This is a genomic window from Exiguobacterium sp. NPDC077395, assembly GCF_050269125.1.
Taxonomy (GTDB): domain Bacteria; phylum Bacillota; class Bacilli; order Exiguobacteriales; family Exiguobacteriaceae; genus Exiguobacterium; species Exiguobacterium aestuarii_A.
This window is the reverse complement of the sequence record NZ_JBNNHU010000001.1, coordinates 1429283-1486784: the sequence shown is the minus strand read 5'-3', so window position 1 is coordinate 1486784 and position 57502 is coordinate 1429283. Positions and strand designations below refer to the sequence as shown.

Here is a 57502-nt window from a genome sequence, read left to right as displayed (position 1 = left end):
ACGCGGTCAGCCTCGAACGGAGTCGGTTCGATGATGCATTTCTTGGTGATGCGCCAGAAGAGTGGACGAAATGGTTATCAACTATTTGACACGGGATTAAAACGGGAGTAGCTTATTAGTAGGATTGAATATTCACTGGAGGTTTTCGATTGAGATTTGAAAAACAAACAAAAGAACATCTTCGTGTATATGTGACTGCGAATGAGCTTTCGTTACGTGGGATCGCTATCGATACGATCGTGGGGGAAAACGGTCAACAGCTGTGGAAAGAGTTACTTGAAACAGCAGAGAGTGAATACGGATTCTCTCCACAAGGAGCGGTCGATTTGAATGTGACGATGTTTCCTCGTGATGGTCTCGTCATCGATGTTCAAAAAGGTGAGGCCATAGCAGAACTTGATGTCGAGCAAGTTGAGATTCGACTCACAATTGATGTCATTCATCATTTGATTTATCAGTTTGATGATATCGAAGATGTGATCAACGCGTCGATTCAACTGTTTCCACATATACATGAAACTGAGCAGGGTGGAGCACTTTATCACTATGAGGGACGGTACTATCTCCACTTCGTGGAAGTGCTACCTGAGAAAGTGGAAGAACGTCTCGCTGCCATTTTGTCCGAATATGGTAAAACGACTACGGTCAGTCCGTACGTCATGATGGAATATGGAAAAACGATTCAAACTGAACAGGCCGTGAAAGAGCTGTACGATGCATTCGCATAAGTACGGCTTTTTTACTTTTCTGTTTCTATTGTTTTTGACATGTCCGTGTTATGATTAGACATGAATTTTCAGTAGTTAGTTGAAGGAGAGATTGGAATGAAGGTCGCTGTATTGTATGGTGGAGTGTCAGGAGAACGTGAGGTATCCCTCACAAGTGGACAAGGGATGATTGAGGCATTGACGGAGCGTGGCCATGAGGTCACGGCAATCGATTTTCATCCAGAACGCGCGAACGAGTTATTGACGTTAGATGTCGATGTCGTCGTCAGCGCATTACACGGGAAATATGGCGAAGATGGTCGCGTCCAATCGTTGCTAGAAATGGCGGGAATCCCGTACACAGGGTCAGGTGTCTTGGCATCTGCACTTGCGATGGATAAGGCAAGAGCGAAAATCATCTTCGCAGCATCAGGCATCCGTGTGGCACGCGACGTGTTAATTGAATCTGTGGATTCGATTGATGCGAAAGTAGCTGAGTGGGGAAATGAGTTTCCATGTGTCGTCAAGCCTGCACAAGAAGGTTCTTCGAACGGTTTGACAATCGCGATGGACGAGTCGATGTTACGTGCAGGAATTGACCGAGCATTTGCATGTGATTCAGCGGTACTTGTTGAGCAGTACATTAAAGGAAAAGAATTGACGGTACCGGTCATCGGAAACTTCGGGAAAGAGGAAGCACTTCCTGTCATTGAAATCATTCCAAAAAATGAGTTTTACGACTATGAGTCGAAGTATACAGAAGGTGGTTCGATTCACGTATGTCCAGCCGAAATCTCGGATGAGTTGACGACGGAAGTGCAACAAGCGGCAGTCATGGCTCACCGTGCGCTCGGTTGCTCAGGGTATTCACGTTCTGATTTCCTCGTATCGGAAACGGGAGAAGCGTATATTTTAGAAACGAACACGCTGCCTGGAATGACGCCGTTGAGCCTCTTCCCGGACAGTGCAAAAACAGTCGGGATCTCGTACGGTGAGCTTTTAGAACGCTTTATGGAGCTAGCACTCGAACGTGAGTCGAAGTAAGACATCTGGATCATTCCACACTTCAAGAAAACGCTTTCATTATTTTTGTAAAACCCTTTCAAATTGAGCGCGTATCAGCTATACTTTTAAACGAATACGAGGTTGATTCTTGGGGGAGAATTGACAATTTAGGGGAGGAAACCTTCATGATTACGGATCAAGAAAAAGGTCATCAAAAACGAAAAAACATCTTGGAATCGACACAAGAGGTGATTCACGAAGCTTTAGATAAACTCGGCTATCCAGATGAGATGTACGAGTTGTTAAAAGAACCGCTTCGCATGCTGACCGTTCGGATCCCAGTTCGCATGGATGATGGCTCGACGAAAATCTTTACGGGTTATCGCGCTCAACATAACGATGCGGTCGGACCGACAAAAGGGGGAATTCGGTTCCACCCGAGCGTAACTGAGGTAGAAGTCAAAGCATTATCTGTATGGATGAGTTTAAAGGCGGGGATTGTCGACTTGCCATACGGTGGGGGGAAAGGCGGAATCGTCTGTGACCCACGTGAAATGAGTTTCCGTGAAATCGAACGATTGAGCCGTGGTTATGTGCGTGCCATTAGCCAAATCGTAGGACCGACAAAAGATATCCCTGCTCCGGACGTGTTCACGAACTCACAAATCATGGCCTGGATGATGGATGAGTATAGCCGAATCGATGAATTCAACTCACCAGGTTTTATTACAGGTAAACCGCTTGTACTTGGAGGTTCGCACGGTCGTGAAACTGCGACTGCGAAAGGTGTAGCTATCATGATTCGAGAGGCGGCACTCCGCCGTGGCATCGAATTGAAAGGTGCCCGTGTCGTTGTTCAAGGATTCGGGAACGCGGGTAGCTTCCTTTCGAAATTCATGTACGATGCAGGAGCAAAAGTGATTGCGGTCAGTGACGCGTATGGCGCGATCCATGACGAGAATGGCTTAGATATCCCTTACTTGTTAGACCGTCGTGATTCATTCGGTACGATTTCGACGCTCTTCAAAAACACGATTTCGAATAAAGAGATGTTAGAACTCGACTGTGACATTCTCGTGCCAGCTGCTATCGAGAATCAAATCACGGAAGATAATGCCGATGCCATTAAAGCCTCCATCGTAGTGGAAGCGGCGAACGGACCGACGACGAACGAAGCGACGAAAATCTTGACAGAGCGCGGGATTCTCCTCGTTCCGGACGTATTGGCATCAAGTGGCGGGGTCACGGTCTCTTACTTCGAATGGGTACAAAACAACCAAGGTTATTACTGGACGGAAGAAGAAGTCGAGGAAAAACTTGAAAAAGTACTCGTTCATTCGTTCAACACGGTTTACAACACATCTTCAGCCCGCAAAGTCGATATGCGTCTCGCAGCCTATATGGTCGGTGTACGTAAGATGGCGGAAGCGTCACGTTTCCGCGGTTGGGTTTAAATAAAAAAGTTCGGTCAACGCATGTTGACCGAACTTTTTTATACTTGAATACGATTCGCGATCGTGTCTGCGATGGCTTTCCCGTGGAATCGACCGTTCTCGATAAAAATCTTATTCGCATCGTTGCCGGCAGCGACAACACCAGCGATGAACAAATGCTCGACATTCGTTTCGAACGATTCCTCATCAAACGTCGGAACACCGCTCTCCTCATCGATTGTGATTCCGGCATTTTCAAAAAGATGATGATCTGGTTGATACCCCGTCATCGCGAGGACGTGGTCGGCATACACGTGCTTCTCTTCCCCATATTGGTGATAATAGACCCCGTCTTCGGTAATGCGATCGATTGTCGCCTCAAATTCCATCTGAACTTTCTCATGTCGGACGAGTGAATCGAAGTTAGGCAGAACCCACGGCTTCACCGAAGGACTATAGGACTCACCGCGATAAAGCACCGTCACGTACGCTCCGGCTTTTTCGAGTTCGATTGCCGCATCGACTGCAGAGTTCTTTCCCCCGATAATGGTGACGTGTTGTCGATAGTACGGATGGGCCTCGTGGAAATAATGGTGGACGTGTGGTAACTCCTCACCAGGTACATCGAGCATACGAGGACGTCCATAATATCCTGTGGCTAAAATCACATAATCTGCCTCGCGAACGATTTCCCCACGACGCTCATGTCTTGACGTCACGACAAACCGATTGTCGATTTTTTCTACTGATTCGACGTTCTCGAACGGATGGACGTTCAATCCGGTACGGGTGACGACTTCCCGATAGTAAACGAGTGCATCTTGTCGACGTGGCTTTAAATCTTTACATATAAACGGGATGTCCCCGATTTCTAACAGGTTTGCAGATGAAAAGAACGTTTGATGAGTCGGATATCGATAGATTGCATCAACGATATTTCCTCGCTCAATTATCGTACAAGAAACCCCGATCTTCTCTAACTCGATGGCCGCTGATAGACCACATGGTCCAGCACCCACAATAATCGCTTGTTTATTCACTGAAAATCACCTCTTTGCTCATTGTAGGGAAGGGAATGCGGAAGCGCAAGGTTATTGCTGGAAGCTAAAGCTATGCTCCATGACGGATTGAGAAGAACCGGATTCGAGTTCCACGAGTAAACGCAGGCGAGCTTTTTGTGAATTCAACCCGTTCGAGAAAATGATCCCCATCTCTTTCAATTGTTTTCCGCCACCGGCATAACCGTATACGTCTTGGACGATTCCGTTAAAGCAACGGCTGACAATCACGACGGGGATTTCCTTGACCAAGCGCTCGAGCGCCGGCAAAAGTGTCGGTGGGACATTGCCTTGTCCTAATACTTCGAGGACGAGTCCGTCGTATCCAAGCTCCATCACCGATTCGAGCAAATCAGGCTCCATCCCCGCGACGACTTTTAACACAGCTACCCGTTTTGAGATGGACGGAATCATTTTAGGCTGTCTCGTCGCCGGTTGACTATAGATGAGTACGTGATCCTTTGTGACCATGCCCACGTTTCCGAAATGGACCGATTTGAACGTATCAACGGATGACGTATGTGTTTTTGTGACGTTGAATGCCGAATGGATCTCTCCATTGAACACGACGAGTACCCCTTTTCCGCGAGCCGATTCACTCTTTGCGACCCGAAGAGCGGTAATTAAATTGAATTCCCCGTCTGAACCGACTTCATTCGAGGAACGCATCGCTCCTGTCAAGACGATTGGTACAGGCGCACCGAGCGTAATCTGTAAGAAGTAAGCTGTTTCTTCTAATGTATCTGTTCCATGCGTGATCACGACTCCGTCATACGTGTCCTGCGTCAATTCATGTTGAATGAATTGGGCCAGTTCAAGCATTTTGTCGGGTGTCATATGTGGAGACGGGATATTTGAGAAATGCTTCGTCGTAATGTGGGCGATGTCCGTCGCCTTCGGAAGTGTAGCGTCGATTGGGTTCACATCGCTCGGTTCGACGTGTCCGGTACCGGATTGGGACATGGCGATTGTACCGCCTGTGTGAATAAGTAATAAATGATTCATAAATGACCTCCTAATTATTTTTATGAATATTTCCATTTTCTAGGCGTTACACACTTTTTCTTTCAGACAATTCAGTGTATGCTAATGAGAGAAAGGAGAGATGCGTCATGATCGCAATCGCCTTGTCTGCGGTGGCACCAGGGCTTGCCCTTCTTTCCTACTTCTATCTTCGCCATGAATTGGAAGCAGAACCGCTCGGATATGTGATTCGTTCTTTCGTGGCCGGGGCCGTTCTCGTTTTCCCGATCATGTTTATCCAATATGCGTTCGTTGAAGAAGGGGTGCTGACTGGTCCGTTTTGGCAGGCATATGTCACCACTGCCTTACTCGAAGAGTTTTTTAAGTGGTTTATGATTTATTATACAATATATATACATAAAGTCTTTGATGATTACTACGACGGGATTCTCTATGCGGTCGCCTGCTCATTAGGCTTTGCGACGTTAGAGAATTTTTTATACTTATGGGTGTACGATTCATTAGAAATCGCGATTTGGCGCGCCATTTTACCCGTGAGCGGCCATGCATTGTTTGCGGTTGTCATGGGCTATTGCTTGGGACGTGCAAAACATTCGGCACGTGAGCGGGTGTGGCTGTTTATGGCAATTTTTTCTGCAACGGTCATCCACGGGACGTTTGATTTGATCTTGATTTTAGAACCGAATCATAAGTTGCCGGCCGTGCTCTATATCGTCATTTTATGGATGGTTGCACTTCTGCTTGTACGAGCAGCAAATCTGTCCAATCGTCGTCAATTTAAATAAAGGGGAACATGCGTATGCTGAAAGAAGGACAAGAGTTACGAATCGAAGTAGAAGGACGGAATGAGGGGAAAACAAAGATTGCGGCCATCGTGGATCAAATCGTTTGGATTGAATCACCAAGTGACATGACGACGCTTAAAACCTTCTTCTTACATGAAGAAGAAGAGATGCGTGTTTACTTTTTCAAAGGGGATAACCAGTTGTTCGCATTTGATACGAAAATTGAGAAGCGAATCAGTGATGCGCAGATGACGATTCGCTATGCTTTCAAGATGCCGGATGAGAAAAAAATCAAACGAATTCAACGACGTGAATATTTGCGCGTCCCTGAAATGATTGATGTGACAGTTGTTGCGGCAGATGGGGCAGACTTCGAATCGTTCGAAACGACGTCGCTTGACGTATCGGCAGGCGGTATGAAAATTATTGCGAACCGTGTGCCCGTTGAAGTAAACGAATCGCTCATCGTTGTGTTCCGAATTGAAGATGAACAAGGAGCGCCACGACTTTTTCGTGTGAAGAGTCGTTTAGTACGTATACATAAACAAGAAGTGAAGCAAGAGCTTTCTTTGGCATTCGAAGATTTGACCCCTCGTGATCAGGAGACGATTTTACGATACTGTTTCCGCGTTCAACTTGAAGCGCGTAAGCGGACAGGGTCTGTATTTTCTTCAAGATAAAAAACTGTTATGATGTTCTCGGGATTATAGACCGAGAGGAGGAGGGTATCGGGCACACTCGATACCCGTTTTGTATGAAAAAATCGTTACAAATTGCTTTAGATGGACCGGCTGGTGCCGGGAAAAGTACAATCGCCAAGTCGTTGGCGAAACAATTGGGCTATGTCTATATCGACACAGGTGCGATTTATCGAGCAGTCACATATCGTGCTTTAAACGAGAAGATTAATCTTGAAGATGGTCCCGCACTTGCAAAGATGATCGAGAACATGTCGATTCGTCTCGTGCCATCTGAAGAAGGGCAACGTGTATTCGATGGCGAACAAGAAGTGACAGATGTCATTCGCTCTAGTGAAGTGACGAATAATGTGAGTTTTGTCGCCCGTCAATCGGAAGTACGGGATGCCTTGATGGATTTACAGCGTGATTTGGCGAAGCATGGCGGTGTCGTCATGGATGGGCGCGATATCGGCACGCATGTGTTACCGAACGCAGATTTGAAAGTGTTTATGACTGCCTCGGTCGAAGAACGGGCACGCCGTCGTCATGAGGAAAATGTATCAAAAGGAATCCCGAGTGATTACGAGCGATTGAAGGAAGAAATTGCTCTTCGTGACAAACGTGATTCAGAGCGCGAGGTCGCGCCTCTCCGTCAAGCTGAAGATGCTCATTATCTCGATACGACGACGTTGTCGATTGATGGGGTCGTCTCGGCGATTGAACGATTAATTGAAGAGGTGAAAGCATGAGTAAACCGTTGAACAATGGTCCGTTTGGAATGTATCGGATGGCTAGGGCCGTCGTGAACATCATTCAACTCGCATCGTTTCGCGTCGAATTCATCGGACGCGAACATGTCCCAAAAGATGGATCGATTCTCGTCTGTTCGAACCACCAGTCAAACTGGGACCCGGTCCTCCTCGCATGTGCGATTCCGAAAGAACGTCCATTACGATTCTTTGCGAAAAAAGAGCTTTTCAGCGTTCCTGTATTGAAGCATATTTTGAACCGTGCGGGACAAATTCCTGTATCGCGTGGGGAAGGTGACCGTCAGGCGCTACGAGTTGTTCTTCAAAAGCTAAAAGAAGATGAGGTCATCTCGATTTTCCCTGAGGGTACACGTTCAAAAGATGGGACGTTAGGAAAGGCGCAAGCCGGGGTTGGTTTCTTTGCGATGCGTTCAGACGCGCACATTTTACCGATTGCCATCATCGGTAGATATAAGTTTCGTGCGAAATTGCGTGTCGTCATCGGAAAGCCGATTGATTTGACTCCTTTGAAGGAACGTAAGGCAAACGCACAAGAGGCGGCTGACTTAATCATGGATACAATTGCCGACCTCTATTTGAAACATTCATTCACGAAGTAATTATAGGTTTGAGGAATTGAGGTTTAAACTTCTTTCAATAGAGGTACAATCTTCATAACGCCTTGACAAATTCTCGGAATTATAAGAGATTTATACTAGGTGTAAGCGCCTCAGGGCGCTCCTTTTTGTACTCATCGTGAGGGGGTAGTGTTGGAATGGTCGAAGAAATGAAAGATATGCCTGATTTTGAAATTAATCGTGGTCAAATTGTGACCGGAACAGTTGTCAAAATCGAGGACAAGCAAGCGCTGATCGATATCGGTTATAAAACCGAAGCGATTTTGCCAATTAGCGAAGTATCAAGCATGCATCTAGACGATTTAAACGAATCACTCCAAGTGAACGACGAGATTCGTGTCAAAGTTAAAAAAGTCACGGACGAAGAAGTGGTCGTTTCGAAAAAAGACGTCGATGCTGAAGCAGCATGGGATCGAATTGTCGAGAAATTCGAATCGGGCGAAGTGTTTGAAGTGATGGTGAAAGATAAGGTCAAAGGTGGCCTTGTCGTCGATATCGGAATCCGTGGATTTATCCCGGCATCTCTTGTCGAAAGTCACTTTGTCGAAGACTTCTCGTCTTATTTAAACAAACCAATTACCGTAAAAGTCGTCGAGATTGATCGCGAAAAAAATCGCGTCATCTTGTCACATAAAGCAGTTGTCGAAGCAGAAATGAGTGCCAAGAAATCAGAGACGCTTGAATCGCTCGAAGTCGGTCAAGTGATCGAAGGAACGGTTCAACGTTTGACGGACTTCGGTGCGTTCGTTGATATCGGCGGTGTGGACGGTCTCGTCCATATCTCAGAAATGGCGCACAGCCGTGTTGAGAAGCCGAGCGATGTCGTAACAGAAGGCGACCGCGTCAAAGTGAAAGTCCTTGGTCTCGACTTGGATAATGAAAAAGTGAAGCTCTCGATTAAAGAGACACAACCAGGTCCGTGGGAAACGATTGAAGGAAAAATTCAACCGGGTGATGTAATCGAAGGAACTGTCAAACGTCTTGTGACGTTCGGTGCTTTCGTTGAGGTCGCACCACAAGTGGAAGGACTCCTTCATATCTCGCAAATCGCGAACCGTCACATCGCAACGCCATCTGAAGTGTTATCAGAAGGCCAAGAAGTGAAAGTCAAAGTATTAGATGTTCATCTCGATGATAAGAAAATCTCATTGTCGATGCGTGCACTCGAATCATCTGAACCGACTCGTCAAGATGATGATCAAGCGTTACTCGACGAATACAGCGACCAAGGAGGATTCTCTGTCTCTGAACTGACAGGTGATGAATCTTCGGACGACTCTAAATAAGATGATCGTTCAAGCGGGAGTCATGCTCCCGCTTCTTTTTGTATGGTCACTTAATTTTGCCTGTGATATGATAGGTAAGTTGCGTTTCGAAATGTTGAAATGATGAAATTTTGATAGAAAGATTAGTGAGGTGTTGTTATGGGAATTCCAGCAGTGGCCATCGTTGGCCGCCCGAATATCGGGAAATCCACAATTTTTAACCGCATCATCGGAGATCGTGTCTCAATCGTCGATGATAAACCAGGTGTCACACGTGACCGTATTTATGGTACAGGAGAGTGGCTCAACCGTAAGTTCCATTTGATTGATACAGGTGGGATCGAAGTAGGAGACGAGCCGTTGCTCGTACAAATGCGTCATCAGGCTGAACTTGCCATCGATGAGGCGGATGTCATTATCTTCATGGTGAACGGTCGCGAAGGCATCACAGCAGCCGATGAAGAAGTGGCGAACTTGTTGTTCCGTTCGAACAAACCGATTGTCCTTGCCGTCAACAAAGTGGATAACTTTGAAATGAGAGATCTCATGTATGAGTTCTACTCACTTGGATTCGGCGATCCGTTCCCGATTTCGGGTACACACGGGTTAGGACTTGGTGACTTGTTAGACCAAGTGTTCGAACTTGCTCCTGAAAAGGATGAATTTGAATATAACGAAGACGTCATTCAGTTCTCGTTGATTGGTCGTCCAAACGTCGGGAAGTCTAGTTTGACGAACTCGATCCTTGGCGAAGATCGTGTCATCGTATCAAACATCGCTGGAACGACTCGCGATGCGATCGATACACCGTTCACACGTGACGGACAAGAGTACGTCATCATCGATACGGCTGGTATGCGCAAACGCGGAAAAGTATACGAATCGACAGAACGTTACAGCGTCATGCGCGCGCAAAAGGCGATTGAACGCTCAAACGTCGTCCTCGTCGTCCTCGATGGTGAAGAAGGAATCATCGAACAAGACAAACGTGTTGCCGGTCTCGCCCATGAAGCCGGGAAGGCGATTGTCATCGTCGTCAACAAGTGGGATGCAGTCGAAAAAGATGATAAGACGATGAAGAAGATGGAAGAGGAAATTCGCAAAGAATTCTTGTTCCTTGATTATGCACCGATTGTCTTCTTGTCGGCACTTACGTCGAAACGGTTGCAAACATTGTTGCCTGTCATCAAGCAAGTGGCAGAAACACATCGTCGTCGGATCTCGACGAGCGTATTGAACGATGTCATCGTCGATGCGGTCGCGATGAACCCGACACCGACAGATAAAGGACAACGTTTGAAGATCAACTACGCGACTCAAGTTGCCATCGAGCCGCCGACGTTCGTCTTGTTCGTCAACGATCCTGAATTGTTGCATTTCTCGTATAAACGTTATCTAGATAATCAAATCCGTAAAGCATTTGACTTCACCGGGACGCCGATTCATATCGTGGCTCGTCAGAAAAACTAATAACGGGGGTGCCACTTATGGCAAATGTAGCTGTCATTGGAGCGGGAAGTTGGGGAACGGCCATCTCGCTCGTATTAGCGGATAATGGTCATGACGTCCTGCTCTACGGACGTGAACAAGAGCATGTGGACGAGATCAATTCGTCTCATACAAACTCGTTTTATTTGAAAGACGCACCGTTACCGGAATCGATTCGGGCCACGACAGATTTGAAGGAAGCGCTCGACGGACGCAACATCGTCTTCCTTGTCGTCCCAAGCTCTGCGATTCGTCCTGTCTCGAAACAGTTGAACACCATGTTGAAGGAACCGGTCACCATCGTTCATGCCGCAAAAGGGATTGAACCGAAAACGCACAAACGCCTTTCGGAGATCATTGCGGAAGAAATCGACCCGTCGAAACGTCGGGCTATCGGTGTCTTGACTGGGCCGACTCACGCTGAAGAAGTTGCAGTGCGGAAACCGACGACAATCACGATTGCTTGTGAGGACCTCGATGTCGCTGACGAAGTGCAGGAGCTGCTCACAAACGATCAATTCCGCGTTTACTTGAACTCGGATGTCGTCGGTGCCGAGTATGGCGGGGCGCTCAAAAATATTATCGCCCTTGCTGCAGGTATGACCGACGGACTTGGTTATGGGGACAATGCAAAAGCTGCCCTCATGACACGTGGGATTGTGGAAATTGCTCGACTTGGAGTGAAGCTCGGAGCAAATCCGGCCTCTTTCTCTGGATTGACAGGAATCGGGGATTTGATTGTGACGGCGACGTCGCAACATAGCCGAAACTGGCGGGCCGGCAATGCAATCGGACGCGGCGAAAAGCTTGAAGACGTTCTCGGAAACATGGGAATGGTCGTCGAAGGTGTCCGCGCCTGTGAGGCGGCACATTCGCTCGCAAAAGAAGCGGGTGTCGAAATGCCAATCACGGAAGCGCTCTATAACGTGCTATTTGAAGAAAAGAGTCCTCATGATGAAGTGAAAAAACTTATGAGACGCCCACAAAAGCATGAGATGGAACAAGTATTTCATTTTGAAGAATAATACTTTGGAGAGGAGCTGACGTTTTCGTTCAGTTCCTCGCTTTTTTTTGCTACACTTGAAGTCTGGAGAACATAGAGAAAGTAGGGGGATAGACGTGACACCGTCACTCATCAAAATGTGGATTTCATTTGCGGGGATTGGTGCTTTTGCCATCGCTGCACTGATGGTCGCCATCAGTCACACGAAACTGACCGGATGGTTTGCGACACTTGTGCGCCTGATTGCGTTCATCATTTTCTTATTTGGGACAGTTATTATGATTTTTGTCGTCGTCTCAGGACCGACGGGAGGATAGACCATGAAAAAGAGCATTATCGCTGTTAGCGTACTGTTAACGACTTTGTTGGCAGGATGCATGTTTCCGGACTCGGAACGAGCTAACAATATTCCGTATGAAGACCAATTGAATACCGTACAAAGTGCGGTCGATGCATATCGTGAACAATCTGGCGTCTTGCCCATTAAAACAAAACCAGCGGAAACGCCGCTCATGGAGCGTTATCCAATCGAGTTTGCCCGTCTCGTACCAGGATATTTAGCAGACCCTCCAGGGAATAGCTTTGAGGGCGGTGGGTTGTTCCAGTATATTCTCGTCGATGTCGAAACGGAACCGACCGTCAAATTGATTGATTTGCGTGTGTCGGAACGTTTGCAACAGCTTCAGACAAACATTAATGCGTTTCGGGCGAAAGAAGGGAAGTTCCCGTTCGATGGATCGATTGGGAAAAATCAGTTCACGCTCGATTACGACAAGATTTTTGTCACAGAGGAGCCGGTCATCCCGAGCCCGTATTCGGATCGCGAACTCCCGATCTACGTGGACGGTACCGGACAACTATTTGTAGACTATCGAGAAGATGTGAAGGAAGCGCTTCAAAATACGGATGAGTCGCCAGAAATCGGTGAAGACATTCGTTATTTGCTGTATGAAGACGCTCCATTCGCCCCTGCTTATTCACAAGGCTATACAATAGATGAACAAGGAGAAGTTGTTTTTTTAAACAACTGAGCTTGTTTTGATGGCGAATGTCGTGAATTCACGCAAAAAATGTTGTCATATCAACGTTTGTACGATATGATTAATCCCGTAAACTCCTAGTGAGAGGAGGTGAATCGTGATGAACAAAACTGAATTGATCCAAGCAGTAGCGGAGAAAGCAAATGTTTCGAAAAAAGAAGCTACAGTAGTTGTAGAAGCTACTTTCGAATCTATCACTGAAGCACTCCAAAACGGTGAAAAAATTCAATTGATCGGTTTTGGTACTTTTGAAGTTCGTGAACGTGCTGCCCGTAAAGGCCGTAACCCACGTACAAAAGAAGATATCGAAATCCCAGCGAGCAAAGTCCCTGCATTTAAAGCAGGTAAAGCGCTCAAAGATGCGGTCAAGTAATCAGCAATACATAAGTCGCCGAAAGGCGGCTTTTTTGTTTGGTTTGCGAGTTCTAATGACGTGAATGTGACAAAAATGTGCTATACTATGTCAGAATGACAATGAAGTGGACGAGGGGGGATAGCATGGAACAGTTGACAAATGAATTCGTTGTCACAGACCTTGCTCGTCAAATCCAACAACGTATGAATCATCCCTATTTGACGAAACACGAGGTTGTACCAGCGGTCGACATGCTGTTGCTTCGTTGGATGGTCGAGATGATTGATTTGGAATCGATTGAGCATCGACAACTCGTGATGGCAACTTATTTCGCTCATCAGGCGCTCGAATTACATGATCAAGTGAACAGTAGTCCGAAAGGGTCGCTAGAGCGCCAATTAAAAGTGCTCGCGGGCGATTTTGCATCGGCTCAGTTTTATAAAATCTTGACGGCTTTCCCAGCGTCGTATAGCGATCGATTCGGACAGTCTGTACAACGTGTCAATGCTGCAAAGTGTACACTACTGCTCGATAAAAACGTCTCGATGAACATTTGGATCGAAGCAAACGTCGGATTGATTCAAACACTTTCCGAGCTGATTGAACAACCTTATTTGACAACAAGTGGGAAACGAATGATTGATAAGAAAGCGACAGCGCTCAGACAAGATCAAAAGGAGCAGCTCAACACGTTGCTCGCGCACGCGGTCGCTTAGAACGGAAAGGATGTTACGCGTTGCAACCGATAGAAAAAGAGCAAAAAGTATACGAAGTATTTCAGTCCATTTCTCCGAGCTACGATACGATGAACTCGATTATCAGCTTCCGACTTCACAAATGGTGGCGTCGGACAACGATGAAGAAAATGAACGTCTTTCCGGGGGCTAAATGTTTAGATGTTTGTTGTGGCACAGCTGACTGGACGATTCAATTGGCTGAAGCTGCAGGAAATACGGGGGTCGTCAAAGGTCTCGACTTTTCAGAGAATATGCTGAAAGTGGGAGAGGAAAAAGTAAAATCATTGCCGACAATCGAGTTATTACACGGGAATGCGATGGCGCTCCCGTTTGGGGATCATTCGTTCGATTACGTCACAATCGGATTCGGACTTCGGAACGTTCCGGATTACATGACGGTGTTGCGTGAAATGCATCGCGTCTTAAAACCGGGTGGGACGGTCGTTTGTCTTGAAACGAGTCAACCGACAGCACCCGTCTTTAAAGAATTGTATCGCTTCTACTTTGGGACGGTCATGCCTTTGTTCGGCAAAGTGTTCGCCGGATCATACGACCAATACAAATGGTTACAAGAATCGACCGATCAGTTTCCTGACCGGCTGACGCTAAAACGCATGTTTGAAGATGCCGGGTTCGAACAAGTCGAAGTAAAGACATTCTCCGGAGGTGCATGTGCCATGCATCTAGGAAAGAAGTGGTGAAACATGTCTTTGAAGCGACTTTACCGTCATATGAACCGAGAGATTGATCAAATCGATCAATTTTTATCAACTCGAGTCAGGACGGACCACCCTGTTATTGAATCGGCATCTCGCCAACTACTCGATGCTGGTGGTAAACGCATCCGACCAGCTTTCGTTTTATTGAGCGCAGGATTCGGTGAGACGAAAGATATCCGTTTGACGAAAGTTGCCTCAAGTCTTGAATTGATTCATATGGCATCACTCGTTCATGATGATGTCATCGATGATGCGATGCTTCGCCGGGGGAAACCGACCGTGATGGAGCGGTATGATGAGACCGTTGCAATGTATACTGGAAATACGTTATTCGGGGAGGCGATTCGTCTCGTATCCGAAATCGATTCTCCGGAAGTGATGCGAATCATGGCGGACACGATGGAGCGGATTTGCGTCGGCGAAATCAATCAAATCCAAGATCAATATGATTGGGGTCAATCTCCTAAACGATATTTAGATCGGATTGCACGAAAGACGGCCCTTTTAATTGAGACGAGTTGTGCGGCAGGCGCTGTTATTTCAGGAGCGTCACCTCATGTCGTCAAACAATTAAGCTTATTCGGGTATGACATCGGGATGGCATTCCAAATGACTGATGATTTACTCGATTTTACGGCAAAAAGTTTCCAACTCGGGAAACCAGTCGGAGAAGATTTAAAGCATGGTCATAAAACGTTACCGCTCCTCTATTCATCGGAGGATCCAACTTTTTACGAGCGTCTCTGTCAGGTGAACGCATCGACGGACACGGAGATGACAAAATCACTCGTGCGTGAAGTGCAGCGGAATGGAACGTTAGAACGAAGCCAACGCACGATTGACCGATATGTTGAACGCGCTATTCGAAGACTCGATGGGTTGCCAAATGTGCCTGACAAACAATCTTTGATTGAAATCGCTCAATATATCGGGAAACGTAAATGGTAAATGCCCATGTAACCCCTTTCAAAAATGTGCAGGAGCGTGTACACTAAATACGTACAACGTACACATTTATTGACTTAGGGGGATTTGGGGAATGGAAAAGACATTTTTAATGGTTAAACCGGATGGGGTAAAACGTGGATTGATTGGGGAAATCATCTCACGTTTTGAAAACAAAGGATATACATTGAACCGTCTCGAAATGGTGACACCGTCAGTTGAGGTCGCAGAGGCACACTACGCAGAGCATAAAGAAAAGCCGTTCTTTGGTGAATTGGTAGAGTTTTTGACTTCTGGTCCGGTCGTCGCGATGGAATGGGAAGGGGAAGACATCGTAGCCGTCTCTCGTCTCATGATCGGGAAGACAAAGCCGATCGATGCACAACCTGGAACGATTCGTGGTGATTTTGCATCGACGATGTCACAAAACGTAATTCATGGTTCTGATAGTGTGGACAGCGCAGAACGCGAATTGGCACTTTGGTTCGCAGGAGTTGCCTCACACGTTTCATGACTTTTCGAAGGGACGGGGAAACCTGTCCTTTTTTGATTCCCTTCTAAAAGCCTGTGGTCAGAAGAAAGAGGAAATGAGAAAGAATTGAGGTTGAAATTGGTGATGAATGATTATGCCATCTTCGTAAAAAAGTTTTATATCAAGTCTGGAATTGACTTGAATTTATATAAAGAGGCGCAAATGAAGCGTCGGATGGTCGCCTTACGCGAAAAGAAAGGATATGCGTCGTTTCTTGAATACTTAAAGGCGATGGAGACAGATCGACAGCTCTATGAGGAGTTCCTAGACCGAATGACGATTAACGTGAGTGAGTTTTATCGCAATCCGATCCGTTGGCAGCAGCTTGAAGAAGATATCCTGCCTCACTTGATTCGTTCGAGTCAAGGGAAGCTCCGCGTGTGGAGTGCAGCGTGCTCGACAGGAGAAGAACCTTATTCACTCGCCATGCTGTTGTCTAAACATCTGGCACCTTCTCAATTTTCCATTATGGCCACTGATTTAGATGATCTCGTCATTGAAAAGGCGAAACAAGGGAAGTATCACGAACGTGCACTCATCGACTTGCCAGACGAGTTTAAAAGCCGCTACTTTACGCGTCGTGGAGACGACTATTTCATTTCGGATGAGATTAAACAACTCGTGACGTTTAAAAAACACAATTTATTAGCGGATGTGTATGAACGGAACTTTGATTTGATTGTCTGTCGAAACGTATTGATTTACTTTACGGAAGAAGCGAAAGAAAAAGTATATACATCGTTTCAACGTGCCCTTCGACCAGGAGGAATATTGTTTGTCGGAGGAACTGAACAAATCTTCCAGCCTAAGCGTTATGGATATGCGATGAAACAAAGCTTCTTTTACGAAAAAATAGATGGATGAGGTGAACAGATGCGCTATTTGACAGCTGGTGAATCACACGGTCCGGGACTGACGGTCATCATTGAAGGTGCCCCTGCCGGTCTCGCTATAGATTTAAATCAAATTAACCTAGAGTTGAAAAAACGTCAGTCGGGATATGGACGAGGGCGTCGCATGCAAATCGAGTCAGATCAAGTAGATGTTCGTTCTGGTATACGTCACGGTAAAACGACAGGCGCACCAATCACATTCTGGATTGAGAATAAAGACCATACCCATTGGAAACACGTCATGCAAGCCGAGCCGATCGAAGATGATGTCGAAATCAAGCGCCGAGTCTCGCGACCGAGACCAGGGCATGCCGACTTGGTCGGTGGGATGAAGTATGACCATCGCGATTTGCGGGATGTTTTGGAACGTTCAAGCGCAAGGGAGACGGCGGCACGCGTCGCGGTCGGTGCCTTTTGTAAACAATTGCTTCAACAAGTTGGGGTGTCGCTCTTTAGTTACGTCAAAGTGATTGGTGGAGAACGGGCAGAAATACGTACATTTGAATCGCTCCAAGAAGCAAGAGAAGTGATTGACGCCTCACCCGTTCGGACGCTTGACGAAGCAGCTGCTGAGCGGATGATGCGTCGCATCGATGAAGCCAAGGCAAATGGAGACTCGATTGGCGGCATCGTCTGTACGGAAGTGCACGGTGTCGTACCAGGTCTAGGTTCATATGTGCAGTATGACCGAAAATTGGATGCGAAAATTGCGCAGGCGGTGTTGAGTGTCAACGCATTTAAAGGCGTGGAGTTTGGAGATGGTTTTGAAATGGCATACCGTCCCGGCTCTGAAGTGATGGACCCGATTGCATATGGAGACGAAGGATATACCCGACTCAGTAATCATCTCGGTGGTTTTGAGGGCGGGATGACAACGGGTATGCCGATTATCTGTTCAGCCGTCATGAAACCAATCCCGACACTCTATAAGCCTCTTCAATCAGTCGATATTGATACGAAAGAGGCATTCCTCGCTCAAATAGAACGGAGCGATTCGTGTGCTGTCCCTGCAGCATCACTCGTCGTTGAGGCGGTCATTGCGTTTGAAATGGCGAAGGAAGTATGTGAGACGTTCGGTCATGATACGATGGACCGAATAAAACACCGAATCGATGAGTATCGAGAGGAGTTACGAGTATGGTGACCATTCCAATCGCGGCATCGACCCCGTATCAGGTTGTCGTCGACGATCAAGACCGCTGGATGGAAACAAATGATTGGTCACGTTACCCGATGCTCTGGGTCGTCACGGATGAACGGGTCGACGCGCTTTACGGGGAATCGTTCCTTGCAAAGTTGGAGCAAGTTCACCCATGCGTCGTCTCATCTGTCGTCAAGGCGGGTGATGCGTCGAAGTCGTTATCGCAACTCGAACAGCTCGTCACAGAAGGATTGAGACACGGATGCGACCGTCATACTCTGATTGTCGCTTTCGGTGGCGGGATGATCGGTGATTTGGCTGGTTTTTTAGCGAGTGTCTACATGCGTGGTGTTCCTTACATACAAGTCCCGACAACGATTTTGGCACATGATTCGGCTGTCGGTGGTAAAGTGGCCGTCAATCATCCGTTTGCGAAAAACGCGATCGGTTCATTCTATCAACCAATCGGTGTCTATTATAATGTTTCTCGTCTTCATACCTTGCCGGTTCAGGAAGTTCGGAGCGGTCTCGGTGAACTATTGAAACATGCGTATTTATCACGTTACGTCCTCGAATCCTCTTTCGAGGACGACTTGTTTTCCGCTCTTTCTGAACATGATGAATTGAATTGGATCACATGGCTAGCTCGTGGCATTGAAGTCAAACGAGCAGTTGTCGAGAAAGATGAGCAAGAGCAAGGCATTCGCGCTTGGCTCAACTTCGGGCATACGTTCGGTCATGCGCTTGAGTCCGTCGAGGCGTACCGTATCCCTCATGGAGAAGCGGTGTTACATGGGATGGTGTTTGCCTTTTTGTTATTGGGTGACAAGACACGGGCGAAACGGTTGTTTGAATGGATTCGTCTGAACGATGTCACACCGATTGACTGGAAACCGTTCGAGCAATATGTCGAAAAAATGATTCGGGATAAAAAGAATCGTCACGGCGAAATTCGGTTCGTCTTGCTCCGTGACACGATTGTCGTTGAATCTGTGCCGCTCGAGCACCTTGAACATACATTTGACCAGATGAAAGGATGGTGGGAATGATGAGTTTAAACGGTTCGATCCGTGTGCCAAGTGATAAGTCGATCACTCATCGTGCGCTTTTATTCGGCATGATGGCGACTGGGACGACGCGCGTCGTGCATCCACTTCTCGGTGCCGATTGTCGCTCTACGCTCGAAATCATTCGTTCACTCGGAGCAGAAGTGATCGAAAAAGAAGACGAACTCCTCATCACGGGGATCGAGTCACCGCGTTCGGCACGATTAGACTGCGGGAACTCAGGGACGACGATGCGCTTATTGATTGGACTCTTATCGGGGTATGATGGGTTATTTGAACTCGTGGGAGATGAGTCGTTGTCAAAACGTCCGATGCGACGTGTCAACGCACCACTCCGTGAAATGGGAGCGGACGTGAAAGGTGATTTGGCGCCGATCGTGATTGAAGGGAAAACGCTACAATCCATCGACTATACGTTACCGGTAGCGAGCGCCCAAGTGAAATCGGCTGTCCTCCTTGCCGGGTTACGTGCGGAAGGGACGACGATTGTTCGTGAGCCGATATTGTCTAGAGACCATACCGAGCGAATGTTGCCACTCTTTGGGGCTCGTCTCTCTGTGGATGAGGAAAAAGGAGAGCGCACTATTCGTGTCAAACCTTCTCGACTAAGCGGCGCGACGGTCGATGTGCCGGCAGACCCCTCGTCGGCCGCCTTTTTCTGGGCAGGGGCAGCCATTGTGCCGAATAGCTCTGTCACGACGACAGACGTCTGTTTGAATGAGACGCGAATCGGATTTTTGCGGACGCTCGAACGTATGGGAGCAAACGTCATCATCTCCAATGAACGAACCGTCGGGGAAGAATTGATCGGGGACGTCACGGTGACGACAAGTGAACTGTCTGGCACGGTCATAGAAGGGGATCTGATTCCGTCACAAATCGATGAGTTGCCGTTATTCGCACTCGTCGCTTCACAGGCGAATTCTCCGTCAATCGTGAACGATGCAGCAGAACTAAGAGTGAAGGAGACGGACCGGATCGATGTGGTCGTCTCGGAGTTGCGGAAATTGGGGGTGGACATCGTCGGAAAAGAGGATGGGTTTATCGTGAAACCGAGTCGTCTTCATGGCGGAAACGTCTCGGCTCATGGTGACCATCGTCTGTCGATGATGTTACAAGTCGCTACACTCGTCACGGATGAAACGATCCAGATTGAAGGCATTGATGCGTCCGATGTCAGCTATCCTGGCTTCCGTCAAGATTTACAACAGATTCAACGTGAGATAGAATAACGACAAACCGAAGGCCAGGAGGACGAAACATGCTAGATGAAGCAGCATTAACACATATTATCGAGATGCTTGAATCAGGAGAGACTGAACATGCTCTTGCGCATATAGAAGAACTTGAGAAAGACGGGTCGGATGATGATCGCTTAGCGATTGCTGATTTGTATTTAGAGCTTGGTCTTGCCGACCGAGCGACAGAAGTCCTTTCAAAATTGTACGTAGATTACGAAGGTGACCCAAACGTCGCCCTTTCACTCGCGGAGGCATATTTAGACAGTGACCGTGAAGAAGAGGCAATTGCTGTATTAGAGAAGGTCAAGTCAGATGACGCGGAGACGCAAGTGAGAAGTCTCGTCTTATTGGCTGATTTGTATCAATCTCAAGGGCTCGACGAGGTAGCTGTGAAAAAATTGATGGAAGCTCTTGAAAAGAATCCGGACGAACCGTTACTCATTTACGGGTTGGCGGAATTGTACGCTTCGACGGGATCGTTCGAGCAGGCCATCCCGCTCTATGCACGATTACCTAAAATGAATTTGCCGTCCGAAATCGATTACCAAGCTGACTATGCGGAAGCACTCACAATGGTTGGGTCGTTCGAAGAAGCGCTCGATGAATATGAAAAAGCAACACATCGCAATTTAAATACCGTCTTCGGACATGCGATGACAGCACATCGAATCGGTCGAGAGGAAGTTGCCATCAAGCAGTTTAAAGAGCTTCAGGCGATGGACCCGGACTTTACCTCGCTCTATCTTCCTTACACCGAAGCACTGGACGCGAATGGTCAGACGGAAGAAGCGCTTGAAATCGTCGATCAAGGAATCACGCGCGACGACTATAATGACGAACTTCGTCACGTGAAAGCAAAATTGCTCCTCAAGCTCGGTAATCGCGATGGCGCCGTTAAAGAGCTTCGAGAAGCACTCGTCTTGAATCCGGAATCGCTACAAGCGACAGAATTAATCTTATCGATTTTATTCGAAGCAGGAGAAATCGATGACGTCCTCGAAACAATAGATGCACTCGAAGATCATACGACATCCCCGCTCATGACTTGGTACAAGGCGAAGGCGAAATATGAACTCGAGGAATATGACGAAGCTGTCAGTTTGTATGCCTCGATTGAGCCGATGATGAAAGAGGACGTGTCATTTGTGACAGAATGGGCTACACTGTTGATAGAGGAAGGTCGTAGACAAGACGCACGCCGTGTGGTCGAGCAATCGCTTGCACTAGTGGTCGATCTTGAAGATCGCCAAGTGCTCGAAGACCAGCTCGAACAATTGTCTGATGACGTAGAATGATAAAGGGAAGGGAATGAGGTCAGATGGTCGAGCGGAAACGGAATTTTTTGAAGCGATTTGTCGCTCATCATACACTTCGGAAACGTGAAGCGAAATGGATTCTTGACTACTGGTTGAGACATCCGGATAAGCTTGGCAACGTTCATTTCGTAACAAACGCCTCGGTCTCGCCACGAAGTCTTGTGATGACGGCGTATGGATTTGACGGTGAACCGTTTCGATATCGACGGGGAGACCTTGTGACCATGAATCCTGAAAAGGCTTATCATGACATCCGTCTGCACGATGGGCCGATTTATGTAGAATTGAATTTTCAAGGCATGATGATTGATGAGAATTGGATTGACATCGTGGAGCAAAATCCGTTCGAACCGGTGGCGGAAGTGAAAGATGAAGTATCTTCTTCTGCTCAGACGGTCATCCAGGCTTCCGTTGCTCAATTCGAAGAAGAGCGTTTATTGATTGAAATCGATAAAGCACTCGACCGTCGGGACGAGAACTTATTCCGCAATTTGACGAGTCAACTCCACCAAGTACGTGAATCTAAATTATTTTGAAAAAAACAAGCGCTTCCGTTCCGGTTGGCGCTTGTTTTTTGGTATATTAATAACGTAGGAATACACAATTATTTCACAGTTCGTTCATAAGTTTGAAACGTGAACGAAGTCATGTACGATACAATAGACATGATGAGATAAGTTGGAGAGGAGGGAAAAGATGAGGTTCGATAGTCAAGGGGCACTGCGCTCGATTGCCGAACGACAATACGTCGATACGCTCATCGTTCCGCTCGCAGAATTGGCGTTTGGTGAGGATATGGTTCGTAAAGCCGAAAGCTATGAAGTCATTCATGCCGTCACGGTTGAGACAGAACGACAATTATCTGGTCGGACGATGCTCAGCCCAACAATCAGTTACACCGATGTGGAAGCTGGTGTTGAACTGGTGAAAGATGTGGTGGTAAAAGCGGAATCATCCGGTTTTTCTCACGTTTTATTTATTGCGTCAGACGTCCGTTTCAAGCCATATGATTTGCCGATTTTGTTCGTACCACCGCTCGCGCTAGGAGCGATGTCGAGCGATCAGGCGCACACGATGGTTCAAAATTTTGCGACACAAGTTATCACGGAACTTTCGAGCCGTTGGATGGCGACATGAAGCGGTTGACGTAGAGGTTTTATTGATATACTATTTTGTTGAGTGAGAAATTTTTGTGAAGAATGCATAAAGAATTATGGGGTTATGCACACGAATGAGGGGGGAACGAAATGGCTCAAAATGGGTCAAAAGTCACGCGCCGTCAGTTCTTAACGTACACACTGACTGGAGTAGGTGGCTTTATGGCGGCAACATTGATCAGTCCGATGGTCAACTTTGCGATCGATCCGGTTTTGAAAAAATCTGGAGCAGGCGACAAAGTAAAAGTAATGAGTCTTGATGACATCACGACTGAGCCGCAACGTGTCGACTTTAAGAAACAAACACAAGATGCTTGGTACGAATTTGAAGAAACACTCTCAGCATGGGTATACAAAACAGAAAGTGGCGAAATCATCGCACTCTCTCCGATTTGTACACACCTCGGCTGTCAGGTAGCTTTTGCGGGTGATCCGACTCGTCCACAAGAATTTTTCTGTCCGTGTCACTTAGGACGTTACGAAAAAGATGGAACGAACATCCCGGGTACACCACCAACAGCACCACTTGCACGTTATGAAAAAGAAGAAAAAGATGGCTTCCTATACCTAGGTAGCCCAATTTCACAGAAGTGAGAGGGGGACTAGTCGATGTTACAAAAAATTTATGATTGGGTCGATGAGCGCGTAGACATCACACCACTTTGGCGCGATATCGCAGACCACGAAGTACCAGAACACGTCAACCCTGCCCATCACTTCTCTGCATTTGTCTATTGTTTTGGTGGTTTGACGTTCTTTACAATCGTCATCCAAATCCTTTCAGGGATGTTCTTGACGATGTACTATGTACCAGATATCATCAACGCGCACGCGTCAGTATACTATTTGCAAAATGAAATCGCACACGGACAAATCGTTCGTGGGATGCACCACTGGGGCGCATCCGTTGCAATCGTCATGTTATTCTTACATACGCTCCGCGTGTTCTTCACGGGATCGTATAAGAAGCCACGTGAGCTTAACTGGGTCGTCGGTGTTCTCTTGTTCTTCGTCGTCTTGGCGCTTGGACTCACAGGATACTTGCTTCCATGGGACATGAAAGCATTGTTCGCAACGAAAGTTACGCTTCAAATCGCTGAAAGTGTACCGGTCATCGGTGGTATTGCGAAGACACTTCTCGCCGGTGGTGAGATTGTCGGGGCGAGCACGCTCGCACGATTCTTCGCCATCCACGTCTTCTTCTTACCGGCGGCATTGTTCGGACTATTGGGAGCCCACTTCTTGATGATTCGTAAACAAGGGGTTTCTGGACCGCTATAAGCCGATTCGAGGAGAAAAAGGAGGAGAAACGATATGCATCGCGGTAAAGGGATGAAATTTGTAACCGACTCTCGAGTAGGAATCTCGAATCGGAAACAAAACATTGCAAAAGACTATTCAGAATACCCAGGACGCACAGAGGCGTTTTGGCCGAACTTCTTGCTTAAAGAGTGGATGGTAGGGTCGGTCTTCTTGATCGGCTTCATCGCTTTGACAATCGTCGAAGCACCACCGCTTCAAAATATCGCCGATCCAACGAACACGTCATACATTCCGTTACCGGACTGGTATTTCTTGTTCTTGTATCAATTACTCAAATATCAATTTGCTGCAGGGGACTGGATCTTGCTTGGAACGGTCATCATTCCAGGTTTGGCGTTCACGGCACTTCTCATCGCACCTTGGCTTGACCAAGGTCTCGAGCGTCGTCCGGCGAAACGTCCAGTCGCCATCAGTTTCATGTTGCTTGGAATTCTCTCAGTCTTCTACTTGACTTGGGAATCTGTTCAAACGACACACTGGGATCAAGTTCACGCTCAAGGTGAACTTCAAATTCCAGGTGAAGGTCCTGAAATTGATACAGCTGCACCAGGATATGAGATTTATTCAGCTCAATCTTGTGTGAACTGTCACGGTCAAAACCTAGAGGGGGGAGCAGCAGCTCCAGCACTCGTGGGAACACAGTATACAGCTGAAGAGATTGCGGATATCGCTGTAAACGGGATTGGGACGATGCCTGCTGGTCAGTGGGACGGCTCGCCTGAAGATTTACAAGTACTATCTGAATTCATCGCTTCATATGGTGAAGGCGGCGAAAATAACGAGTAAGCCATAAAGTGTAGCCTGAGAAACCAGGCTACACTTTTTTACTTATATATTCGTATTGCGATAAACTGAAGAAAAAAGGATTGAGAACATGAACCCGACGTTTTTAAACACTTTCTTAATGAATCGAATCGTACTGACGTTATTATTTATCATCAACTTAGGCGGTACGATTTACGGCTATATTTGGTATGAGCCTCAACTTCGTGACACACCATACGTATATTGGCCGTTCGTCCCGGACAGCCCGACAGCATCCCTCTTCTTTACGATCGTCCTCGGATTATGGATCGTGAAGAAGCGTTCACCATTATTCGAGACGCTTGCATTCATTACCTTAATCAAATACGGCGTCTGGGCCGTCATCATGAATATCATGTTTTTAGGGACGTTACCCGTGGATGCACCGACCATCACCATCTTAATGGCGGTCATGTTGATGGTTTCTCATGGAGCGATGGCGCTTCAAGCACTCATTTACGCACCTTTTATGAAATGGACGATTACATCGTTTGTCTGTACATTGATTTGGGTAATTCATAATGACGTAGTTGATTATGTGCTTGGTCAATGGCCGCGCTATCCGTCACTCGCGGAACATATCATGTGGATCGGTTACGGCTCGTTTTGGTTAACGGGATTATGTTTTTTTATGGGATATGCGTTCGTCCTGCGCCCTTCGCTTGAAAATAAGTTCATAAGAATGTAAAATCGAATTATCAAATACACGCAGAGGTGAAATAGAAAATGTCATTAGGTGGCTATATTTTCTATCTTGCACTGATTATGCTCATCCCCTTATGGGCTCAGATGCGAGTGAAAAGTACGTACAAACAGTTTTTAAAACAACCGCTTCAAAGCGGTGTCACTGGCGCACAAGTCGCTGATTTCATTATGAAACAAAACGGTGTCCACAATGTACGAATCGAGATGGTCGATGGACTCATGAGCGACCACTATGACCCGGTCAATAAGGTCGTCCGTCTCTCTCGTGAAGTGTATCAAGGATCGACGATTTCGTCGGCAGCCATTGCGGCCCACGAGATTGGTCACGTCATTCAAGATGCGACCGACTACAAGATGATGCGCGTTCGACATAGTCTCGTTCCAGTCGTCAATATCACGTCGAACTTGTCATTCCCATTATTAATCGGTGGTTTCTTGTTCGGTGCACTCGGATTGGCACAACTCGGTGTCATCATGATGCTCGGTGCGGTCGTGTTCCAATTGATCACGCTCCCAGTCGAGTTCGATGCTTCGAAACGGGCGATGGCTCAGTTGACGTCACACGGAATTGTGACGGCGACAGAAGAGTCTGGCGCACGGAAAGTATTGAATGCTGCAGCATGGACGTATGTGGCTGCAACGCTCGTTGCGGTTGCCGAACTTATCCGTTTGGCACTCATCGTGTTTATGCCACGTGAGGAGTAGAACGAAATCCCGTCAAATTCGGCGGGGTTTTTTTATTTTGTGATGAAAGGAAATGTTGTTGATGAAACCGCAACTGACAGAGAACGGTCATGAGCAATTGAAAAATAAACTAGCCATGTTAAAGCAAGACAGGACGGATGCACGTGAACGTATACGTAAAGCGCGGAAATTTTGTGATTTTCGAGAAGATGTGACCTATACTGAGGCGGTACGGGAATATGAGCGGGTGGAGGCGGATATTCTAGACCTTGAACGCCTGCTTGCCGACGTGACAATCGTCGAATCCGAACAGTCAGAAGTCGTGACGTTCGGGAATCGGGTCGTGATTCGTGAAGGCGACGAGGAGACCGAGAGCTATCGAATCGTGAGTGAGGCAGAAGCAGATCTAGAACGAGGAAGCATTTCGATGACATCGCCACTCGGTCGGTGTTTGATGGGGGCGAGTGTTGGCCAAACGATTCAAGTCGAAACGCCCGGAGGTACGATTCAAGTCGAGGTGCTCAACATCGAGCCATAAAAAATCGCCCATTCATTCCTGTGAACGAGGCGATTTTTTGCTTATTTCAGTGGCATTCGATTCTCATCGAACGTAAAGCCTTCTCCGCCCACTTCATAGACGTGATGGAATGTGACGAACGCATGAGGATCGATCTGTTTGACGATCGTCTTCAAGCGATTCACTTCATTTCGCCCGACGACGACGTACAACACTTCAAGTTCACGGTTCGAATAGCCACCTTTGGCAAGTAGTCTTGTCGTGCCGCGGTTCATCGTCGCATGAATACCGTCGGCGATAGCAGTCCGATGGTCACTGATGATCATCGCCGCCTTACCGGCATACGTTCCTTCTTGCATCGAGTCGATGACACGTGCCCCGATATAGACAGCGAGAAGCGTATACATCGCCTCGCGGATATCGAGATACGTCAAACTGAGAACGATGACAAAGAAGTCAAAGATGAGGAATGTCTTTCCGATCGACCAGCCGATATAGCGTTGTACGAGTCGCGCGATGATATCGACGCCCCCCGTCGTTCCGCCATTGTTAAAGATGATTCCGAGTCCGACTCCGATAAAGAGACCGGCAAACAAACTTGCGAGCACCATGTCATCCGTCAGGTCGATGACGAGTGTAGAATATTTAGCGATGAGTGCATACCAAAGTGAAAATGAGAACGTCCCGATGAGTGTATAAACGAAAGTCGTTCGCCCTAACAACTTATAACTCATGAAAAAGAGCGGGATGTTTAACGCCAAGTTCGTGATGGAAGGCGAGATATCAAAGAGACCACGTAGAATCAAGGTGATCCCGGTGAATCCACCCTCTGCCAAGTTGTTTTGGACGTTGAAGTGATAAACGCCGAATGCAAAAATAAAAGAACCTATCAAGATGAATATAATATTTCGAACACGAATCGGTAATTGTACCGTCATCAGGTTCACCTCCCCTTAGATAGAGTACTCGAAAAACAGTTCGATTGACTACCCTGAACATATGACATTCAGAAACGAGTCGGCTATACTTTTCAAAGAAGAGGTGATGTAAATGAAAGTAGTAGCCATCGGGGCACATCCAGATGATATCGAGATCGGGATTGCAGGGATGACCGCCCAATGGACGAAAGAGAAGATTGAGGTCGTTTACGTCGATTTGACGAGAGCGGAACTTTCTTCAAATGGTGATGTAGAAATGAGACAACAGGAAGCCAGTGTGGCAGATGACGTGCTTGGTGTCCGCCGAATCAATCTCGGATTTAAAGACCGGGGAATTGACGGGGGAGAAGAACAGCTCAAGGCAATCGTCTCCTTGATTCGACGTGAGCGTCCAACACACTTGTTGTATCCATATGAAGTCGATCGCCATCCCGACCATGCGGCATGCGCTTATCTCGTGACAGAGGCGTTATTCAACGCGGGTATTCGAAAATATTTACCGGAGCTTCCGGCATATCGACCAGAAAGTGTGTATCAATATATGATCAATGCACATGTCGAGCCGGATGTATGCGTTGATATTAGTGACACGATTGAAGTGAAGACACGGGCACTCCAATGTTACGCTAGCCAGTTCACTCCAGTCGATGGGGTGAAAACACCGCTCACCGATGCATACGTGGAACGGGTCATTGCCCGTGAACGCCATTTTGGGAGCTTGATCGGCGTCGCTTATGCGGAAGGGTTGAAACGGGTGCGACCGTATGTCGTCAAACGGGCAGGTGAGCTCACATGACGTATCGAATCGGAATTCTTTGTTATCCATCTGTCGGTGGTTCGGGTATTTTAGCGACGGAACTCGGCATGAAGCTTGCGGACCGAGGACATGACGTTCATTTCATTACGAGCAGTATGCCGTTTCGTTTGAACGCCTATCATCCGAATATCACGTTCCACCAAGTCGAAATCAACCAATACTCGGTCTTTCGCTATCCGCCGTACGATATGACGCTCTCCGCGAAAATTGCGAGTGTCATCCAGTCATTCGGCCTTGATGTCATTCATGCACATTATGCCGTACCACATGCCGTGTGTGCCGCGCTCGGGCGTGAGATGGCCGGTGTGAAGACGCCGATCGTCTCGACGCTACACGGAACCGATATCACCGTTCTCGGTGAGGATGAGGAATTGAAACCGGCGATTTTATATGGGTTGCGCCAATCTAATGCGATTACGGCCGTCTCACACAGTTTGAAACGGGAGACAGAGGAGCGGATTGCTAGCAATTTGCCGATTCAAGTCATTCACAACTTTATTGATGAATCGGTATACACCCCACAATTCGACCCGACTTTACGGGAACGATACGGCTTAACGACAGACGACCGGGTCGTGATCCATATTTCAAACTTCCGTCCCGTCAAACGCGTCGATCTTGTCCTCGAGGCGTTCGATCAGATGGATGTCCCGCATAAAAAATTGTTACTCGTCGGAGACGGTCCGCTCATGGGTGCCATGCGCCGCCTCGTGACGGAGATGGGACTTGAAGATCAAGTCATCTTTGCCGGGAAACAAGAGCAAGTCGCTGCACTGCTCTCCATTAGTGACGTCCATGTCCTCTTATCAGTCAAAGAGGCGTTCGGTCTCGTCGCACTCGAGGCGATGGCAACGGGAGTCCCGTCGGTCGTCAGTGACGCAGGCGGACTACCCGAAGTGATCACGGACGGTGAGGACGGGTTCGTCGTTCCACGAGGCGATGCAACGAAAGCAGCTGTGGCCATGCAACAGCTGTTGACAGACGCAACGTTACAGGAGCGTTTCAGACAAAACGGGTTGGTGAAATCAAAACGATTCGCCTCACAAGACATCGTGACACAATATGAACGCTTGTATGAACAGGTGGTGACATCATGACAGAATGGGAGTATGCAAAACAGATCATCGAGACGATTGAACGACATGGCGGCGAGGCGTATATCGTTGGCGGAGCCGTTCGGGACTATGTCCTTGGAAATTTGCCCGATGATATCGATTTGGCCACGTCCCTCTTCCCGGAAGAAGTGATGGCGCTGTTCCCGAAATCGGTCCCGACCGGTATCGAACATGGAACGGTCACGGTCATCATCGACCATCATCCGTTCGAAGTGACGACATTCCGGTCGGAAGGATCATATTCAGATTCAAGACGTCCGGACCATGTCGCACTCGGTGTATCGCTTGAAGAGGACATGTTACGTCGTGACTTCACGATGAACGCGATGGCGTTTCATGATGGACAAGTCGTCGATTTATTCGGAGGACAACACGATCTAGATGAACGCATCATTCGCACGGTCGGGAGTCCTTTCGAGCGGTTTGGTGAAGATGCCCTACGCATCATGCGTGCGCTCCGTTTCATGTCTCAGCTCGACTTCACGTTACACGAAGAATTGCGTCACGCAGCGAGTTCGCTTAGTCACAAACTCGAACAAATCGCAATGGAACGCATCGCAATCGAGTTTGAGAAACTGTTGACGGGACCAGCCTATCGAAAAGCGTTAGCAGAGATGGTCGAGCTCGGCATCCATCGTCATCTACCGAACGTGACGACCGAACTGATGCAACGGGTGCAACAAGATGATCGCACTCCAGTGAATGCGGTCAGTGGGTGGGCCATCTTCCTCTATCACGCAAAAGATGAGGCATGGCTACTGCCATGGAAACGATCGAATGCAATCAAGCGGGAGGCTCGAGTGCTTGCGCAGCTCTGTGAGACCGGACTCGATGTGATGACGGTTTATACGACGGATGAGGGGACTCTCTCGACTTACTTTAAAATGAATGGTGAACCAGACCGCAGTCGCGAACTGAAAGAGTTACTCCCGATCCAGTCACGTCAAGAACTGAAATTCAATGGACGGGATGCGCTTGAACTCGGTGCGACAGGCGAGGCAATCAAGCATCTGTTGCTTGATCTCGAACGACGTGTCATTTCACAAGAGATTCCGAATCACGGGACCGTATTAAAAGAGGAGGCGAGACGATGGCTTCAACGCGCGGGCGTGTCTTGACGTTATTACAAAATGGGGAAGTGTGGAGCGGACAAGAATTGGCGCGCCAATTGAATATTTCACGTACCGCTATTTGGAAGCATATTGAAACCTTAAAGCAAGACGGGTACGCGATTCATACCATTCCTCGTAAAGGATATCAACTGATTGAACAGAGTGACCGTCTAGATGAACCAGCATTTGTCTCATTCCGTAAAGGTCGATTCGGTCAGACGGTCCATGCGTATGAACAAGTCGATACGACACAACGAATCGCTCATGAATTGGCGCAACAGCATGTGTCGGAAGGAACGATTGTCATCAGTGAAGAACAGACTGCCGGACGGGGACAGCTCGGTCGTCATTGGCATAACCCAAAACATGTCAATATTGCGGCGAGCATCATCTTAAGACCAGATTTACCGATTCGAGACGCATCGAAACTCACGTTGATGGCAGCGAGTGCATTCGCACGGGCGCTCAACCATCAAAATCTTGATGTCATGATCAAGTGGCCGAATGATTTATTATTGAATGGGAAGAAAATCGGTGGCATTTTGACAGAGATGCAGACGGAGGGTGATCGGATTCAGGCTGTCATCCTAGGATTCGGGATGAACGTCAATGGTGAGGAGATTCCAGACGAGTTAGCTCATCGGGCCACTTCTCTTTATCTAGAGACCGGAAAGCGATTCCGTCGAAGTGAACTGTTGGCTGAACTACTGGCTGAACTTGAAGTCGAATATGACCGATTCCTCGAAAGTGGTTTTGATCCAATCCGGATCAATTGGATGCAACATGCCGCCTACTTGAATGAAAAAGTCACGTTGAACGCTTCTCGTACTTCTCGTACAGGGGTCATGCGAGGGATTTCCGAAGAGGGCGCATTGCTTCTTGAAGAAGAAGGAAAGGTTGAACCGGTCTACTCTGCAGAGATTGCAGTGTGGAATGATTGATGAAAGCGAGACCATCGACTATACTTAATGTGTCGGACGCTATCAATTTTTGAAGTGTACCGCGCTTGCAGACTGTCACAATCAGTTGTCTGCCTTGATCATTTTGACAGGGACAGAAGGACACTACTCATGAAAACCATGAAATTGTTTTTCGTGCGCCTTCTTGCCAACCGTGTAAGAAGGCGTTTATTCTTTCCTGTCTCCACGTTTAGGAGGAGAAACAGATGCACACAATGACTTCGTTATTGAAAAAAATGAACGAGCAGGAAAAGCTCGTCATGTTGACGGCGTATGATTACCCGTCAGCCAAACTTGCCGAAGCGGCTGGGGTTGATTTGATTTTGGTCGGCGATTCTCTTGGGATGGTCGTCCTCGGGTATGACTCGACAATCCCGGTGACGACAGAAGATATGCTTCACCATTCGAAGGCTGTTCGCCGTGGAGCGAAAAACACATTCGTCGTGGTGGATATGCCATTTGCGACATACCATGGTGATTTTGACCGAACACTTCAGGCTGCGTCCCGTCTCTTCCAAGAAGGACATGCGGATGCAATCAAACTAGAAGGTGCAGGTGAAGTTCTTCAGACGATTGAACGACTCACTCAAGTAGGAATGCCTTGTGTTGCCCATCTAGGGTTGACCCCGCAATCGGTCGGTGTACTAGAAGGGTATAAAGTACAAGGGAAATCCCTTGAGGCGGCAGAGACACTGCTTCAAGATAGCTTGGCTGCCGAACGTGCCGGTGCGAAGATGCTCGTCCTTGAGTGTGTACCGCATCAGTTGGCGAAACGAATCGCAGAAGAGTTGACGATTCCAGTCATCGGTATCGGTGCTGGGGCAGAAGTCGACGGACAAGTACTCGTCTACCATGACGTATTAAAATATGGCGTGGACCGCTTACCGAAATTCGTTCAGGCATATGCCGACGTGAATGAAGTGGCGACAGATGCCATCCGCTCTTATGTGGAAGAGACGAAAGCTGGACAATTCCCGCTTGAACGTCATACGTTTACAATGGATGAGTCATTGCTCGACTCGCTGTACGGAGGAAAATGATGAAGATCGTATCAACAGTTGAAGAGTTACGTCACACGTTGCCAGCGGATCAAACGATTGGTTTTGTACCAACGATGGGATATTTACATGAAGGGCACATGAGTCTTGTCGAGAATGCACGACGTGAGAATGACGTCGTTGTCATGAGTATTTTCGTCAATCCGACTCAGTTCGGTCCGAACGAAGACCTCGACCGATATCCTCGTGACTTCGAACGAGATGAAAAGTTGGCAAGAGAAGCCGGTGTCGACCTTCTCTTCTATCCGACGACGGAGACGATGTACCCGCTTGATATGGCGCGTGTCACTGTGCGCCAAGGGGCGGATGTATTATGTGGGGCGAGTCGTCCCGGCCATTTTGATGGTGTGTTGACAATCGTCTCGAAATTATTTAACCTTGTTCAACCGACACGTGCTTACTTCGGTCTGAAAGATGCCCAGCAAGTAGCACTCATCGAAGGGTACGTCAGAGACTATTTTGTCCCGATCGAGATTCGACGCTGCCCGATTATTCGTGAGGAGACAGGACTAGCCAAGTCTTCTCGGAACGTATATTTGTCAGACGTTGAAAAAGAAGATGCGAGTCAAATCTTTAAAGCTTTGACGACAGCGAGAGAAACACTTGAAGCAGGTCATGATCTTGAAGAAGTGAAACAACGACTGACCGAACGATTACACGAGATCCCGAACAGTCAAATCGACTATGTCGAACTCGTTGACTACCCGACGCTTGCTGACGCTTCAAGCGATTCGAAGGAAATATTGATGGCGGTGGCCGTTCAGTTTGAGCGAGCCCGATTGATTGATAATGTGATTTGGAAGAAGGGATGAATCCAATGATTCGTACATTTATGCACGCGAAGCTTCATAAAGCAACGGTGACAGAAGCAAACTTACACTACGTCGGTTCGATTACAATCGATGAGGACTTGATGGATGCAGTAGGCATCATGGAAAATGAACATGTGCACATCACGAACAACCACAATGGCGCTCGTATCGAGACGTATGTCATCAAAGGCGAACGTGGTTCTGGTGTGATTTGTTTAAACGGTGCGGCAGCAAGACATTTCCAGGTCGGTGATGTTGTCATCATCATGGCGTACGGTCAAATGACTGCAGAAGAAGCGAAAACGCATCGTCCGAAAGTAGCCGTATTGAACGAGCAAAACGAGGTCGATCAACTTCTTTATGAAGAAATCGCTCACACGATTTTATAAAACATTCGGGGGTGTCGACAAAGGCATCCTCGTTTTTTCGTCGTTCGTTCTATGGTAAGATGAGACAGACAGAAAGCACGAGCGTGCCTAAGATGGGATGGATGTTATGGACACGTATGTGATTGTGGATATAGAGACAACGGGTCATTCCGTAAAGTCCGGTGATGAACTGATTGAGTTTGCGGCGGTCGTTGTACAAGATGGTGAAGTGATCGAGCGCTACAGCACCTTGATTCGACCGGGTCGACCAATCCCACCTTTTATTACGCAATTAACAACGATTAGCGATGATGACGTATGTGATGCACCAACATTTGAAGAAGTGATTCCCGACATTTGGAAAATGCTAGATGGACGGGTATTTGTCGCGCATAACGTCGCATTTGATTTAACTTTTTTAAACGAGAGCCTTGAACAAGCTGGCTATCTTTCGTTTCAGGGGAGGGCCATTGATACGGTTGAACTCGCTCGCATCCTCTACCCGACACTTGAGAGTCATGCCCTAGAAGCGTTATCGGAAACATTCAATCTCGTACATACAGACGCACACCGCGCACTCAGTGATGCGGAAGCAACGGCCGAGCTCTTTATCCGAATGCTCGAGCGCTTGCGCGACTTACCGGTCGTGACATTGAAACGACTTCGCGACTTGTCTGAGTCGTGGACGAGTCACGTCGAGCCGTTGCTCGATGAAATCATCCTCGAGGTCGGGATTCGACCAGACGACGAAACGCGTTTTGATATTCATCGAAAGATTGCGTTACACCGTCCAAGCGATACATTCGTTCCGGCAGAAGAACGAGAGCCATTTGAACCGTTCCTCCTTCGAACGATCGAAGAAACGCTCCCGTCAATCTTTGATCAATTTGAGCCGAGACAAAGTCAATTTGAAATGATGCGTCACGTCTATAAAGCGTTAGACGACGAGGAAACGTTGTTAGTCGAAGCGGGGACGGGAACCGGGAAGACGTTGGCGTACTTAATCCCAAGTGCCCATCATGCACTTGAGACGAAGCGCCCTGTCGTCATCAGTACGCATACGATTCAATTACAGGAACAGCTCCTGAACCGGGATTTGCCGGTACTTCGACAAATCTTTCCGGAAATTGAATTCACCTTGTTAAAAGGAAGACGGAACTATATTGATTTACGTAAATTCGAAATGGTACTCGATGAGTCGAATGATGGATTGTTGGTTTCGATGTGTAAGGCGATGGTACTCGTCTGGTTAACCGAAACTGAGACGGGGGATTTGGAAGAACTCTCATTCCCAGGATCTGCGACGCAAGGTCCGGCTTCTTTTAAACGGTTGATTCAAGCTGATGCTTCAAGTGAATTCGGACGGTTCGACCCTTGGTATAGCCGAGACTTTTTCACAAAAGCAGTCCTCCGTTCGAAAGAAGCAGATTTGATTGTCACGAATCACGCGCTCTTATTCTCTGATTTGCAACATCAGGCAGGCATCTTACCGACCGATACTCCACTCGTCTTAGACGAGGCACATCAAGTCGAAGAAGTGGCCTCTCACCATTTCGGTGTGACGTTTGACGCCATCCAATTTGATCGGTTGTTCAAATGGTTCGGATACGGTGCGGACGGGAAGTTTCATTCTCGGATCATTCAGCTAGCCGATTTGACGTCTGTGACAGAAGAGGCAGAGGCGTTCAGTCAACAGATTGATTCTGCGCTCGCACGGGTCGAAGAAGAGCTCGAAGACCTCTTGACGGCACTACAGTCGCTAGGAAAGAAAAAAGAACCCCGGCAAACCGTTCGATTCGAGCGAGAAGGCGCATCATTCAGGCCGATTCGTGAAGTGGCGAATCGATTAGAGGACAAGTTACGTACACTACGGACGTCACTCAGACATCTCCATCGACTGCTCGATGAGCGTAAAGAGCACATGACGTTCAAACAACGCGCACTTTTGAGTGATTTGAAAACATTGATTAGCGACGTCCGTGAGCTCGAAAGTGTCATTTATGAGACGATGCTGACACGTAATGATGATGCGGTCAGTTGGGTCGAGTTGAATTTAGGCAACCGTAAGTTGACATCGGTCTACACGCAACCGGTTGAAATCGGTCCGTTGCTGCACGAACGATTATTTAAGAAGAGACCGACGATTTTGACGTCAGCGACGATGACGGTCTCGGGCAAGTTTAGTTTTATGGAGCGTCGACTCGGACTTGAAGGAGAACCGGTCAGACGAGTCGTATTGCCTTCACCGTTCAACTTTAAGGAACAGGCAAAACTGTTTGTTCCGTCAGACTTCCCGTTGATCAATGATGTGCCGCTTCCTCAGTTCGTTGATCAGACCGCTCAATCGATTGTTCAAATTGCAAACGTGACAAAAGGACGAATGCTCGTCCTCTTTACCTCGAATGAATTGTTACGTCTCACTTACGAACAAGTAAAAGATCATCTCGACCCTTCTTATACGCTACTTGCTCAAGGGGTCAGTGGGGGATCGCGAAGCCGATTGACGAAACAGTTCAAGCGGATGGAACAGTCGATTTTATTCGGGACGGCCAGCTTTTGGGAAGGTGTCGATATTCCAGGTGAGGCGTTGACGTGCCTCGTCATCGTACGTCTTCCGTTCGCGCCGCCTGATCAACCAATCATGCAAGCCCGTTCGGAAAAAATTGAATCGATGGGGAAATCCCCATTCTTCGAGCTTTCGCTTCCTCAAGCAGTCATTCGTTTCAAACAAGGTGTCGGTCGATTGATTCGATCAAAATCGGATTATGGTGCGATTTTTGTGTTCGATCGCCGTGTCGAGACGACTCGTTACGGGAAACAATTCATCAATAGCTTACCGAAGGTGGACCGGATTGAAGGGACGCTAGAGACATCCTTATCCGAGTTAGAATTGTTCTTAGATGAAAAGGAAAACTCTGTGACAAGAAATGATAGATAACGCTAGGCATCATGATGTTATCGTTTTATAATGATACGTATAGGTTTTGGAGGAGGAGTCAACATGAATTCGAATATTGAGACGCTTGCGAGTGTGCGCATCGAACCGACGGCGGACGTTTATAAGATTGTCGATTTATTGAATCGGACGTTAAAAAGTCAAGATTTGATGTTCGGCCTTTCGCTTGAAAAGAAAGTGAATGATCCGAAGAAGGAAGAGATGGTCTTCACCATCTATCGTACAGAATGACCAGAAAAACAAAATGGATCGTCTCGTTACTGGCGGCACTGCTCGGTGTCGTCCTTGTCTTTAGCGTGATGTATCGATTCACGATTGGACACACAGAAAATCAAAAGGAACAACTCATCGAGGAAGCCTTGATTCGATTGAACGAGGAATCGCCAGACGTTCAAGTGGGACAAGGAGAGCTGTTCAATGGGACAGAGGCATACGTCGTTTTTCAGGAAGAGGACGGAGACTCGATTTGGTTCGTTCCACTCGATGACGAGTTCGAAATTGAACAACGTGAAATTGGTGAAGTGAATGCGAATGATGTCTGCGCTCGTTCTGTCCAAGATACAGGCGGACAACTCATCAGTTGTAAGTACGGATTCGACGAGAGAGCGCTAGTCGAAGTGGTCACAAAGGCAGACGCATCTTATACGTATTCGTATTACACGTTACAGACTGGAGAGTTTATTCGACGCGTCCAATTGACCGATCAAATGTGACGAATTAGAGGGGGATAACGATGGAACATCTATTAGCGAAACGAGTGAAACAACTCACGCCGTCGACAACATTAGCGATTACAGCTAAAGCAAAGGCGCTCAAGGCTTCGGGCAAAGATGTCATTGGACTCGGCGCAGGTGAGCCTGATTTCAATACACCGGAACGAATCATCGATGCTGCGTGTCAAGCGGCTCGTGATGGCGATACGAAATATACACCTTCGGGCGGAACGGTCGCGTTGAAGGACGCCATCATTGAAAAAACGAAGCGGGACAGCCAGCTGACGTTTGAGCGCAATGAAGTCATGGTCGCTTCGGGTGCAAAGCATGCGCTTTACGCATTGTTCCAAGCGATTTTAGATGAAGGTGACGAAGTCATCGTCCCGACACCTTACTGGGTCAGTTATCCAGAACAAATCAAACTCGCTGACGGTGAACCTGTATATGTCGATACAAATGAAGACACATCCTTCAAATTGACACCTGAACTGCTCGAACGTGCAATTACAGATCGTACGAAGGCAGTCATTTTGAACAGCCCTTCAAATCCGACGGGAATGATTTACACGAAAGAAGAGCTACAGGCCCTCGCCGATGTCGTTCTTCGACATAACCTTCTCGTCGTGAGCGATGAAATTTATGAGAAGTTGATTTATGGGGACGCAGAATTCGTATCGATTGCGACTCTACCAAACATGCGTGAACGTACAGTGATCATCAATGGGGTCTCGAAGTCCCATGCGATGACAGGATGGCGAATCGGGTATGCCGTTGGTGATGCGACAATTATCAGCGCGATGACAAACTTAGCGTCTCACTCCACATCAAACCCGACATCTGTCGCTCAGGCGGCAGCGGTTGAGGCATACAATGGACCACAGGATGATGTAGAGATGATGCGTCAGTCATTCGAAGAGCGACTCGACATCGTTTACAACCGTCTCGAACAAATTCCAGGAATCACTTGCTTGAAGCCACAAGGTGCATTTTACTTATATGCCAATGCGAAAGTTGCCGCGACTGAGAGTGGATACGACACAGTCGATGCTTGGTGCGAGGCAGTACTTGAAGAGGCAAACGTGGCACTTGTTCCAGGTTCTGGTTTTGGACAGGAAGACTACGTACGATTATCATATGCAACAGAATTAAAACGCGTATTAGAAGCGCTCGATCGAGTAGAAGACTTCATTACGAAGCGCGCTCGATAAGCGAAAGGATGGAAATGAACATGACAACAATTTCGATTAACCAATTTAAAGACTACGAAGGACAGACGGTCCGCGTCGGAGCTTGGATTGCCAACAAACGTTCTAGCGGGAAGATTGCCTTCCTTCAACTACGTGACGGTAGCGGATTTGCACAAGCAGTCGTCGTGAAGGCTGACGTCTCTGAAGAATTGTTCACTCTTGCTAAAGGTGTGACACAAGAGACTTCTGTCTGGGTGACAGGTAACGTCAAGTCGGATGGTGGACGTACGCCACTCGGATTTGAATTAGAAGTGACAGATGTAGAAGTGATTGCAGAGTCAGTGGATTACCCAATCACACCGAAAGAACATGGAACGGAATTCTTGATGGATAACCGTCACTTATGGCTCCGTTCACGTCGCCAACACGCAATCATGAAAGTGCGTAACGAAATCATTCGTGCGACGTATGAATTCTTTAATAAAGAAGGATTCGTCAAAATCGATCCACCAATCCTTACGAGCAGTGCACCAGAAGGCACGACAGAGTTGTTTGAGACAGATTACTTCGGTCAATCCGCTTACCTCTCACAGACGGGCCAATTGTATATGGAAGCCGCTGCAATGGCACTCGGTAAAGTCTTCTCGTTCGGACCGACTTTCCGTGCAGAGAAATCAAAAACACGTCGTCACTTGATTGAGTTCTGGATGATCGAGCCAGAGATGGCATTCTTCGATCACGACATGAACCTTGAGATTCAAGAGCAATACGTCTCATACATCGCACAATCCGCGCTTGAGAACTGTAAGGATGAACTTGAATTCCTTGGACGTGACCTTGAGAAGTTGGCACAAGTGAAAGCACCTTTCCCACGTGTCCGTTATGAAGATGCAATCAAATTCTTGAAATCAGAAGGATTCGACGATATCGAATACGGCGACGATTTCGGTGCGCCGCATGAGACGGCGATTGCTAACGCACACGACCAGCCAGTCTTCATCACGCACTGGCCAAAAGAAATCAAACCGTTCTACATGAAAGTGGACCCTGAGAATCCTGAGCTCGTTCTTTGTGCAGACTTGATTGCACCAGAAGGATATGGAGAAATCATCGGGGGATCACAACGTGAAGACGATTACGATCGTTTGAAAGAAGAGATCATTAAAGAAGGTCTTGATGAAACGGATGCATACGACTGGTATCTCGAACTTCGTCAATACGGTTCGGTCCCGCACTCTGGTTTCGGACTCGGACTTGAGCGTACGGTTGCATGGATCAGTGGAATCGAGCATATCCGTGAAGCCATTCCATTCCCACGTTTATTAAACCGAATCCACCCTTAACGATTAATCGGGGAAGACGTCATGTCCTCCCCGATTGATGTGTCTTAGAAAGGAAGTGCGACATGGATGCACATCAATTGATTCAATTATTCGAGCAAAGTCCGGTCGTTATTCCGCGCAAACTGTTCACTGACGCTAGACGACTCGACTTATCGCCTGTCGAATTCAGTCTCATCGTCCATCTTCTTGAAATGACTGGGGAAGGCATCGTCATGCCACTCCCAAGCGAATTAGGAAAACGGTTGAACGTCTCTGAGAATGAGGCGCGCTCTGTGTTACTCGGCTTGTTGCAAAAAGAATTGATTGCCATTGACGCTTCGAGTAATGGCGAGCGATACAGCTTAATACCTCTGTTTGAAGCGTTGCAAGGAGAAGAGAAGGTTGTACCGCAACAGACGTTGAATGAAAATATCATCCATACGTTCGAACGAGAATTTGGGACGATCACTCCGTTTGAGATTGAACAAATCGTCGGATGGATGACGGAAGATAATTTCAGCGAAGAACTAATTATGGCCGCGTTACGCGAAGCGAAACTTCGGAATGTTCGAAACTTCAAATACATGGATAAAATATTACGCGTCTGGCAGGACCATCAAGTCGAGACGCTTGAGGATGTCGTGGAATATCAACGGAGGAATAAATGATGTTGACGAAAGTCCAGTTACAAGAAGTGTCTGATACGATGAGGCAAATGTTCCCGGATGCACATTGCGAACTGACGCATCAAAACCCATTCGAATTAGTGGTCGCCGTGGCCCTCTCCGCCCAGGCGACGGATGCCCTCGTCAACAAGGTGACACCGGGCTTGTTTGAAGCGTTTCCGACAGTCGAAGCGATGGCTGCGGCAGACGTTTCAGAGATTGAGGCGTTGATCAAACGCATTGGATTGTATCGGAACAAAGCGAAGAACGTGAAGGCACTCTCTGAAAAAATCGTGAACGAGCATGACGGCATCGTGCCGTCGGACCGGGCATCACTTGAGGCCCTTCCAGGTGTCGGTCGTAAAACGGCCAACGTCGTCCTGTCGGTCGCGTTCCATGAGCCGGCCTTTGCGGTGGATACCCACGTCGAGCGGGTGTCGAAGCGTCTTGGCATTTGCCGCTGGAAAGATAACGTCCGTCAAGTCGAGGATACGTTGATGAAGAAGTTCCCACGCGAGGAGTGGTCACAACTCCATCATCAATTTATTTTCTTCGGACGCTATCATTGTAAAGCCCAGAGACCTGCCTGTGAGACGTGCCCGCTTCTTCATATGTGTCGGGAAGGAAAGAAACGAATGAAGTCTGCGAAAGTCACAACATAAAAAATGCATCGGCACATGTGTGTCGATGCATTTTTGTGTTAATGATTCCAAGGATGGTCGCTCCACTCACGACGCTTTTTCGTGATGGGTACCTTTTTGAAGCCCCAGTTGCGGAAATCTTGGTCTGGACTTTCTTTACGAATGTAAATTTTGTCCTTGATTGCTTTAAAGATTCGGTTCTCGTCCCCATAATGGACGAACCGTGGTTTTACCTCGATCACACCTCGACGGACACGTGAAAGTGGTAGACAGACGAGGTCAGCGATTTCTAAACCGGATTGATACATTGTGTTCTGTTTCTCAGAGAAGATGAACCCTTTAATTTTTTGACGACTCTTTTCGACATCTAGATGGACCGTGCCCGAGTTGAAAATATCAAAAAATGCTTTTTGAATGAGTAAGTTCTGGTAATCATCTCGTGATTCGAGGACGACGCGTGCACTGACCGCCTCTGTTTCCTCTAAGAACGCATAGAACGACTTCATCAAGTGGGCGAAGGCGACTACATACGGATCTTTTGGCGTCGAATAAAAGTCATGTAGTTTTTGTTTATCGACTTCAACACTGACGATTGTACAATCGATTCCTCGCAAAAAATCAGGTAGCTTGTCCCAAAAATCACGCAACATGTCGATCGTGATGCCATCTTCTTTCCCATAAGGATGCTCGGCTTTTAAAATTTCTTTTAAATGAAGCGGGATTTGCTCGGTTTTAAAAACATCTCGCTTGAACGCGTGAAGACGTCGCTTCAATTCACATGGCATTCCAGTCTCATCCGCATCGATTGAATATTTGTACTCCATCAGAACACCAGTCAAATTGAACTGCGTGTTTCCTTTCGGTGTACCTGTTTCGTCGACGAACATGACATACTTCTTTCCACTTTCCATCCAATCCCTCCAAAACGGCTTAACAGTAACGTCTTTAAGCATTCTATTTTATTTCCGAATGATGATTCGGTCAATCAATTGCACAGGTATTGCACACTTTTTTTCAGAATGACATCAATTAGGTTTATCGATGTGTCATCTTGGATAAACATTATAAGTGCTATTATCATAGAAAAACAATCGGGTCATACATAACGAGAGCTTTTCAATTTGGATACACAATCGCTTACATACTAGTTTAACATACGGGAGTTTGGTACGATATGTGTTGCGGTAAATCCACACAAGTGTCGACCGACAGAAGTCGACAATCAGACCTGAGACGGAAGGAACGAGTGGACCGACCTGTTAATATGTATGTATGGGGTGACGACATTGTTCCATTATCCAAACGGTAAAAAAGCAAAAGTGACAAAGACACCAAAGGAGGAAGGAATTTCGAAACAACCCTCGAATTCTCCAACCTATGCGAATCGCGGAATGAATTTGGAGACATTGTTGAATGAAACGAATGAATTTTATCGAATCCATCAACGAGCCGTCATTCATAAGAAACCGACACCGCTACAAATCGTCAAAGTCGATTACCCCAAACGAAGTGCAGCCAAGGTGACGGAAGCCTATTTCAAACAGGCATCCACGACTGACTATAACGGGGTGTATCGCGGCAAGTACATTGACTTTGAAGCGAAAGAAACGAATAATAAGACGTCGTTTCCGCTCGGCAACTTTCACGAGCACCAGATTGAACACATGCGCGAGTGCGAACGCCATGGAGGGATTTGTTTTGTCATAATCCGCTTTAGTCGCTATAATACGCAATATGTATTGACCACGGAACAACTTGTTCAGTGGTGGGAACAACGATTGACGGGACGCAAGTCAATTCCACTTCGTTTTATCGAAGAGGAAGCGATTGAAGTTCCGACGAGAGCCTTGCCGTCGATTGACTATTTGGCGGTGCTCGATCAATGGCTCGATTGAATAGAAGGAGTGAACCATGAATGGAGCGAAGTAGGGTCGCACGTCGACAAGATTCGACGACGAATAAACGCAAAAAAACTGGGAAACAACCAAAGACGAAGAGTAAAAAACCGATGTGGAAACGCATCTTTTTATTAGGTTTCTTATTATTTATTGCAGCAGTCATCGCGTTTGGGGCATATACCGTATATGCGATTGCAACGGCACCAGAGCTTGATGAAGAAAAACTCGTCGATACGTATCCGATTCAGTTAATCTCTGCTGAAGGAGAACCGCTCGAAGGAGCCGGTCAAATTCGGGAATACGTCTCCATCGACGATATTTCAGAAGTGATGCAACAAGCGGTCGTCTCGATTGAGGACCGTCGTTTCTATGAGCACAACGGAATCGACTTACGTCGGATCGGTGGCGCAGTCGTGGCCAACTTGACTGACGGTTTCGGTGCAGAAGGTGGGTCAACCATCACGCAGCAGTTAGTGAAACAGTCGTTTCTTTCAACAGATAAGAAGTTGAAGCGTAAGCTTCAAGAGCAGTGGCTCGCGCTCAAACTTGAACGTGAGTATACGAAAGAACAGATTTTAGAGATGTATTTAAATAAAAACTACTATGGTAGTGGTGGATACGGTGTACAAACCGCATCGAAGCGCTACTTCAACAAGCCGGTCTCTGAGGTCAACTATCAAGAAGCGGCAATCCTTGCAGGTCTTCCGCAACGTCCAAGTGCATACGATCCAATCAATGGTGACCAAGAGTTGACGCGTTATCGCCAAGAACAAGTCTTGTCTGCGATGAAGCGAGACGGCCACATTTCGGAAGAACAGTATAACGAAGCGCTTGATGTTGCCATCGCAGACGTCATTTCACCTGGTGAAGAGACGGAAGAAGAGGCGTTCACACGTGCGATTTATTCACGAGTGCTTAAAGAGCTAGAAGATGACTTCGGACTTGAACAGTCAGACATCTACGGAACAGGTCTAAAAGTATATACGTCAATCAACAAAGAATTGCACACGAAAATCAATAGTGATATTAAATCAAACAATGTCAATCTTCAAACTAATGGTTACCCAGAGGAATTAAGAATGGGTGCGACCGTACTGAATACGAAGACGGGCGAGATTGTCGCGATTGTTGATAGTCATCAGGAAAAACAAGGTGATACGACGTACCGTGACTATTCAAACGAGAAGTATCAAATTGGGTCAACGGCGAAGCCATTCTTCGACTACGGTCCGGGGATTGAAAACGGACAATGGTCGACTGGGAAAGTATTACTTGATGCACAACTTGAAGGGGAATTCAAACCGAGTAACTACTATACGGGCTTCCGCGGACCAAATACGATGCGTCAATATTTGAAGATTTCTGCAAATACGCCTGCTGTTCGCGCATATCAAGAAGTTCAGGATGAGTATGGTCAAGAAGCGATTGAATCGTTCGTGAAAAATGTGGGGATCGAACCTTCATATTCTGGCGATCAATTAAACCCATCAAATGCACTTGGTACGGCAGAAGCGAGCACGACGCAGATGGCTGCCGCCTACGCGGCACTTGGTGCAAACGGTATGTATACAAAACCTCACTTGATTCAAAAAATCGAGTTTAATGATGGTTCAAGCATTAACTCACCAGTCAAAGCGAAACAGGCGATGGAAGACTATACGGCATACATGTTAACCGATATGCTCCGTGATGTAGTGAGCGCTGAAGGCGGAACATATGTACCGGGTGCATTCCCATGGGATGTAGCTGGGAAAACGGGTACGACCAATGAACCGAACTCAAAGGAACCAAAAGATAAATGGTTTACAGGATACTCGACCGACTATTCTATTTCGGTTTGGACGGGAAAATCGAGTGAAGCCACATCTGAACAATTTGATCCTGACCATGCACAATATTTCTTTGAATATATCATGCAGGAAGCGACAAAGATTTCAGGTCAACCCGACCGCTTCCAACGTCCAGACTCTGTCTTATCACTCGGGAATGAACTATATGTCAAAGGGACGAAGCCAAAGGATCTTCAACCTGAGAAGCTTGCCGCTCCAACGGGTGCAAGCGTCAACTATGATGAAGATTCAAAAGCAGGCTCTGTCTCGTGGTCATACGATTTTGATGGCGCACAAGCAGATGGCTACTCAGACATCTCATTCACCGTGACGCAACAGTCAGCCGAAGGCGGCGAACAAGTCGTCGGTACGACGGGAGAGACGAGTATTGATATTTCGAACTTGGCTGAAGGGGACACAACGTTCACCATCGTCGCTAAGGCGACAAACCCATTGACGGGTGAACAGCAATCTGCCCCAGCACAAGCAAGTTACTCAATCGAACCAAAAGAAGAACCGAAGGATGAAGAAGAGGAAAGTCCTTCTGATGAAGAGAATAACGAAGACAACCCATCGGACGAGAACAACGGTAACGGGAACGGTAATGGTAACGGAAACGGAAACGGTGAAGATACCACTGACGAACAAAATCCTGATGAGCCAGCGACCGATGAAGGTACGGACGAAGGAACCGACCAACCGACGGATGGAGATGATGAAGGTGCTCCGCTAGAAGGTCAATCGAATAATGAATCGCCAGCCACGGAACGTGGGAACGGCAATTCGAATAACGGAAACAACTAAGGAAGGCAGGGCGACATTGTGCGCCCTGTTTTTCGTATGACTTTGTTATAATGAAAAGAAAGGGAACAGGATGGTGACACATGGTTCAACTCTCTTTAAAGCGAAAGATGAAAGTGTTATTTGTTATGGATCGACTGCAAGACGACGATTTCGGCGTACCGCTCAGTGGACATCTCGGATTAAAGCTTTCCCATTTGCTATTAAAAGAGTCGATTCCACTCGGACGTCTCATCCAAGATCAGACCGTCGCTGAAGCGATTGGACATTCTTACTTAAAACGAATCGGAGTCGAAACGATGTTCACGGGTGAAGAATCCTACTATCCAGACTTACTTCGTGGCAACCGTCAACAGTTATCGACAGACGAGGATTATTATAAAACGGTGCAACGCTACGCCAAACATCTATTAGCGGTTCATTCGAAATGTACGAAGCTACATACCATTGTCTTATTCGGTCGATCGACACAACGTCTATTTTCAGACGCGCTCCTCCGCCTTGAAGAAGAGAATGCACATGTGGCTGATACGTTTCAACACATGACCATTTTAAAAATGCCCGCTGTATCGAGAATGATACGAGATGAACGGATTCAATCGATCCGACAAACCGTAGTCGAACTTGCACCTTCGAACTCATAAAAAAGAAGGTGAACTGATGCGAAAATCACGCTCCGTCGAAGAGATGATTCAAGAATTAAAAGAAGACCCGAGCTTTGCCAAAAACGTTCGTCACTGGCATACAGTCGATGCACGTCCGGCACAATATGCACCTATTCCAGAGCAAGTGCCGGAACAATTGACAAACGTATTGAAAAATCGGGGAATTGAGCAACTGTATACGCACCAAGCTGAGGCTGTGAAACAAACGGCTGCCGGTCATTCGACCGTCATTGTGACCCCTACCGCATCAGGGAAAACATTGTGCTATAACTTACCGGTACTTTCAAAAATGATTGAAAAACCGACAGCACGTGCACTTTATTTATACCCGACAAAAGCGCTCGCCCAGGACCAAAATAGTGACTTGATGGAGATGGTCGAGGCACTTGAAGGGAATTTACGATGCTTCACGTATGATGGGGATACGTCTCCCGCTGCCCGAACGAAAGTCAGGGATGCGGGGAATATCGTCATCACCAATCCGGATATGTTACATTCCGGTATTTTACCGCACCATACGAAATGGATTCGTCTATTTGAAAACTTAGAATACATCGTCGTCGATGAGTTACACACGTATCGGGGCGTATTTGGTAGTCATGTGGCCAACGTATTTCGCCGCTTAAAACGAATTTGTGCCTATTATGGGAGTCACCCAAAATGGATTATGACTTCTGCGACGATTGCGAACCCGCAAGAACTCGCCGAATTATTGACGGAAGAGGAAGTCGTATTGATTGACCGAAACGGGGCACCACAAGGGAAGAAACACCTCGTCTTCTACAATCCTCCCGTCGTCAATGAGGCGCTCGGAATCCGAAGAAGTGCAACGCTTGAGACGAAACGAATCGCGTCGAAGCTCGTTGAAGCGAACATCCAGACCATTGTCTTCGCACGTTCACGTGTTCGAGTCGAGGTGCTTCTGACGTATCTACAAGAATTGACACGACGAGAACTTGGACCAAAGTCAATCGTCGGGTATCGAGGCGGTTATCTTCCGTCTGAACGACGCGAGATTGAACGGCGCTTACGAAATGGCGAAATCAAAGCAGTCGTATCGACGAACGCGTTAGAACTCGGCGTCGATATCGGTCAATTGCAAGCATGTGTTCTCAATGGATATCCTGGAACCGTCGCCTCACTCTGGCAACAAGCAGGTCGTGCCGGTCGTCGTCATTCCGAATCACTTGTCGTATTCGTCGCATCGTCTTCCTCTCTTGATCAGCTCGTCGTCGAACAGCCGGACATGATTTTAGACCGTTCGCCAGAAGCAGCTCGTCTTGACCCGAACAACTTGATCATTTTAGTCGATCACATGAAGTGTGCTGCATTTGAACTACCTTTTCAAAAAGGAGAGCGCTTCGGAACGGTCGACACGGAGGATATTTTAGATTTCCTGACAGACGCACAAGTGCTACACGAACGAGCGAATAAATACTATTGGATGACCGATTCATTCCCGGCGCATGATATCTCCCTTCGGACGAGCGACCAAGAGAATGTTGTCATCGTCGACCAAACCGCGAAGCATCAAGTAATCGGTGAAATGGACACGTTCAGCGCGATGACTTTGTTACACGATGAAGCCATTTATTTACACGGAGCTGAACAGTATCAAGTCGAGAAATTAGACTTTGAAGAGAAGAAGGCTTTCGTCCGTCGCGTCGATGTCGACTACTATACGGATGCGAATCTGGCAGTAGAATTAAAAGTGCTCGAAGAGAACAAAACGGATGGTGCAAAAACGTTTGGTGAAGTGTCGGTCATTGCGATGGCCACGCTCTTTAAAAAAATCAAATTCGGGACGCATGAGAATATCGGGTCAGGTCCGATTCATCTTCCGGAGCGAGAACTGCATACGACGGCGACATGGTTCACATTAGATGAACGCTTTGCTTATTCGGAGGCAGATCTTGAAGATCAACTCGAAGCGGTCAGTGACTTATTCAGAAGGCTTGCACCGCTCTATCTCATGTGTGATACGCTCGATTTATTTACAACCATTCAAATGAAGTCGACTCATACGAATAAACCGACCGTCTATTTATATGACCGTTATCCTGGTGGCATCGGTCTCAGTGAGGCGCTCTATAAAGATGCAGACATGGTACTCGAAGCAGCAGAGCGGACGGTATCGGACTGTCCTTGTGAGAGCGGATGCCCTCGCTGTGTCGGTATGATTGGATACGGAGACTTCAAGCATCAGGTCATCCGTCAGTTACAAGCTTTGAAAGGATCGTTATGAAAGCAAAATTATCTAGATTGATTAAAACAAAAGAACCTGTCGAACGTCCGCGCATCACTTCACCTGATGAAGTGGAACAACAGAAATGGACTGAACAAGGTGGAGAAATTTTAACGTTCGAAGAAGAATGGTGTGTCCGAATCCGAACCACCTATCCGCTTGATGAGATTTATCACGACTATGCGTTCGGAGACGCCAGACGAATGATGCAGAAAACGAATCATCCGTTTTTCGCGGTCGACTTAAAACCGGATCAAGTCTTATTTATGGATACAGAGACGACCGGATTACGTGGGTCCGGGACGTCGATTTTCTTAATCGGGTTTGCACGGATTCGTGCGGAACAACTTGAAATGATTCAGTATGTCTTGCCTCATCCTGCCTTTGAGACTGCCTTTTATTATCATTTTCTACAGGACATCGGGGATGAGGTACGGTTCGTCACCTATAATGGAAAGTCTTTTGATTGGCCACAAATCAAAACGAGACATACGTTTGTCAAATCACGGGTAAAAGCATTGCCTTCCGTCGGTCATGTCGATCTATTGCATGCGGCAAGACGATTGTTAAAACCGAGGTTAGAATCGGTGTCGCTCAAAGCGGTCGAAACGTATTTCGGTCACGGACGGACAGACGATTTACCTGGATTTTTAGCTCCGATGCATTATTTTCAGTACGTCAAAGAGCGCAACCCTGAGATTCTCATGCCGGTCCTTGAGCACCATCATGCGGATTGTTTGAGCCTCGTCTCTCTTTACACGCGACTCAGTCAACTCGTCATGACTCCTGAGACTGATTTCGGAGAAGAGCGTGCGCATTGGTTGCATGACCTAGGGGAGCAGGAGCAGGCGCTTAAAGAATTCGAACAGCTATCTGACCCTTCGAAGCGAGCGGTCATGCGGCAAGCGCTCTTATTGAAACGAACAGGTCGTATGGAGCAAGCAATCCCACTCTTTGAATCGTTGCATACGATTGAAGGGTATGTGGAGCTCGCAAAGTACGCAGAGCATAAACAGAAGGACGTGGCACTCGCGATTGATTATACGGAACGAGCCATCGAACTGCTCGAGCAAAAGCGCACCGTTTTACGTCAAACCGTTAATCGCGAGAAGACCGATCTCGAACATCGGCTTGCCCGTCTAGAAAGGAAGCAATCATGAAAGTTGTAGCCGTCACAGGATATCGTCCCCATGAACTTGGGATTTTCAAAGCGGACCATCCAGGGATCGACATCATTCAAGAAGCTTACCGCAAAAAAATCCTAGAAGTCATTGAATTAGGCGCTGAATGGTTCATCTTTAGTGGAACGAACGGTTGTGAATTATGGGCCGGACAAGTATTGTTAGAGTTAAGAGAAACATATCCGATTAAAATTGCGGTATTTCCTCCGTTCTTAAATATGGACGAACGCTACAAGCCGTTCGAACAAGAATTGTTTGTGCAACTTCAACTCGAAGCAGATTTCTTTGAACCGTTGACGCAACGGCCATATGAGGATCCGAGTCAATTACGCGCAAAAACTGCATTCTTTTTAGATAAAGCAGAAGGATTGATTACCTTGTATGACGAAGAAACGGAGGGAAGTCCCCGTTTTCTAGTCGAAGGGGCTCGGCGAAAGCCGAATATGGAGGTCTTCCTCATCACACAGGAAGATTTACGTGTCATTGAGGAAGAAAAACAATGGGAACAACAATGGGAGTGATACAATGCAAACCGAATTAACGGCAGAGGCAATTTATAAACAAGAATTTAAAACGGCATTACGAGGCTACTCGCAAGAAGAAGTCGATCAATTTTTAGATGTCGTCATCCGCGATTATGAAAAGATGGCGAAAGAAATCGAACGGCTTCAGAAAGAAAATGATTCATTGCGTCGCGAATCGGCACCAGTGGCAGAACCTACAAAACCAGCGCAACCCGTTGCGTCGAACTATGATATGTTACGTCGCATTTCAAATCTTGAAAAAGCAGTCTTCGGAAAGCAAGTGGGACCAAGCGAATAAGGAATAGGGGGTGGAGTGAATGTTGCAAGTGTTAACGGCTACGGAGAAACAACCCGTTAAACAACAAACAAGAAAGCTGTTTCGAACGAAAGAAGAAGTGATGAAAGCACCGACAAGCTATACAGATCATCTCGTCGAAAACATCAGGCACACCTGTCGATTTGATTGGATGATGATTGAACAAGTCGAGTTTGGCGAGGATCTCGTACATTACGTGCTCGTCGGACCGAAAGGTGTATTCTTGATTCAATTGAATCGAACTCCAGCCCCTGTCCATTTAACAAATCGCGAGTGTCGGACGGAGACGTCTATGGGATGGAAGCATATCTACCCACATCCTCTCACGGAGCTAGAGCGAATGACGAAACAAGTGCGGGCACGGTTGAAAAAAGAGTGTGGGCAAGCGATTCCGGTCTATTCTTTCTTAATTTTCCCCGAGACGGAACAGTTGAAGCTTAAGCGGGTCAAGGCAAATTGTGGTGACTCTTTCGCATTCGTCAATCAGGTCATCAGCAAAACAAATCTTGAGACGTTGACAGAACCGCTCGTTAAACAAATCGCCTACTATTGTTCTGAACGACAAGTACATAAATAAGAAGAAGGCCAAATATTGGATTTGGCCTTCTTCTTATTTTAAGAGTTCTCTTGCCTTTGCCGCATCGTCACGATGAACGAACAGTGCGACACGGTCCTCTAAGTTTTTCGCGAGCGGCTTTAATAACTTTCCGGTCGGAAGTCCTTGTTCGATGCGACAAGTGATTCCCTGTTCTGTCAGGTAATGATAGTCACCTAGAAGTTCTTCCCCTTGTTTCCCGAACGCTTCACCGAAGCGAACCCATTTTAAGTTCCGAATCGTCCGAATCGTCACTAAAATGACGAACAAGATGGCAAGCACAATGATGAATAATGTTTCCAACGCATTCAACCCCTTCTTTACACAAGTTTAATAGGGTGGCGAGTTGAAAGCAATATGAACTGAACGTTATACTAAAATGGAAAAGAGGGGATTATATGAAAAAACCGATTCAATCGAGACGAGAGGCTATCTCGCTTCTTGAAGATCAACAAGTTCTCTATATTCGCATTCACAACGGACAAACGGGCATGATTAAGTCAACAGAGGAAGGGATTATCGTCGCTATCCCGAACGAAGAGACGGACAAGATTGACTTTCGCAAGCTAGAAGATATCGAAGCGTTCGAAGCATTCTATGATTTGACGCTCTCAAAACCAGGTATTCTGTATGTAAATGTTGAAGAGTAAATGACATGGAGAGCTTCACCAATTCGGTGAGGCTCTCCATTTATAAACGCTTATGATGGTGGAAGCCAGACAGCCAATTTCTCTTGTAGAGGCTTTAGACGGACGTGATGTTGCTTGTGCAACAAATAACCGTCCGGACGAATGACTAAAATACCACGTTTCATAAACAGGGACTTGGCGAGTTCATTGCCTTGGTCGAAAAATGGACGACTTGTCTTCGACAAGGTGATCGTCTGAAGGAACGAGTGATACTGATTTAAGTATTCATAGATTGACGTCAAATCGCGTTTGCCATCGTCGAATACGAGCACTTGAAAGCGTCCATCGGCAATTTCTGAAATCTTCGTCCGGAACCCATCATCCGTTCGTAAAATTTCAGTCTCCGGGAATATCTTCCCTTCTGCGACGCGACGAAACGGTATTCGTAGCGTTTTCGGATAGGATAGGTGAAGCTGTGAGATCCGTTCCGTGATCTTTTGATTGACGAGATTGACGCGAGTGAAGACATCTGCCCCAATCGCTTGAAACGGTAACAACATCGGCAACGTCGTCTGAAGCATCACTGTCGCGACATTTGTCGTTTGAAGTACATTTTTGGCAACATGCTCACGCTCATTCCGATACGTCGAGACGACTTGATGCGGTGCCCCCGTCTTCAAATGGAGCCATAGTTTCCAGCCCAAGTTGAATGCATCCGCAATCCCGGTATTCATTCCTTGCCCCCCGACCGGTGAATTGATATGTGCGGCATCACCCATTAGATTGACGCGATTATGGATGAACGTATCGACCATCCGGTTATGAACCCGAAAGAGCGAGAACCATTCGACATTGTGTATGTGAACGGGCATATGGCTACGTTGCTCCACGAATTGTTGAAGGTCCGATTCGACGAACGATTCATCGGTCCGTAGGTTTCCTGTGATTCGAATCGTTTCATCTGTGAGTGGAAATACTTCGAGCACCCCTTGGTCTGAGAAGAAAATGTGAACCTCTTCGCGAGAAATCGGCCAATCTGCTTTTAAATCTGCCAATACCCATGCTTCTTTGAAGGACTTCCCACTGAATGGAAGGGCGAGCATTCGACGGATCGAACTATTGGCGCCATCTGCAGCAACGACATATTTGGCTTCGACCGAACGATGAGTTCCGCCTTCGGCAGTCAAATGAGCAATCGTGCGTGAAGGATATTGTGTGATGGAAGAGAGTGATTCTCCGCGCTTCACCGAGTGACCATGTTTTTTTAAAGCATTTTCTAAAATTTCTTCTGTTTCATTTTGACGAAGTAATGTCACGAACGGATAAGGAGTGACAAGTTTTGAAAACTCGAGCTTTGCCGTCCATTGACCTGAGAAGTAGAGATTCCCTCGTTCAATCGTCCGGGCCCGTTCGAGCACTTCTTGAGCGACATCCAAACGAGAAAACACTTCGATTGTCCGCGGTTGGATTCCGATGGCTCGAGAATTATCCGACGGGGTCGTTTTTCGATCGATGATTTGAAATGATACGCCATATCTGGCTAAGGTGAGGCCGAGTGTTAGGCCGGTCGGTCCGGCTCCAACGATTAGTACATCCACTTGTTCGTCCAAAGTGATCAACTCCTATCATTAATAATGATATTTCCGACATTGGCAGCGATTAAACGAAAAGTGGGGTATAGAACGGTATAGGAAATTCGATGACGGAAGGTGAGTGAACAGCGTGCAGCCATGGATCAAAGAAAAGCAAATTCGAGATAGCTTTACAATGGAAGAAGATTATGAGCAGACGGCAGCGGTTTTGATACCGCTCGTTGAAATAGAGAATGAATGGCACGTCGTCTTTGAAGTACGTGCCCACACCATGCGACAGCAGCCTGGAGAGATTTCATTTCCCGGTGGACGACTTGAAAAAGGGGAGACGCCTGTCGAAGCAGCCGTTCGAGAAACATGTGAGGAGCTCGAGCTTGACTCCAATCAAGTCGAAGTCATCGGTAAATTGAGGCCGCTCGCCACGCCCCATCGACAATTGATTTATCCCTTTGTAGGCATGTTGTCGGAGTTGCCGACCGTAAAAGAGACAGATGAGGTCGATCATTTGTTTACGGTACCGGTATCCACCTTGCTCATGATTGACCCGTTTCATGGGGAGATGGAGTGGACGATGAACCCAGATCAAAATATTCCGTTAGACCGATTGGCGAATGCTAAAGCGTACAAAAAACGGGTAATTAAAATGAAAGAACCTTTCTATGAACATGATGACTACATCATTTGGGGACTTACTGGAAAATTTTTGACACAATTTATTCAACGCATAAAAGAAAACGTATTCAAACCGACATAATTTCGTTATAATGATAGAAACAAATTTAGATTGGAAGTGAATGGGTGTGTCTGAAGAGTTCCTCGTAGGTGATATCGTGAAGTCGACTCGTGAAGGATGGGTCGCAGAAGTGACCGCCGTACTGACCAATACTGTAATCGGAGACGTATCGATTATGGAAGAGTTCCAACAGCTTGGACTCGAGTTTGAAAAACAAGTTTTACTAAAATCAGAATTAGAATTGATTGAACGCGCCAGCTGACCTTTTTTCCGAAAGGGATGATTCAGGTGTCCATTGACAAAAAAGTACGTGAATGGCAAGAGGCGGGTTTGTTAGATGAAGCGACCGGTAAAAGACTAGTCGACTATGAACATAAACAACGGGCGGCTAGTGAGCAACATGATCACAAGCCGCCTGTTTTGGTCATTGTCGGTTCAATTTTACTGGCACTCAGTCTATTCAGCTTCGTCGCAGCCAATTGGCAGGCGATTCCCGACCTTTTGAAGATTGGATTATTTCTTATTTTTATGGTTGGATTTTATGTGTTTGCCGAACGGGTCAGATTGAAAACCCCAAGGTACGTGACATTATTACGAGTACTAGGATTCGTCTTTTTTGTGGCGACCATGGCGGTCATCTTTACAACGTATAATCTGTCCGGACAGTTGACGTTTCTATTTTGGATTCTGTTCACAATGGCAGTCCTTCACCGAATCATATATGAGCACATTATCTTTTCGGTGATCTCCGCTATCACCGCATTTATGGCCGTTACGAACAGTTTCGAAAGTCTCGGATTGACGTTGATTGGATTTGCACTCATCGTGACATGGGTATGGTTCCATTTTGTGGAGGAATCGTTAGACCGGACGTTCGCTTGGCTTACCTTTTACGGCATTCTTAATATCTTTGGACAATATGTCGACTATGAAGGTAGACTATGGCCACTTTGGTCTCTTGTTATTCTACATGTGCTGCTTCTCATTTATCGAAAACAAGCTGCATGGCAAGCTGTATATTTGTTCGTCGCAGCCATCCTCTCCATCGGTTATTTAGTGAACGTCACGGAAAGCTGGCTCTCTCAAAGACCGCCTTCGATTATAGAGGCTACGCTTTTATCTATTGCGCTCGTTTCCGTCTACTTGATTCATCGTCGGAGCGATTTGATGTGGGTAAGTTTGCTCGCGGTCATCCCGTTCGCGTTGTTCGAGGACTCTGGTGTTCTTTTGGCGGTATTAATTGAAGTGATTGCATTGGCTTATCTCGTTCGTCAAGATATGACGAGACAACGAACCATCTTTGCCTTCATCTATTTCTTAGTCGTCCAGATGACGATTTATTTCATTTACGTTTGGGACCGTCTCGATATATCTCTCTTCTTCTTGATTGGTGCACTGATCGTCTTTGCGTTGTCACTCGGATTATGGTGGCGTAATCGTACGAGAAGGGATGTGACGACATGAAACGGTTGTCTACGTGGATCATTCCTGCTGTCCAAGTTATGATTGCGATTTTGTTTGTCATTCTTGTTTATGCCATCTCGTGGGTGGGAGAGACATACACCTTCAAGGGTACCTCGTTCGAACCATATGATCCGTATTTTGGGGACTCGATTTATCTTGAATATGATGAATTTGAAGGCCGTCATAATGTGGAGACGGGCACCGTTTATGTCTCGTTCGAACAAGGGGATGATGGATTTGCTGTCATCGACCGAGTTGAGTCAAAACCGTTTTTCGGAGGAGTACGCGCGAACTATTATGACCGTAACCTTAATATAGAAGAAATGGGGTCGTATCGTGTCCCTCTAGATGAAGTGGATAGGGTCGAGGGTGAAAAATCGTTCACAGTGGAAGTCGATGTTGCACCGTGGGGAATGCTCAGATTGCATGATTTAAAGCCAATTGAATAAGTAAACCGCATGACAGGGAGATTACAGGTTTGTTACAAGACTTATTGTAACGAATCTGTAATTTTTTTGTGAAACCTAGTAATAGCAACGTTTTTTGCAATTGTTACAATCTGTAACCACTTTTGAAGTCATATGTCAGGAATGTTTCACTTCGTTGAAATGGCTACTCGAATGTGACGGGTCGTGGTAAATTAACATCTGTTCGTTACATAACGAGAAAGGTGATGACCTTACTACGATGAAATTCATTAAATATATGATTCTATTTGGAACCGCGATGATGGGGATGTTCACATTTGTCGATCAAGCAGATGCTGCTCAGATCGGAATCGGGACAGAACAGAAAATCGTCCAAAATCCTCTTGAACTTGAACGACAAGCGATCGAAGAAGAACGACAAAAAGAAATCGCTCGTCAAAAGAAAATTGCTGAAGAAAAACGCATCGCTGAAGAGAAACGTCTAGAAGCAGAACGTCTCGCTGCTGAAAAAGCGAAAGCAGAAGCGGAAGCAGAAGCGGAAGCAGAGAAAGCAAGACTTGCTAAACTCGAAGCAGAGCGTAAAGCGGAAGAAGCGCGTAAAGAAGCAGAACGTGCGGCAGCACAACAAGCAGCGGCTTCTTCGAGCAAGAAAACCACGGCAACACCGGTGTCTACGTCGCCGAATAAGAAAGTCATTACAGTCGAATCGACAGCATACTCGAATGATGTGGCTGATAACAAGGCGTATGGCGGTCGTGTCTTAACGGCAACCGGTCATGATGTCACAGATTCAATCTATTATAATGGGATGCGAATTATCGCCGTCGATCCGGCCATTATTCCATTAGGTTCTAAAGTCCATATTCAAGGTGTCGGTGACGCGATTGCCCTTGATACAGGCGGCAGAATCAAAGGACATATCGTCGATTTACTCGTCGATTCAAAACAGGATGCCATCCAGTGGGGGC

The 57502-nt window shown here is 47.0% G+C and carries 65 protein-coding genes (2 of these 65 cut by a window edge); 59 read left to right on the top strand and 6 right to left on the bottom strand.

Going from position 1 to position 57502, the window contains the following annotated elements; all coding sequences use genetic code 11:
* The 4 genes from ACQKD4_RS07670 to ACQKD4_RS07655 all read left to right on the top strand — a co-directional run.
* On the top strand, positions 1-89 hold the 3' portion of the coding sequence (locus tag ACQKD4_RS07670) for a MerR family transcriptional regulator (RefSeq protein ID WP_427372968.1). 775 nt of this gene lie to the left of the window's left edge; the window shows 89 of its 864 coding nt (coding positions 776-864); its start codon lies beyond the left edge, outside the window; its stop codon occupies positions 87-89.
* Positions 90-149: 60 nt separating this feature from the next.
* A complete protein-coding gene (locus ACQKD4_RS07665) occupies positions 150-728 on the top strand; it encodes an adaptor protein MecA (RefSeq protein WP_074034646.1) in 579 nt (192 codons plus the stop codon).
* Between the two features lie 96 nt (positions 729-824).
* Positions 825-1751 (top strand): D-alanine--D-alanine ligase, encoded by a 927-nt coding sequence (locus tag ACQKD4_RS07660; protein ID WP_214783688.1) that lies wholly within the window; start codon positions 825-827, stop codon positions 1749-1751.
* A 146-nt stretch (positions 1752-1897) separates the two neighbouring features.
* On the top strand, positions 1898-3166 hold the full coding sequence (locus ACQKD4_RS07655) for a Glu/Leu/Phe/Val family dehydrogenase (protein ID WP_015881453.1): 1269 nt from the start codon (positions 1898-1900) through the stop codon (positions 3164-3166).
* A 38-nt stretch (positions 3167-3204) separates the two neighbouring features.
* Here the strand turns inward: ACQKD4_RS07655 and ACQKD4_RS07650 are convergent, their stop codons facing one another.
* Together ACQKD4_RS07650 and ACQKD4_RS07645 are read right to left on the bottom strand one after the other, a co-directional pair.
* Complete coding sequence (locus ACQKD4_RS07650) at positions 3205-4185, bottom strand: YpdA family putative bacillithiol disulfide reductase (RefSeq protein WP_427372967.1); 981 nt, start codon at positions 4183-4185, stop codon at positions 3205-3207.
* 51 nt (positions 4186-4236) lie between these two features.
* On the bottom strand, positions 4237-5208 hold the full coding sequence (locus ACQKD4_RS07645) for an asparaginase (RefSeq protein ID WP_074034643.1): 972 nt from the start codon (positions 5206-5208) through the stop codon (positions 4237-4239).
* Between the two features lie 107 nt (positions 5209-5315).
* On the opposite strand from ACQKD4_RS07645, the gene prsW reads away from it, so the two are divergent.
* The 27 genes from prsW to ACQKD4_RS07510 all read left to right on the top strand — a co-directional run bounded on the left by prsW (position 5316) and on the right by ACQKD4_RS07510 (position 26992).
* Positions 5316-5972, top strand: a complete 657-nt coding sequence (gene prsW / locus ACQKD4_RS07640) for a glutamic-type intramembrane protease PrsW (protein WP_214691859.1) — start codon at positions 5316-5318, stop codon at positions 5970-5972.
* Between the two features lie 14 nt (positions 5973-5986).
* On the top strand, positions 5987-6652 hold the full coding sequence (locus ACQKD4_RS07635) for a flagellar brake protein (protein ID WP_427372965.1): 666 nt from the start codon (positions 5987-5989) through the stop codon (positions 6650-6652).
* A gap of 74 nt (positions 6653-6726) precedes the next feature.
* A complete protein-coding gene (gene cmk / locus ACQKD4_RS07630; protein ID WP_427372964.1) occupies positions 6727-7401 on the top strand; it encodes a (d)CMP kinase in 675 nt (224 codons plus the stop codon).
* Complete coding sequence (locus ACQKD4_RS07625) at positions 7398-8021, top strand: lysophospholipid acyltransferase family protein (protein WP_427372963.1); 624 nt, start codon at positions 7398-7400, stop codon at positions 8019-8021. The genes cmk and ACQKD4_RS07625 overlap by 4 nt, the downstream gene beginning before the upstream one ends.
* A gap of 155 nt (positions 8022-8176) precedes the next feature.
* Entirely contained in the window at positions 8177-9325 is a 1149-nt protein-coding gene (gene rpsA, locus ACQKD4_RS07620; RefSeq protein WP_214691862.1) for a 30S ribosomal protein S1, read from the top strand.
* 138 nt (positions 9326-9463) lie between these two features.
* Positions 9464-10774: a ribosome biogenesis GTPase Der gene (gene der / locus ACQKD4_RS07615; RefSeq protein WP_214691863.1), complete on the top strand. Its 1311-nt coding sequence runs from the start codon at positions 9464-9466 to the stop codon at positions 10772-10774.
* A 17-nt stretch (positions 10775-10791) separates the two neighbouring features.
* Complete coding sequence (locus ACQKD4_RS07610) at positions 10792-11817, top strand: NAD(P)H-dependent glycerol-3-phosphate dehydrogenase (RefSeq protein WP_214745386.1); 1026 nt, start codon at positions 10792-10794, stop codon at positions 11815-11817.
* Positions 11818-11911: 94 nt separating this feature from the next.
* Positions 11912-12112, top strand: a complete 201-nt coding sequence (locus tag ACQKD4_RS07605; protein WP_074034636.1) for a DUF2768 family protein — start codon at positions 11912-11914, stop codon at positions 12110-12112.
* Between the two features lie 3 nt (positions 12113-12115).
* On the top strand, positions 12116-12826 hold the full coding sequence (locus tag ACQKD4_RS07600; RefSeq protein WP_427372962.1) for a hypothetical protein: 711 nt from the start codon (positions 12116-12118) through the stop codon (positions 12824-12826).
* A 109-nt stretch (positions 12827-12935) separates the two neighbouring features.
* Positions 12936-13208 carry an HU family DNA-binding protein gene (locus ACQKD4_RS07595; RefSeq protein WP_074034634.1) on the top strand — a complete coding sequence of 91 codons (273 nt, stop codon included), beginning with the start codon at positions 12936-12938 and terminating at the stop codon, positions 13206-13208.
* A 125-nt stretch (positions 13209-13333) separates the two neighbouring features.
* Positions 13334-13906, top strand: coding sequence for a heptaprenyl diphosphate synthase component 1 (locus ACQKD4_RS07590; RefSeq protein ID WP_214875556.1), 573 nt, complete (start codon positions 13334-13336; stop codon positions 13904-13906).
* 20 nt (positions 13907-13926) lie between these two features.
* Positions 13927-14628 carry a demethylmenaquinone methyltransferase gene (locus tag ACQKD4_RS07585; protein ID WP_274664286.1) on the top strand — a complete coding sequence of 234 codons (702 nt, stop codon included), beginning with the start codon at positions 13927-13929 and terminating at the stop codon, positions 14626-14628.
* 3 nt (positions 14629-14631) lie between these two features.
* Positions 14632-15594 (top strand): polyprenyl synthetase family protein, encoded by a 963-nt coding sequence (locus ACQKD4_RS07580; protein ID WP_274664285.1) that lies wholly within the window; start codon positions 14632-14634, stop codon positions 15592-15594.
* 91 nt (positions 15595-15685) lie between these two features.
* Entirely contained in the window at positions 15686-16105 is a 420-nt protein-coding gene (gene ndk / locus ACQKD4_RS07575; RefSeq protein ID WP_074034630.1) for a nucleoside-diphosphate kinase, read from the top strand.
* A 102-nt stretch (positions 16106-16207) separates the two neighbouring features.
* Positions 16208-16987 carry a CheR family methyltransferase gene (locus ACQKD4_RS07570; protein ID WP_074034629.1) on the top strand — a complete coding sequence of 260 codons (780 nt, stop codon included), beginning with the start codon at positions 16208-16210 and terminating at the stop codon, positions 16985-16987.
* 9 nt (positions 16988-16996) lie between these two features.
* A complete protein-coding gene (aroC, locus tag ACQKD4_RS07565; RefSeq protein ID WP_427372961.1) occupies positions 16997-18160 on the top strand; it encodes a chorismate synthase in 1164 nt (387 codons plus the stop codon).
* Positions 18154-19206 (top strand): 3-dehydroquinate synthase, encoded by a 1053-nt coding sequence (locus ACQKD4_RS07560; protein WP_427372960.1) that lies wholly within the window; start codon positions 18154-18156, stop codon positions 19204-19206. Before aroC ends, ACQKD4_RS07560 begins: the two co-directional genes overlap by 7 nt.
* Positions 19206-20456 carry a 3-phosphoshikimate 1-carboxyvinyltransferase gene (aroA, locus tag ACQKD4_RS07555; RefSeq protein WP_427372959.1) on the top strand — a complete coding sequence of 417 codons (1251 nt, stop codon included), beginning with the start codon at positions 19206-19208 and terminating at the stop codon, positions 20454-20456. Before ACQKD4_RS07560 ends, aroA begins: the two co-directional genes overlap by 1 nt.
* A 29-nt stretch (positions 20457-20485) precedes the next feature.
* Entirely contained in the window at positions 20486-21760 is a 1275-nt protein-coding gene (locus ACQKD4_RS07550; protein ID WP_214745370.1) for a tetratricopeptide repeat protein, read from the top strand.
* Between the two features lie 23 nt (positions 21761-21783).
* Positions 21784-22317, top strand: a complete 534-nt coding sequence (locus ACQKD4_RS07545; RefSeq protein WP_214691878.1) for a ReoY family proteolytic degradation factor — start codon at positions 21784-21786, stop codon at positions 22315-22317.
* Positions 22318-22477: 160 nt separating this feature from the next.
* Positions 22478-22918 (top strand): DUF2487 family protein, encoded by a 441-nt coding sequence (locus ACQKD4_RS07540; protein WP_427372957.1) that lies wholly within the window; start codon positions 22478-22480, stop codon positions 22916-22918.
* 110 nt (positions 22919-23028) lie between these two features.
* Positions 23029-23532 (top strand): ubiquinol-cytochrome c reductase iron-sulfur subunit, encoded by a 504-nt coding sequence (locus tag ACQKD4_RS07535; RefSeq protein ID WP_214691882.1) that lies wholly within the window; start codon positions 23029-23031, stop codon positions 23530-23532.
* A gap of 15 nt (positions 23533-23547) precedes the next feature.
* Positions 23548-24219 (top strand): menaquinol-cytochrome c reductase cytochrome b subunit, encoded by a 672-nt coding sequence (gene qcrB, locus ACQKD4_RS07530; RefSeq protein ID WP_015881478.1) that lies wholly within the window; start codon positions 23548-23550, stop codon positions 24217-24219.
* 33 nt (positions 24220-24252) lie between these two features.
* Entirely contained in the window at positions 24253-25047 is a 795-nt protein-coding gene (locus ACQKD4_RS07525) for a menaquinol-cytochrome c reductase cytochrome b/c subunit (RefSeq protein WP_074034621.1), read from the top strand.
* A gap of 88 nt (positions 25048-25135) precedes the next feature.
* Complete coding sequence (locus ACQKD4_RS07520; RefSeq protein ID WP_427372956.1) at positions 25136-25753, top strand: DUF1405 domain-containing protein; 618 nt, start codon at positions 25136-25138, stop codon at positions 25751-25753.
* 38 nt (positions 25754-25791) lie between these two features.
* Positions 25792-26475, top strand: coding sequence for a zinc metallopeptidase (locus ACQKD4_RS07515; protein ID WP_214691886.1), 684 nt, complete (start codon positions 25792-25794; stop codon positions 26473-26475).
* A 61-nt stretch (positions 26476-26536) separates the two neighbouring features.
* Positions 26537-26992 carry a GreA/GreB family elongation factor gene (locus ACQKD4_RS07510; protein WP_427372955.1) on the top strand — a complete coding sequence of 152 codons (456 nt, stop codon included), beginning with the start codon at positions 26537-26539 and terminating at the stop codon, positions 26990-26992.
* 41 nt (positions 26993-27033) lie between these two features.
* On the opposite strand, the gene ACQKD4_RS07505 is transcribed toward ACQKD4_RS07510, so the two are convergent.
* Positions 27034-27909, bottom strand: a complete 876-nt coding sequence (locus ACQKD4_RS07505; RefSeq protein WP_074034617.1) for a YitT family protein — start codon at positions 27907-27909, stop codon at positions 27034-27036.
* Between the two features lie 112 nt (positions 27910-28021).
* On the opposite strand from ACQKD4_RS07505, the gene bshB1 reads away from it, so the two are divergent.
* From bshB1 to nth, 14 genes are all read left to right on the top strand, one after another.
* Positions 28022-28705, top strand: coding sequence for a bacillithiol biosynthesis deacetylase BshB1 (bshB1, locus tag ACQKD4_RS07500; RefSeq protein WP_427372954.1), 684 nt, complete (start codon positions 28022-28024; stop codon positions 28703-28705).
* A complete protein-coding gene (gene bshA, locus ACQKD4_RS07495; RefSeq protein ID WP_427372953.1) occupies positions 28702-29823 on the top strand; it encodes an N-acetyl-alpha-D-glucosaminyl L-malate synthase BshA in 1122 nt (373 codons plus the stop codon). The genes bshB1 and bshA overlap by 4 nt, the downstream gene beginning before the upstream one ends.
* Positions 29820-30959 carry a CCA tRNA nucleotidyltransferase gene (locus ACQKD4_RS07490; protein WP_427372952.1) on the top strand — a complete coding sequence of 380 codons (1140 nt, stop codon included), beginning with the start codon at positions 29820-29822 and terminating at the stop codon, positions 30957-30959. Before bshA ends, ACQKD4_RS07490 begins: the two co-directional genes overlap by 4 nt.
* The gene (locus ACQKD4_RS07485; RefSeq protein WP_214691900.1) at positions 30932-31894 is read left to right on the top strand and encodes a biotin--[acetyl-CoA-carboxylase] ligase; all 963 of its coding nucleotides are present in this window, start codon (positions 30932-30934) and stop codon (positions 31892-31894) included. The genes ACQKD4_RS07490 and ACQKD4_RS07485 overlap by 28 nt, the downstream gene beginning before the upstream one ends.
* Positions 31895-32118: 224 nt before the next feature.
* On the top strand, positions 32119-32952 hold the full coding sequence (gene panB / locus ACQKD4_RS07480) for a 3-methyl-2-oxobutanoate hydroxymethyltransferase (RefSeq protein ID WP_214691902.1): 834 nt from the start codon (positions 32119-32121) through the stop codon (positions 32950-32952).
* The gene (gene panC, locus ACQKD4_RS07475) at positions 32952-33782 is read left to right on the top strand and encodes a pantoate--beta-alanine ligase (protein ID WP_427372951.1); all 831 of its coding nucleotides are present in this window, start codon (positions 32952-32954) and stop codon (positions 33780-33782) included. The genes panB and panC overlap by 1 nt, the downstream gene beginning before the upstream one ends.
* A 5-nt stretch (positions 33783-33787) precedes the next feature.
* The gene (panD, locus tag ACQKD4_RS07470) at positions 33788-34171 is read left to right on the top strand and encodes an aspartate 1-decarboxylase (protein WP_015881490.1); all 384 of its coding nucleotides are present in this window, start codon (positions 33788-33790) and stop codon (positions 34169-34171) included.
* 106 nt (positions 34172-34277) lie between these two features.
* Positions 34278-37088 (top strand): ATP-dependent DNA helicase DinG, encoded by a 2811-nt coding sequence (dinG, locus tag ACQKD4_RS07465; protein ID WP_427372950.1) that lies wholly within the window; start codon positions 34278-34280, stop codon positions 37086-37088.
* A gap of 63 nt (positions 37089-37151) precedes the next feature.
* Positions 37152-37337: a YpmA family protein gene (locus ACQKD4_RS07460; protein WP_015881492.1), complete on the top strand. Its 186-nt coding sequence runs from the start codon at positions 37152-37154 to the stop codon at positions 37335-37337.
* Entirely contained in the window at positions 37334-37819 is a 486-nt protein-coding gene (locus ACQKD4_RS07455) for a hypothetical protein (protein WP_214783631.1), read from the top strand. The genes ACQKD4_RS07460 and ACQKD4_RS07455 overlap by 4 nt, the downstream gene beginning before the upstream one ends.
* 20 nt (positions 37820-37839) lie before the next feature.
* The gene (locus ACQKD4_RS07450) at positions 37840-39027 is read left to right on the top strand and encodes a pyridoxal phosphate-dependent aminotransferase (RefSeq protein ID WP_427372949.1); all 1188 of its coding nucleotides are present in this window, start codon (positions 37840-37842) and stop codon (positions 39025-39027) included.
* A gap of 20 nt (positions 39028-39047) precedes the next feature.
* Positions 39048-40349, top strand: a complete 1302-nt coding sequence (gene asnS / locus ACQKD4_RS07445) for an asparagine--tRNA ligase (RefSeq protein WP_074034607.1) — start codon at positions 39048-39050, stop codon at positions 40347-40349.
* Positions 40350-40411: 62 nt separating this feature from the next.
* Positions 40412-40996 carry a DnaD domain-containing protein gene (locus ACQKD4_RS07440; RefSeq protein WP_214783625.1) on the top strand — a complete coding sequence of 195 codons (585 nt, stop codon included), beginning with the start codon at positions 40412-40414 and terminating at the stop codon, positions 40994-40996.
* Positions 40996-41655, top strand: coding sequence for an endonuclease III (gene nth, locus ACQKD4_RS07435; RefSeq protein ID WP_427372948.1), 660 nt, complete (start codon positions 40996-40998; stop codon positions 41653-41655). Before ACQKD4_RS07440 ends, nth begins: the two co-directional genes overlap by 1 nt.
* A 38-nt stretch (positions 41656-41693) precedes the next feature.
* Here the strand turns inward: nth and ACQKD4_RS07430 are convergent, their stop codons facing one another.
* Positions 41694-42545 (bottom strand): DUF3800 domain-containing protein, encoded by an 852-nt coding sequence (locus tag ACQKD4_RS07430; protein WP_198930015.1) that lies wholly within the window; start codon positions 42543-42545, stop codon positions 41694-41696.
* Between the two features lie 357 nt (positions 42546-42902).
* Between ACQKD4_RS07430 and recU the strand changes: the two genes are divergently transcribed.
* The 8 genes from recU (at position 42903) to ACQKD4_RS07390 (ending at position 51670) form a co-directional block, all read left to right on the top strand.
* A complete protein-coding gene (recU, locus tag ACQKD4_RS07425) occupies positions 42903-43529 on the top strand; it encodes a Holliday junction resolvase RecU (protein WP_214783619.1) in 627 nt (208 codons plus the stop codon).
* Positions 43530-43549: 20 nt separating this feature from the next.
* Entirely contained in the window at positions 43550-46165 is a 2616-nt protein-coding gene (locus ACQKD4_RS07420) for a transglycosylase domain-containing protein (RefSeq protein ID WP_427372947.1), read from the top strand.
* 80 nt (positions 46166-46245) lie between these two features.
* Positions 46246-46806, top strand: coding sequence for a hypothetical protein (locus ACQKD4_RS07415; RefSeq protein ID WP_427372946.1), 561 nt, complete (start codon positions 46246-46248; stop codon positions 46804-46806).
* Between the two features lie 16 nt (positions 46807-46822).
* On the top strand, positions 46823-49072 hold the full coding sequence (locus ACQKD4_RS07410) for a DEAD/DEAH box helicase (protein ID WP_427372945.1): 2250 nt from the start codon (positions 46823-46825) through the stop codon (positions 49070-49072).
* Positions 49069-50232: a ribonuclease H-like domain-containing protein gene (locus ACQKD4_RS07405; protein WP_427372944.1), complete on the top strand. Its 1164-nt coding sequence runs from the start codon at positions 49069-49071 to the stop codon at positions 50230-50232. The genes ACQKD4_RS07410 and ACQKD4_RS07405 overlap by 4 nt, the downstream gene beginning before the upstream one ends.
* Positions 50229-50774: a DUF1273 domain-containing protein gene (locus tag ACQKD4_RS07400; protein ID WP_214691931.1), complete on the top strand. Its 546-nt coding sequence runs from the start codon at positions 50229-50231 to the stop codon at positions 50772-50774. Before ACQKD4_RS07405 ends, ACQKD4_RS07400 begins: the two co-directional genes overlap by 4 nt.
* Before the next feature lie 4 nt (positions 50775-50778).
* Entirely contained in the window at positions 50779-51075 is a 297-nt protein-coding gene (gpsB, locus tag ACQKD4_RS07395) for a cell division regulator GpsB (protein ID WP_214691933.1), read from the top strand.
* Between the two features lie 19 nt (positions 51076-51094).
* The gene (locus tag ACQKD4_RS07390) at positions 51095-51670 is read left to right on the top strand and encodes an NERD domain-containing protein (RefSeq protein WP_214691935.1); all 576 of its coding nucleotides are present in this window, start codon (positions 51095-51097) and stop codon (positions 51668-51670) included.
* 33 nt (positions 51671-51703) lie between these two features.
* On the opposite strand, the gene ACQKD4_RS07385 is transcribed toward ACQKD4_RS07390, so the two are convergent.
* A complete protein-coding gene (locus tag ACQKD4_RS07385; protein WP_427372943.1) occupies positions 51704-51991 on the bottom strand; it encodes a hypothetical protein in 288 nt (95 codons plus the stop codon).
* Between the two features lie 95 nt (positions 51992-52086).
* On the opposite strand from ACQKD4_RS07385, the gene ACQKD4_RS07380 reads away from it, so the two are divergent.
* Positions 52087-52338 (top strand): hypothetical protein, encoded by a 252-nt coding sequence (locus ACQKD4_RS07380; protein WP_214691944.1) that lies wholly within the window; start codon positions 52087-52089, stop codon positions 52336-52338.
* Between the two features lie 50 nt (positions 52339-52388).
* On the opposite strand, the gene ACQKD4_RS07375 is transcribed toward ACQKD4_RS07380, so the two are convergent.
* Positions 52389-53927, bottom strand: coding sequence for an FAD-dependent monooxygenase (locus ACQKD4_RS07375; RefSeq protein ID WP_427372941.1), 1539 nt, complete (start codon positions 53925-53927; stop codon positions 52389-52391).
* 112 nt (positions 53928-54039) lie between these two features.
* On the opposite strand from ACQKD4_RS07375, the gene ACQKD4_RS07370 reads away from it, so the two are divergent.
* The 5 genes from ACQKD4_RS07370 to ACQKD4_RS07350 form a co-directional block, all read left to right on the top strand.
* Positions 54040-54663, top strand: coding sequence for an NUDIX hydrolase (locus tag ACQKD4_RS07370; protein WP_353047389.1), 624 nt, complete (start codon positions 54040-54042; stop codon positions 54661-54663).
* A 40-nt stretch (positions 54664-54703) separates the two neighbouring features.
* Entirely contained in the window at positions 54704-54904 is a 201-nt protein-coding gene (locus ACQKD4_RS07365; RefSeq protein ID WP_012726121.1) for a DUF2187 family protein, read from the top strand.
* A gap of 17 nt (positions 54905-54921) precedes the next feature.
* Complete coding sequence (locus ACQKD4_RS07360) at positions 54922-56106, top strand: DUF2157 domain-containing protein (RefSeq protein WP_427372940.1); 1185 nt, start codon at positions 54922-54924, stop codon at positions 56104-56106.
* Positions 56103-56555 carry a GDYXXLXY domain-containing protein gene (locus ACQKD4_RS07355; protein ID WP_427372939.1) on the top strand — a complete coding sequence of 151 codons (453 nt, stop codon included), beginning with the start codon at positions 56103-56105 and terminating at the stop codon, positions 56553-56555. Before ACQKD4_RS07360 ends, ACQKD4_RS07355 begins: the two co-directional genes overlap by 4 nt.
* 238 nt (positions 56556-56793) lie before the next feature.
* Positions 56794-57502, top strand: partial view of a 3D domain-containing protein gene (locus ACQKD4_RS07350; protein ID WP_427372938.1) — the 5' portion only. The gene runs 29 nt beyond the window's last position; the window shows 709 of its 738 coding nt (coding positions 1-709); its start codon is at positions 56794-56796; its stop codon lies beyond the right edge, outside the window.

Coding starts and splice junctions, on each gene's coding strand:
- ACQKD4_RS07660 (WP_214783688.1), top strand. CDS start 825: ATGAAGGTCGCTGTATTGTATGGTGGAGTGTCAGGAGAACGTGAGGTA.
- ACQKD4_RS07655 (WP_015881453.1), top strand. CDS start 1,898: ATGATTACGGATCAAGAAAAAGGTCATCAAAAACGAAAAAACATCTTG.
- ACQKD4_RS07645 (WP_074034643.1), bottom strand. CDS start 5,208: ATGAATCATTTATTACTTATTCACACAGGCGGTACAATCGCCATGTCC.
- prsW (WP_214691859.1), top strand. CDS start 5,316: ATGATCGCAATCGCCTTGTCTGCGGTGGCACCAGGGCTTGCCCTTCTT.
- ACQKD4_RS07635 (WP_427372965.1), top strand. CDS start 5,987: ATGCTGAAAGAAGGACAAGAGTTACGAATCGAAGTAGAAGGACGGAAT.
- cmk (WP_427372964.1), top strand. CDS start 6,727: ATGAAAAAATCGTTACAAATTGCTTTAGATGGACCGGCTGGTGCCGGG.
- ACQKD4_RS07625 (WP_427372963.1), top strand. CDS start 7,398: ATGAGTAAACCGTTGAACAATGGTCCGTTTGGAATGTATCGGATGGCT.
- rpsA (WP_214691862.1), top strand. CDS start 8,177: ATGGTCGAAGAAATGAAAGATATGCCTGATTTTGAAATTAATCGTGGT.
- der (WP_214691863.1), top strand. CDS start 9,464: ATGGGAATTCCAGCAGTGGCCATCGTTGGCCGCCCGAATATCGGGAAA.
- ACQKD4_RS07610 (WP_214745386.1), top strand. CDS start 10,792: ATGGCAAATGTAGCTGTCATTGGAGCGGGAAGTTGGGGAACGGCCATC.
- ACQKD4_RS07600 (WP_427372962.1), top strand. CDS start 12,116: ATGAAAAAGAGCATTATCGCTGTTAGCGTACTGTTAACGACTTTGTTG.
- ACQKD4_RS07595 (WP_074034634.1), top strand. CDS start 12,936: ATGAACAAAACTGAATTGATCCAAGCAGTAGCGGAGAAAGCAAATGTT.
- ACQKD4_RS07590 (WP_214875556.1), top strand. CDS start 13,334: ATGGAACAGTTGACAAATGAATTCGTTGTCACAGACCTTGCTCGTCAA.
- ACQKD4_RS07580 (WP_274664285.1), top strand. CDS start 14,632: ATGTCTTTGAAGCGACTTTACCGTCATATGAACCGAGAGATTGATCAA.
- ndk (WP_074034630.1), top strand. CDS start 15,686: ATGGAAAAGACATTTTTAATGGTTAAACCGGATGGGGTAAAACGTGGA.
- ACQKD4_RS07570 (WP_074034629.1), top strand. CDS start 16,208: ATGAATGATTATGCCATCTTCGTAAAAAAGTTTTATATCAAGTCTGGA.
- aroC (WP_427372961.1), top strand. CDS start 16,997: ATGCGCTATTTGACAGCTGGTGAATCACACGGTCCGGGACTGACGGTC.
- ACQKD4_RS07560 (WP_427372960.1), top strand. CDS start 18,154: ATGGTGACCATTCCAATCGCGGCATCGACCCCGTATCAGGTTGTCGTC.
- aroA (WP_427372959.1), top strand. CDS start 19,206: ATGAGTTTAAACGGTTCGATCCGTGTGCCAAGTGATAAGTCGATCACT.
- ACQKD4_RS07550 (WP_214745370.1), top strand. CDS start 20,486: ATGCTAGATGAAGCAGCATTAACACATATTATCGAGATGCTTGAATCA.
- ACQKD4_RS07545 (WP_214691878.1), top strand. CDS start 21,784: ATGGTCGAGCGGAAACGGAATTTTTTGAAGCGATTTGTCGCTCATCAT.
- ACQKD4_RS07540 (WP_427372957.1), top strand. CDS start 22,478: ATGAGGTTCGATAGTCAAGGGGCACTGCGCTCGATTGCCGAACGACAA.
- ACQKD4_RS07535 (WP_214691882.1), top strand. CDS start 23,029: ATGGCTCAAAATGGGTCAAAAGTCACGCGCCGTCAGTTCTTAACGTAC.
- qcrB (WP_015881478.1), top strand. CDS start 23,548: ATGTTACAAAAAATTTATGATTGGGTCGATGAGCGCGTAGACATCACA.
- ACQKD4_RS07525 (WP_074034621.1), top strand. CDS start 24,253: ATGCATCGCGGTAAAGGGATGAAATTTGTAACCGACTCTCGAGTAGGA.
- ACQKD4_RS07520 (WP_427372956.1), top strand. CDS start 25,136: ATGAACCCGACGTTTTTAAACACTTTCTTAATGAATCGAATCGTACTG.
- ACQKD4_RS07515 (WP_214691886.1), top strand. CDS start 25,792: ATGTCATTAGGTGGCTATATTTTCTATCTTGCACTGATTATGCTCATC.
- ACQKD4_RS07510 (WP_427372955.1), top strand. CDS start 26,537: ATGAAACCGCAACTGACAGAGAACGGTCATGAGCAATTGAAAAATAAA.
- ACQKD4_RS07505 (WP_074034617.1), bottom strand. CDS start 27,909: ATGACGGTACAATTACCGATTCGTGTTCGAAATATTATATTCATCTTG.
- bshB1 (WP_427372954.1), top strand. CDS start 28,022: ATGAAAGTAGTAGCCATCGGGGCACATCCAGATGATATCGAGATCGGG.
- bshA (WP_427372953.1), top strand. CDS start 28,702: ATGACGTATCGAATCGGAATTCTTTGTTATCCATCTGTCGGTGGTTCG.
- ACQKD4_RS07490 (WP_427372952.1), top strand. CDS start 29,820: ATGACAGAATGGGAGTATGCAAAACAGATCATCGAGACGATTGAACGA.
- ACQKD4_RS07485 (WP_214691900.1), top strand. CDS start 30,932: ATGGCTTCAACGCGCGGGCGTGTCTTGACGTTATTACAAAATGGGGAA.
- panB (WP_214691902.1), top strand. CDS start 32,119: ATGCACACAATGACTTCGTTATTGAAAAAAATGAACGAGCAGGAAAAG.
- panC (WP_427372951.1), top strand. CDS start 32,952: ATGAAGATCGTATCAACAGTTGAAGAGTTACGTCACACGTTGCCAGCG.
- panD (WP_015881490.1), top strand. CDS start 33,788: ATGATTCGTACATTTATGCACGCGAAGCTTCATAAAGCAACGGTGACA.
- dinG (WP_427372950.1), top strand. CDS start 34,278: ATGGACACGTATGTGATTGTGGATATAGAGACAACGGGTCATTCCGTA.
- ACQKD4_RS07460 (WP_015881492.1), top strand. CDS start 37,152: ATGAATTCGAATATTGAGACGCTTGCGAGTGTGCGCATCGAACCGACG.
- ACQKD4_RS07455 (WP_214783631.1), top strand. CDS start 37,334: ATGACCAGAAAAACAAAATGGATCGTCTCGTTACTGGCGGCACTGCTC.
- ACQKD4_RS07450 (WP_427372949.1), top strand. CDS start 37,840: ATGGAACATCTATTAGCGAAACGAGTGAAACAACTCACGCCGTCGACA.
- asnS (WP_074034607.1), top strand. CDS start 39,048: ATGACAACAATTTCGATTAACCAATTTAAAGACTACGAAGGACAGACG.
- ACQKD4_RS07440 (WP_214783625.1), top strand. CDS start 40,412: ATGGATGCACATCAATTGATTCAATTATTCGAGCAAAGTCCGGTCGTT.
- nth (WP_427372948.1), top strand. CDS start 40,996: ATGTTGACGAAAGTCCAGTTACAAGAAGTGTCTGATACGATGAGGCAA.
- ACQKD4_RS07430 (WP_198930015.1), bottom strand. CDS start 42,545: ATGGAAAGTGGAAAGAAGTATGTCATGTTCGTCGACGAAACAGGTACA.
- recU (WP_214783619.1), top strand. CDS start 42,903: ATGTATGGGGTGACGACATTGTTCCATTATCCAAACGGTAAAAAAGCA.
- ACQKD4_RS07420 (WP_427372947.1), top strand. CDS start 43,550: ATGGAGCGAAGTAGGGTCGCACGTCGACAAGATTCGACGACGAATAAA.
- ACQKD4_RS07415 (WP_427372946.1), top strand. CDS start 46,246: ATGGTTCAACTCTCTTTAAAGCGAAAGATGAAAGTGTTATTTGTTATG.
- ACQKD4_RS07410 (WP_427372945.1), top strand. CDS start 46,823: ATGCGAAAATCACGCTCCGTCGAAGAGATGATTCAAGAATTAAAAGAA.
- ACQKD4_RS07405 (WP_427372944.1), top strand. CDS start 49,069: ATGAAAGCAAAATTATCTAGATTGATTAAAACAAAAGAACCTGTCGAA.
- ACQKD4_RS07400 (WP_214691931.1), top strand. CDS start 50,229: ATGAAAGTTGTAGCCGTCACAGGATATCGTCCCCATGAACTTGGGATT.
- gpsB (WP_214691933.1), top strand. CDS start 50,779: ATGCAAACCGAATTAACGGCAGAGGCAATTTATAAACAAGAATTTAAA.
- ACQKD4_RS07390 (WP_214691935.1), top strand. CDS start 51,095: ATGTTGCAAGTGTTAACGGCTACGGAGAAACAACCCGTTAAACAACAA.
- ACQKD4_RS07380 (WP_214691944.1), top strand. CDS start 52,087: ATGAAAAAACCGATTCAATCGAGACGAGAGGCTATCTCGCTTCTTGAA.
- ACQKD4_RS07365 (WP_012726121.1), top strand. CDS start 54,704: ATGGGTGTGTCTGAAGAGTTCCTCGTAGGTGATATCGTGAAGTCGACT.
- ACQKD4_RS07360 (WP_427372940.1), top strand. CDS start 54,922: ATGATTCAGGTGTCCATTGACAAAAAAGTACGTGAATGGCAAGAGGCG.
- ACQKD4_RS07355 (WP_427372939.1), top strand. CDS start 56,103: ATGAAACGGTTGTCTACGTGGATCATTCCTGCTGTCCAAGTTATGATT.